This is a genomic window from Micromonospora sp. DT4 (assembly GCF_049841675.1).
GTDB lineage: Bacteria > Actinomycetota > Actinomycetes > Mycobacteriales > Micromonosporaceae > Micromonospora.
The window spans coordinates 1-46,198 of the sequence record NZ_JBNCKT010000042.1 but is presented as its reverse complement, the minus strand read 5'-3'; the positions used below and the strand labels follow the sequence as shown (position 1 = coordinate 46,198).

Genomic DNA, 46,198 nt, shown 5'->3' with positions numbered 1-46,198 from the left:
GGATCTGTGTGGAACACGCCATCGCCGAACCCAAGCAATGGCGACCACTACAGCGCTACATCGGACGCCGCGACCACTTCGAAGACACCATCCTCGCCATCACGGGACTGGTATCCGACCGCGCCGCCGAGCGGTGAACCACACCCACCGAACCGCCCATGCGAGCCTAACCAGACATCAATCGCGCACCAAGTCGTTATAGACGTCTAGAAGCTGCACCTTTGCCCAGCCAATATGAGGACGGCCCTCGACCAGCGCAGCCACGCCGATCGAGGGCCTTGATCGCCTAGCAAGGAGGCGACCCGTGAGCACCCTACCGACCCTGCCCACCTGCCCAGAACCCGCGACAATCCGCATCGAGCTGTACAGCGCGAACTCCCTGGACGCCTGCGCGTACACCTGTGTTGACCACACCATCCGTGCGACGGCCGCTGCCGCCCGCGCGGGCCTGGAGGCCCACCTGATTGGCATGGCGCCAGACGTTGTGCGGCCCTGCGGTCACGTGTTCGCCTTTCCGACCGGCACCCTCGCCGACGCCCCCTCCGCTGTGGCGCATCCGCGCTGGTGCGACCGCGACGACTGCCAGCGTCGAGGTCGACACCACTCCCGCGTCCTCGGCGTGAACACGGACCGGCCGGAGCCGTTCACCCTCCGAGCGCACCTGGTGCAGGGCCTGCACCCGGCCGCCCAGCCCATGGTGCGCCTGGAAGACAGCGCGGCAACACGGCTCCACCTCTCGACGCGGCAGACGCGGATATTGCGTCACCGGTTGGCTCGTCTGCTGGCCTTGGCAGGGGCAGGGCGCACCACCGGAGGCGCGACGGAGGTCGCTGACGCAGCGACAAGAAGTGCCGAACGGATGTCTACGGGCGGCCCGGCCGCCGACGTCAATAGAGCGTGACGTGCGAGGAATACGCGTTCGCGCGCACTTCGGCTCTGGTGCGGCTCGCCCGGCTGCCGACCGGCGACGAGCGGGTACCGGCCGACCGGCGACATGGACCACCCCGACACCTGGTGACGACACCTGGCGGTAAGGCCGACCAAAAGGCACCGGAAACCCGTGCCGACCCGTCGCGTCGGTGCCATATGCTGCGCGCGTTCGACACGGGGGCCACGGGGAGAAACACATGCGACGGTACGGCTGGGCGGCGCTCACGGCTGCGTTGATCACGGCGGCGTTGGCGGGCTGTGGCACGCCCGCCGGCACCGATGGTGACCTGGCGGACGACTGGCGGCCGATGGCGGCGGCGCAGCAGTTCGTCCCGAAGGCCGACGAGTGCCACCTGATCGACGGGGCCACGTCGTACCTGAGCAGCTACTCCCCCGTCGACTGCGCGAAGACCCACAAGGTGGAGACCTTCCACGTCGGCACCTTCACCGGCGCTCTGGCCGCCCGCACCGCGCCGCCCAAGACGGAGTCGGCGACGCTGCGGTCGACCTTCGCCGACTGTGACAAGCGCGCGAAGCAGTTCGTGGGCGGCGACTGGCGGGATGCCCGGCTGTCGGTGCAGGTCGCGCCGGCGTCGCCGGCCGCCTGGTCGGGTGGCGCGCGCTGGTACCGGTGCGACATCTTCGAGTTGGACGAGGTGAACGGCCCGAACGGCAACAGCGATTCGGCGATCCAGCGGGCCGGCTCGCTGCGTAACGCCCTGGCCAGCCGTTCCCCGCTGCGCTACGGGTGCATGAACGAGGACAAGTGGCACATGCTGCGGCCGGTCGCCTGCACCGCCGGGCACCAATTCGAGTACGCCGGCACCTGGACGGCACCGGATCGCTCCTGGGACGACGCGACCAAGGACGAGGCCGCCATCCACTCGGCGTGCCGGAAGGTCATCGCCCGGTACGCGAAGGTGCCGGTCGACAGCAAGCTGCCCTACCGAACCGGAACCGCGTACCGCTTCCCGAACAGCCTCCTGTGGGAGCGCGGTGACCGGGGTGTGCGCTGCTTCTACTGGTCCAGTGGCGAAACGGTCAAGCGGTCGATCGCCGGCGGTGGCACGAAGGCGCTGCCGATTCAGTAAGAGCTGGTCAGCTCGGCCCCAGCAGCGCCGCCAGCGCGGCGTCGCCCTGCCCGAGCTGCGACCCGCCGGGTGACGCCACGACCAGGAACCGCCGGCAGGCGTCGAGTTCGACGTACCACTCGGGTCCGCTCCCTCGGCGGGCCGGAGCACCGCGAAGCGGGACGCCGGAGTCGCGCAGTCGGCCGCCGGTCGGGTGCCGGCCAGCGCCCGGAGCACGTCTACCTACCGCTCGGGTGGCAGCGGCCGGCCGTACACGAATTCACCGGCGGGTTTGCCGCCGCCCCGCTCGGACGGGGGCACCTCGTAGACGCAGAGGCGCAGCGGCCCGGCCTTCGGGCCGGCGCCCGGCGCGGCGCGGCCGGGATGAGCGAGGTTGGTTTCCACCCACACCATGTCCGACCACCGCTGCGCGCACCCGGCGGTCTCGGCCGCCGATGATTCGACCTGCCCGACGGCACGGCTGTCGACAGTGGTCAGCCGCAGCCCGTCGAGCGCCGCGCGGACCTCCGGGCGCGGCTTTCCGCAGGCATCGCTCGGCAGGTACGGCCGCAGCCAGCGACCCTTGTGGTCGAGCAGCGCCAGCCAGGGTGAGACGAGCATGTCGAGTGACGTCGCCGACCGTGGGCGACGCTGCCCGCCGGGGCCGGAGCGTCCGTCGGCAAAATGGCCGGATGGCACATCTGGGACTGGTCGCGCTGCTGGTACGCGAGTACGACGAGGCGATCGACTTCTACGTCGGCGGGCTCGGCTTCGAACTGGTGGAGGACACGCCCCGTCCGGACGGCTCACGCTGGGTGGTGGTGCGCCCTTCCGGTGCCCGTGAGACGGCGCTGCTGCTGGCCCGCCCGAGCAACGCCGAGCAGCAGGCGCGGGTGGGCGACCAGACCGGCGGCCGCGTCGGCCTGTTCCTGCACACCGAGGACTTCGCCGCAGCTCACGCCCGCATGGTCGCGGCCGGCGTGCGGTTCCTGGAGGAGCCGCGACACGAGGCGTACGGCTCGGTGGCGGTCTTCGTCGACCTGTACGGCAACCGGTGGGACCTGATCCAGCCCCGCAGCACAGAGTGACGACAGGGCGACACTCCGCGCCCGGTGGGTGAACGGTCACCGTACGCCATGCTATTCTCCGATGTCGATCTCCGCCGTGCGGACCCGAACCGGGTCGTTGTCGGAAGGACACCTCCCGATGCCGGCGACTGCCGCCCCGACCATGCCACCGCCCGCCCTGGACAATCCGGCCGGCGGCGCGTTCAGCTTCATCTTCACCACGCTGCCGGCCCTACTGCGGCTGACGTGCGGACTGGTCGGCGCCGCCGTGGCGCTGTCGGTGCGTACCCCGCCGGTCGACAAGGCCCTGCTGCTAGCCGGCGTGGCCGCGCTGACCGCGTGGTCGCTCTGGTACGCCGCCCGCGCGCTGCGCCACGGGATCACGCCCGCGCTGGTCGCCGGTGACGTCGCGGTCACCGCGGTGGCCTGCCTGCTCATCCCCCGCCTGGTGGCACCCGAAGTGCTGCCCGGCGAGGGCAGTTGGATCGCGGTGCTCGCCAGCACCACGGTGATCAACGCTCAGGCCACCGCCAAGGCCCGCTGGTCGATCCCCGGCGGGGTGCTGGTCACCGCCGCGTACGTGGCGGGCGCGCAGGCGGCCGGCAACGCCACCGAGGCCCAGGCACACGCCGCCACCCTGCTCGTACAGACGGCCTGCACCGCGATGATGACGGCGGTGATGCGCCGCCGGATCGGGCGGGCCGACCACGCGTTCGCCGAGCACCAGCGGCTGACCCGGGAGGCGTTGGTCGCCCGGACCGCCCGGGAGGCGGAGCGCCAGCAGAATCGGGACCTGCACGACACCGTGCTCGGCACCCTGACCATGGTGGGGCTGGGCGCGGTGCCCGGCCCGTCGGCCACGTTCCGTCAGCGGTGCGCCGCCGACCTGCGTACCCTCGTCGCGGTGACCGACCTCGGCCCGGCGTCCGGGGACGGCCCGGTGCTGCTCGACGAGCGGTTGCGCGCGGTGCCCGACCGGCTGCCCGAGCTGCCGGTGCGCCTGGAACTGACCGCCTGCGCGGTGCCCGCCGGGGTGGCCGACGCGATCACCGAGAGCACCTACGCGGCACTGTCCAACGTGGTCCGGCACGCTCCGGGCGCGCGGACCACGCTGCGGCTGAACCGCGACGTGGTCGCCGTCGTGGTCGAGGTGGTCGACGACGGTCCCGGCTTCGACCCGGCCACCGTTCCCGTGCACCGGTACGGGTTGCGCGAGTCGATCCGCGGGCGGATGGCCGCTGTCGGCGGGCGGGCCGAGGTGCGTTCCGCGCCCGGTGCCGGCACCCGGATCCGACTGGAGTGGCCCGGTGTCGGCTGACCTCGGCGCGTCGGCGGACCGCACCGGCACCCGCGAGGCGACGATGTCGGAGCCTCGGCCGGGCCCGGTCGAGGTCGACGACCCCACGCCGCACGAGCAGACGGTGCTCGCCGCGCCGGCCGCCGTGGCCCAGGCCTCCGACCGGGGCGCCCGGATCGTCGCCGTCGCCATCACACTGGCCTGGCATGTCGCAATCGGACTGCCGGCGGTGCTGGCGACCCGCACCCAGTTCGCCGCGCCCACCGTGGTGCTCGGCGGCTGGATCCTGGTCGCCGTGATCGGGGCGGTGGCCGCTGTCCGGCTGCTGCGTGGCGCGCCGCTGCCGCCGTGGCCACTCGCCGGGGTGCTGCTGGCCGTCGACGCGGCGGTCTTCGCCGCCGTCGGTGAACGGCAACTGTTCACCGCCGCCAACTGGGTGTGGGGCACCCTCGGCTGGTTCTTCGTGCTGGCCCTGTGGGGACGACGGGTCAGCTGTCTCGTCGCGCTGCTGACCACGCACGCGTTGATCGCGCTCGCCGCCGTCCTCACGTCTACGCCGGGCCCGGCCGATCTGGCCCGATACACCATGTACGTCTACGGCACCTTCTCGCTGCCGGTGGCGGTCTTCGTCGGCAGCGCGGTGATCGTCGGCCTGGCCCGGGAGCGGGCCGCGGCGGCTGCGGCGATGCACACGCTCGCCGCCGAACGCGCCGCCGCCGAGCGGGGCCGGCAGGAACGCCGTGACCGGCTCGCCCTGGTGGGCGCGGCGGCCGAGCGGGTACTCGGCGAGTTGGCCGCCGGGGAGGCGGACCCGGACGACCCGGAGGTACAGCGCCGGTGCGTGCTGGCCGCGGCCCGGCTGCGCCGCCTCATCGCCGAATCCGACGACGTGCCCGACCCGCTGCTGCACGAGCTGCGGGCCGCCGCCGACCTGGCCGAACGCAACGGGCTGCCGATCGACCTGGTCGCCATCGGCAGCCCGCCCCCACTGCCGGTGGAGGTCCGTCGCCGGCTGGCCGACCCGCTCACCAGCCTGCTGGCCGACGCCCGGGGTTGGGCCCGACTGACCGTGGTGGCCGGCCCCGACGAGGTGGTGGTCAGCCTCGTCACGCCGGACCGGGAGGGGCCGGACGCGACCGGCCCTCCGACCGAACACGAGGACGGGCCAGTGCAGCACCTACACGAACGGGACGGGGACATCAGATGGGCGCAGACCCGATGGTCGGGGTGACCGGTGACCGGCCGGTCGGGGTGGCGATCGTCGACGACCACCCGGTGGTCGTCGAGGGGGTACGCGCCTGGCTCGCCAGCGAACCGCGACTGACCGTCCTCGCCACCGGGGACGACCCGGACGAGGTGCTGCGCGCGGCGCCGGACGCCGACGTCGTCCTGCTCGACCTGCGCCTGCACGGCCGGATGGCGCTGGACAAGCTGACCGAGCTGAGCGCCACCGGACGGCGGGTGGTGGTCTACTCGGAACACACCGACCCGGAGACGATGCTCGCCGCGCTGGACGCCGGGGCGGTGGCGTTCCTGGCCAAGCACGAGGGCCGCGAGCACTGCGTCGCGACCGTACTGGCCGCGGCGAGCGACCGCCCGTACGTGCCACCGGCGCTGGCCGGCGCGATGGTCGGCGATCCGAGACCGGACCGGCCCATGCTCTCCGACAAGGAGCGTGAGGCGCTGCTGCTCTGGTTCCAGTCGATGTCCAAGGCGTCGGTCGCGCGTCGCATGCGGATCAGCGAGCACACCGTGAAACAGTACGTCGACCGCGCGCGGATCAAGTACACCCGGGCGGGCCGACCGGCAGCCACGAAGGCGGCGCTGTTGGCCCGTGCGATCGAGGACGGCCTCGTCCGCCCGGAGGAGATCGGCATCTACCGGTCACAGGCGACACACGACCGGCCGACCCCCTAACGGGCGTCATGACAGTGGCCGGCGGATCGGCGAAGATCGACGCATAGCCACTCACCGGGAGGTCGTGACGATGCATGCCGACGCGTCCCCCTTCTTCATAGGTCCCCATCGGTTCGACGCGCCGGACGACGACTCAGGCCCCACCCTCGACCGGCGGTACGACATGCGCCCGCTGCCCGGCGAGAAGGTGCTCGGCCGGCACCGACTGCTCGTCGCGGGCTACCTGCTCGGGCCGACGGAGACACGACGCGCCTGGCAGCTTCCCGGGCCCGTCTCGGTGACCGTCACCGACCAGCGGATCTGCTGGGTGGGCACCGGCTCACAGCTCTCCCTGGTCGCCGACGACACGCCCCGCTCCCGACCCTCCGGACGACTGCCCGGCCTGATGACCGGCCAGATCCGCTGGCAGTGGCCGTCCCGGCTGGAGCTGCCGTCCACCGACCCGGCGCAACTGATGATCGTCTGCGACGCGTTGCGCACCATCCAGCAGCCGGCGCTGGCCCTGGGCGGGTCATCGGGTGAGGTCGTCGCGCTGGGCCGCCAGGTCCGCCGGGCGGTGGCCATGTTCCGGCTCACCCGCCCGCAACTCGTGGACCTCTCCGCGCAGGAGCGCGACGTTCTGCTCCTGCGGGCCGGCCCGGCGCTGCTCGCTGGGGAAGCCCGGATCACCCTGCCGGGCTCGCTGCCCGTGGAGTTTCGCTCCCGCGACGACTACTACCGCTCGGGGCCGGAGCCCAGTTCCTGGGACGGCTTCGCCGACGGCACGTCCGGACGTCACTGACGCCAACCGCAAGCGCCGCTGCGGCAGGCGCGGTCGGCGCTGGCGGAATGCCCCGGCGTCGCTGACGCCAACCCCGGGTCACCGGCGGCACACGCGGTCGGCGCTGGCGGAATGCCCGGGCGTCGCTGGCGGCACAGTCGGGCGTCTCAGACGCTGGGGGCGCGTTCCTCCCCGGCGGCTTCCAACGCGGCGGCCTCCTCCGGCGTCGGCGCGCTCCCGCCGAGGTGGGCCGGCAGCCACCAAGTGTCCTCCGGACCGGCCGGCGCGTCCGGATACTCGCGTTGGGCTCGCTCCACGAGCGCGTTCAGCCGAGTGGTCAACTCGGCGGCCAGCACGTTCGGGTCCGGGAAGTCAGCCGGCAGGATCGGCTCGCCGATGAGGATGGTGATGGGCGTGTGCCGCCGGGTGAGCGTGCGGGGACGGCCCTTCGTCCAGAGTCGCTGGGTGCCCCACAGTGCGACCGGCAGCACCGGCACCTTCGCCGAACGGGCCATCCGCACGGTGCCGTTCTTGAGCTCCTTGACCGTGAACGACCGGCTGATCGTGGCCTCCGGAAAGACGCCCACCACCTCGCCGCGCTTGAGCGCGTTGACGGCGGCGCGGAACGACGCCGCGCCGGCCTGCCGGTCCACCGGGATGTGCCGCATGCCGCGCATCAGCGGGCCGGAGATTCGGTGCGCGAACACCGACTGCTTGGCCATGAACCGGACCAGCCGGCCCGAGGCGTTCGCGCCCAACCCCGCGAAGATGAAGTCGAGGTAGCTGACGTGGTTGCTGGCCAACACCGCCCCGCCGGTGCGGGGTACGTGGTGGGCCCCCTCGATTGTGATCTTCAGGTCGAGGACCCGGAACAGCGTCTTGGCAGCGGCGATAACGGGCGGGTACACGAGCTCCGGCATCCGCAGAATCTACCCTGCCCGGCTGGGAGGTCGCCCGGGTGCCGACCCGGCGACGCGGGTGGTGCGGCGCCGCCGGGTGTGTCTTGTCATTCGCGGCTCAGTCGGCGAGGCTGTGCAGATCGAGCCGGCCGCGGGCGAACGCGTCCACCCGCCCCCACCGGCCCGGAATGTCCAGGACCTCGATCCGGCCCATCCCGACCGGCAGGCGCGGATCGACCGCCAGGTGCCCCTCGTGCGGTTCGAGGCCGAGCATGGTGCGCAGCAACAGCAGCGGCGTACCTGTCGACCAGGCCTGCGGGCTACACGCCGTCGGGTACTCCACCGGGAACTTCGTCTGCTCCCGCGGGTAGCCGCCGAACGCCTCCGGCAGCCGCCCGTCGAAGTACGTGGCCGCGTCCAGGATGCCGTTGGCGATGGTGGCGGCCTCCTCGGCGAAGCCGTAGCGACGCAGCCCCCAGGCGATGAAGGAGTTGTCGAACGGCCAGATCGTGCCGTTGTGGTAGCCGATCGGGTTGTACCGGGTCTCCCCCTCGGCGAGGGTCCGCACCCCCCAACCGGAGAACAGGCGCGGCCCGAGGAGGTGCGCCGCGAGCTTCTCGGCCCGCACCGGATCGACGATGCCGCTCCACAGCAGGTGGCCGATGTTGGAGCTGAGGACGTCGCACTGGCGACCCTCCGGGTCCAGGGCCAGCGCGTAGTACTCGCCGTCGGCCACCCACCAGTCGCGGTTGAACCGCTCCTTCAGGTCCGCTGCCTCCCGCTCCAACTGGTCGGCGAACTCCGGGTCGTTCCAGAACTTGCGGGCCATCCGCGCTGCGCGGACCTTCGCGTCGTACGCGTACCCCTGCACCTCGCAGGTCGCCCGCGGGAACGGCGGCAGGGTCCCGTCGGCGTACGAGATCGAGTCCCAGGAGTCCTTCCAGCACTGGTTCTCCAGGCCGGTCTCGGTGTTGCGGCGCTCGTACCAGATGTAGCCGGTGCCGAGCAGGTCGGCGTGGCTGTCGATCCAGTTGAGCGCGGCCCGGCTCTCCTGTTCCAACTCCTTAACCAGCGCCACGTCCCCGCTCCACCGCTCGTACTCGTCGAGCAGCACCACGAACAACGGGGTGGCGTCCACCGATCCGTAGTACGGCGAGTGCGGTTGCTCCTCGAAGGCGGCGGTCTCGCCGTAGCGCATCTCGTGCAGGATCCGCCCCGGGTCCTCGTCCCGGAAGTCGTCGAACCGGCTGCCCTGCAGGGACGCCAGGATGCGCAGCGTCGTCTTCGACAGTTGTGGCGTGAACGGCAGCGTCTGTAGGCAGGTGAGGATGCTGTCCCGGCCGAACATGGTCATGAACCAGGGCAGGCCGGCAGCGGGTAGGGTCGCGCCACCGAGCGACAGCGGCGAGAAACGCAGCGCCGCCAGGTCGATCAGACTGCGTCGGTATGTGCTGGCGACCCGACCGTGCTCACTGTTGACCTTCGGGGCGTCCGCGATCCACCGCTCCAGGTCGTGTTGCAGTGCCAGCCGCTCGCCCCTGTGCACCCGCAGCCCCATCCGTAGGTCCCGGTCCCCGGGCCCGACCGCGCGGGTCTGCACGTGGATCGTCGCCTGCCACTGCTCGTTCGGCTCCAGGTGGACGGTGTACGCGAAACCCCGGCTGTCGTAGCGGGCCGACATCGACGAGGAGATCTCCGTTTCGCGCCGGAAGTTGCCCCGGCGGTAGCCCAGGCGCAGCTTGTCGGCCTCGACCTCGGTGTAGATCTCGCCCTTCTTGTTCAGGATTTCGTCCTTGACCTGGAACAGGTCGGCGAAGTCGGACGCCGCGTCCATCCGCACTTCCAGGTCGACGGCCTTCTCGTCGTGGTTGAGGATGGTGAGCTGTTCCCGGAAGCTGCCGCCGACCGCACGCTCGCGGATGATCGACAACTTCGCGTCCACGTAGTGCGTGGCCATCCCCGGCACCAGGAAGAACCGTGACTCGAAGTACTGCAGGTCGTCGTACGAGAGCGAGTTGAGGCGTTCTCCGTTCACGCTCAGCACCCACGTGGACAGGAACCGGGTGTCGATGGAGAAGAGCCCGGTCGGTTCGCTCGGCGTCGCCTCGATGTCGCCGGTGTCCTCGCAGACGACGAACGTGTTGCCGTCCAGGATCCGGATCGTGTTGCTCTGGCCCATCAGCGCACCTCCCCCACGAAGCGGCGACGCGGCCCACGGGAGTCCGGCGACCCGGGAAAGATCCGCTCCACCTGCACCACCAACCGCGCGTCCCCCGACACCGTCATGTCCCCGCGCAACAGGGCGGCCAGGCCGTGCTCACGGCCGGACGCGATCTCGTCGAACAGCACCGGGCTGGCACCGATCACCGTGTCGGCCTCCCGGTCCTCCTGACTCACGTTGAGCCGCCCATAGTCGATCTTCAGCAGCCAGTGCCGGGTCTGCGCCCCCTCGTGCAGGTCGATCCGCAGTGTCCCGGTGGCTTTCGCCAGCAGCGGCTCGTACCCCCGCCGGTCCAGGTCCTCGAAGAACCTCGTGGTCGCGTCCACCATCGGGTCCACTCCTCCCAGTCGGCCAGGCCCCCGGCATCCCACCCGCCGCGCTCGCGGCCGGAGTCACACGTCCCCGCACGGGTCCCCGCACCCCACAAACCCAACCTCGCCCAAAAAGGGTGACCCCCATCCCACTCCCACCCCTCCCCCGGGCCCTCGCTCTGCCCCGGTGATCAAGAGGTTTGCGTCACGACACGCCGGAAGCGGTGACGCGAACCTCTTGATCATCGGGGTTGAGGGGTGGGGGTGGGCGCGGGGGGGGGGCCCCCCCCCGGGGGGGGGGGGGGGGGGGGGGGGGGGGGGGGGGGGGGGGGGGGGGGGGGGCCCGCGGGGGGGGGGGGGGGGGGGGGGGGGGCGCCCGCCCCCCCCGCGGGGGGGGGCCCCCCCGCTTCGGTGGTGGTTCTGTGTCAGTTGTTCGGATCGTCGGCACTGATGTCGGCCAGCACCGACTGCGGCTCACGCTCGACCGCGAGGTCACCCATCGACACCAGGCCGATCAGGCGGCCCTCGTCGACCACCGGCAGTCGGCGTACGGCGTAGGTACGCATCAGGTCCGCGGCGGACACGGCGTCGTCGTACTGGCTCACGGTGATCACATCGCGGCTGGTGATCTCGCTCAGCCGGGTCGAGGCCGGGTCCATGTTCTCTGCTACACCCCGGACCGTGATGTCCCGGTCCGTGACGATACCGACGACAGTGTCGCCATCGGTCACCACCACGTCACCAATGGCGCTGTCGCGCATCTCCTGCGCGGCGGCGATCAGCGTGTCGTTGCCGTCCATCGTCACCAACCGGGTCGTCATGAACTCTCCGACCGTTGTCATGGTGCTCCCCTCTCGGTGTCGGCATGGCCCGTCTACCCGCCGCCCCGCAGGGGGTAACGCCATCGGCCGGGCGGCTCTGGACGTCGCCGGGGCGACCCGGTTTCGTGACGGCGGGCTCGACGAACGCGAGCACATGACCACGGACCAGACCTGGACGACACCCGCTACCGTCGGCGAGGTGCGGAGCGGCGAGCGGGAGCTGCGGGAACTCATCGGCGGCAACGCCTGGTTGACCCGGGCGTTGACCGTGGTCCGCGACTCCGGCCTGCCGGACGCCTGGATCGGCGCGGGTGCCCTCCGCGACCTGGTCTGGGGCGAGCGTTACCGCGACGGGTTCGACCCGACTACCGTCCACGACGTCGACGTGGTCTTCTTCGACCCGGCGAGGCTGTCCCGCGACGACGACCAGCGGGCCACCGCCCGACTGGCCGCCGCCTGGCCGGCTCCGCCCTGGCAGGCGCGCAACCAGGCGGCGGTACACACCTGGTACGCCTCGAAGTTCGGCGGAGACCCGATCGCCCCGTACCGCAGCGTCGCCGAGTCGGTGGCCACCTGGCCGGAGTACGCCACAGCCGTGGCCGTGCGCCTAACCGCGGCCGGTGAGCTGGAAATCTGCGCCCCGTACGGCCTCGCGGACCTGCTGGGCGGGGTGTGGCGGCACAACCCGGCCCGGGTGGACGTCGCGCTGTCCCGACAGCGGCTGGCCCGCCACCGACCCGCGCAGCGCTGGCCCCGGGTGACCGTGATCGAGCCGGGCTGACCCGGCGGCCACCACCAGGCGCACCACGCCCGGTGCGGTCGACCTAACAGGCGCACCACGCCCGGTGCGGTCGACCTAACAGGCGCACCACGCCCGGTGCGGTCGACCCGTCAGGCGCACCACGCCCGGTGCAGTCGACCCGTCAGGCGCACCACGCCCGGTGCAGTCGACCCGTCAGGCGCGGGGCGGCATTCCGTAGATGCGCTCCACGTGCAGGCGCAGCACCAGCCGCCGCTCGGCGACCATGGCGCTGCGGTATTCGGCCCAGTCCGGGTGCTCGCCGCGCAACGACCGGTAGAGCCCCACCAGCTCCTCGACCGTCGCGTCGTCGACGTCGGCCGCCGGGGTGGTCAGCTCGGCCCGCCCCTCGACCACCGCGTACGCCCAGCCGTCCTCGCTACTGACGTGGAAGCTGGCCCGCGGGTCCCGTCGCAGGTTGGCGGTCTTGGCCCGGCCGTCGGTGACGGACACCCGGATCAGGCCGGCGGCACGGTAGAACGAGTAGACCACCGTGGACAACTGCGGTCGTCCGTCCCGCTTGATGGTGGCCAGCACACCCATCGAACGACCGGCGATCAGGTCGGTCAACGCCTGCTGGTTGGTGTCCTCCGGCACGGCTTCCTCCAGGTGGCGCGGTCGGCTGTTCCAGCCAAACACGAGCGAAGCGCTCCCGACGTGTCGTTCCCGTCACCGACTGCGGGCCCCCACCGTGACCGGCCGGGGCCCGCAGGGGACGGTGACGGTCAGCGCCGTTCGGCGGCGACCAACTCGGCGAGCTGAACGGCGTTGAGCGCCGCGCCCTTGCGCAGGTTGTCGTTGGAGCAGAACAGCGCCAGCCCGTACTCGACGGTTTCGTCGGCGCGGATGCGACCCACGTAGGTCGGGTCCTGCCCGGCGGCCTGCAACGGCGTCGGCACGGGGGTCAGCGCGACCCCGGGTGCGTCGGCGAGCAGCTCGTGGGCACGCTGCGGGGTGAGCGGGCGGGCGAACCGGGCGTTGATCTGCAGCGAGTGGCCGGTGAAGACCGGCACCCGGACGCAGGTGCCGGAGACCTTGAGATCGGGGATTTCCAGGATCTTGCGGCTCTCGTTGCGGAGCTTCTGCTCCTCATCGGTCTCGAACGAGCCGTCGTCGACGATCGAACCGGCCAGCGGCAGCACGTTGAAGGCGATCGGCTCGGCGAACGAGCGCGGCGCGGGGAACTCCACCGCCGACCCGTCGAAGGCGAGCCCGGCGGCACGCTCGGCGACCTTGCGGACCTGCTCGTCCAGCTCGGCGACGCCGGCCAGTCCGGCGCCGGAGACGGCCTGGTACGTCGAGACGACCAGCCCGATCAGACCGGCCTCGGCGTGCAGCGGGCGCAGCACCGGCATCGCGGCCATCGTGGTGCAGTTGGGGTTGGCGATGATGCCCTTCGGGCGGTCGGCCGCAGCGTGCGGGTTTACCTCGGCGACCACCAGCGGCACCAGCGGGTCCATCCGGAACGCCGACGAGTTGTCGATCACCACGGCGCCGGCCTCGGCGACCCGGGGAGCCAACTCCTTGGCCGTGCCCTTACCAGCCGAGAAGAGCACGATGTCCAGCCCGGAGTAGTCCGCCGTCGCGGCGTCCTCGACGGTGACCTCGTCCTCGCGCCACGGCAGCGTACGCCCTGCGGACCGCGCCGAGGCGAACAACCGCACCTGCTCCGCCGGGAACTCCCGTTCCGCTAGCACCCGCCGCATCACGCCACCGACCTGGCCGGTGGCCCCCACAATGCCGATCCTCATGCCCGCGAGGCTACCGACCCGACCCCCACACCCGGGAACCCTTTCCCACCCCCCGGATCCACCTCACACCGACCCACCCCACCGACCCACCCCCGGGTCCACCCCACCGACCCACCCCACCGGCCCTCTCCCCGCGTGGGCCCTCTCCCGCGTCGGCCTCCCGCGTCGATCATGAGGTTGTCGGCACGACACGCCGTGGCAGGTGAGAACAACCTCATGATCAACGAAGGCCGGGGGCGAAGGCCGGGGGCGGGGACCGGGGGCGGGGGGTAGGGGGTAGGGGGTAGGGGTTAGGGGTTAGGGGTTAGGGGTTAGGGGTTAGGGGTTAGGGGTTAGGGGTTAGGGGTTAGGGGTTAGGGGTTAGGGGAGCAGGTTTCCTAGGGCGGCGGACTCCAGGTCGTTGCGGATCAGTGCCGCGTCGCCCTCAATGACCAGGGTCAGCGCGTCCGCGTGCAGGTGCGCGGCGGCCGCTGCGGAGACCTGGTCCACGTCGGCGTTGAGCAGTTCCTCACGCAGCCGGGCGTGGTAGTCGTCCGGCAGGTCGTGCACCACCAGCGTGGTCAGGGCGGACGCGATCGCCCGAGGGCTCTGCAACTCGACCGAGAGCTGCCCCGCCCGCCAGGAACGGGCCACGGCCAGCTCGTCCTCGGTCACACCCTCCGCCTGCGTACGGGCGATCTCGCCCACCGCCTCGACCAGGGCCGGCGTGGTGACCGCGGTCTGCACGCCGGAGCTGACCGCGAACCGGCCGAACCGGCGGGACGAGGCGAACTCGCCCCGGATGCCGTACGTGTAGCCGCGCACCTCGCGGATCAGGTGGTTGAGCCGGGAGGTGAAGGCCCCGCCGAGGACCGTGCCGGCGAGGGTCATCGGTACGTGGTCGGGGTGCGCCCGGTGCGGCGACGGGTGGCCCAGCCGCAGCGTGGACTGCACCGAGCCCGGCCGGTCCACCAGGATGATCCGCCGGCCGGCGTGCAGCGGCACCTCGATCGGGCCGCCCTGCTCGGCCGGGCCGCCGCCGGTGCCGGCGAACGCCGCTCCGGCCAGCGCGTCCAGGTCGATCCGGTCCAGGTCACCGGCGACGACGAGGGTGCCGGGCCGCAGGAACCACTCGGAGTGGAAGACCGTGATGTCCTCCACGTCCAGGGCGGCCACCGAGTCCGGGTCGCCGTACATCGGTCGTCCCCACCGGTTGTCGACGCCGAACAGGTCGGCGCGCAGCGCGGCGTCGGCGCGCGGACCGGGATTGGCCCAGTCCATGCGCAGCGCGTTCGCCTCGTCGTCGCGGACCCGCCGCACGTCGGTCGGGTCGAGTCGGGGCGTCCGGACGGCCTCGGCGAGCAGCTCCACGGCAGCGGTCAGCCGGTCCACCGGGACCTGGACGCTGACCTGGAACGAGTCCCAGTCCAGCCCGGTCACCAGCTCGGTGCCCAGCGCCTCGATGGCCAGCGCGTACGCGGTGGCGTCCCGCTGGCCGGTGCCCTCCTCCATGGCCTTGGCGAGGACGCCGCCCAGACCCTCCTTGCCCGTCAGCTCGCGGCCGGCGCCGGCGTCGAGGAGCAGCAGCGCGACGGCGAGGTTCTGTCCGGGCAGGTGCGCGGCGACCACCTGGCCACCGCCTACCGCGCGGCGGACCACCGGCGGGAACCGGTACGGGCGAGCGGCACCCGGGCCGGGACGGTCGGTGATCAGCGTCATGCGGTCTCCTCGGGCAGGTAGGTCAGGGTCACCCGGTCGGCGGCGCCGAGCACCTCGGCGGCCGTCTCGGCGATCTGCTCGGCGGTCACCGCGAGCCAGGCGGGCAGCCGGTCGGCGGCCCGGGCCGGGTCGCCGAACTGGGTGGTGTACCGCCCGAGCGTGTCCGCGCGGCCGTCCACCGTCGACATCTGCCGCCACCACGCCGTGCTCAGCAGCGCCTTGGCCCGGTCCAGTTCGGCGGCGGTGACCGGCACGGTGGCCAGCTCGTCGACGACCTCGGCGAGCCCTTCGGCCAGCCGTTCGGCGCTCACGCCGGGGCGGGCGGTGGCGGTGGCGATCAGCGGCGCCGGGGCGTGTGCGAGGTCCACCCCGTACGCGCCGACCAGGTCGGGTTGGGCGATCCGCTCGCCGTCGGCGAGCCGCTGGTAGAGCCGGCTGCCGCGGCCGCTGCCGAGCACGGTGGCGAGCACGGTGAGCACGTCGTAGCCGGGGCTGCCGAACGGGTGACCCCGGTGGGCGATGTAGACGCGCGGCGCGGGCACGTCGGCGGTCACCGTCTCCACGGCGGGCTTCCCGGTCGCCGGGACGCTGCGACCGTCCGGCGCGGCCGGGATGCCGTCACGGGCCGGCAGCGCGCCGAAGTACTTCTCGGCCAGCGCGAACACCTCGGCGGCCTGGGCGTCGCCGACAACGGTGAGCACCGCGTTGTTCGGCGCGTAGTACATCTCGTGGAACGCCTGGAAGGTGGCGAGATCGGCGGCGTTCAGGTCGGCCATCGAGCCGATCGTCGAGTGGTGGTACGGGTGCCCCGGCGGGTAGAGCAGCGGCAGCAGTCGCAGCCACGCGTCCCCGTACGGGACGTTCTCGTAGCGCTGCCGGCGCTCGTTCTTGACCACGTCGCGCTGGTTGTCCAGCGTCTCCTGGGTGAGCGCCGGGACCAGCCCACCCATCCGGTCGGCCTCCAGCCAGAGCGCCAGCTCCAAGTGCTCGGCCGGGACCGTCTCGAAGTAGTTCGTCCGGTCCGGGTTGGTGGTGGCGTTGAGCGAGCCGCCGGAGCCCTGGATCAGCTTCATGTGCTCGGTCTTCGCCACGTTCACCGAGCCCTCGAACATGAGGTGTTCGAAGAGGTGGGCGAAGCCGGTCTGCCCGGTCGGCTCGTGCCGGGATCCGACGTCGTACCAGAGGTTGACGGCCACCGCGGGCGCGGTGCGATCCTCGCTCACCACCACACGCAGGCCGTTGTCCAGTCGGGACGTCTCGATGTGCCAGGGGTAACCACTGTCGGGCATGGCACGACGCTATCCGATCTCGCGGGCGGAAGGTGGCGTGCGGTGGGTCGGCGAGCCGAGCCGCGCGGCCGCATCGAGTCGGCCGCTCGGGGTACCGCAGGGGGTATGACCCGACCGACCCCCGAGGAGTCCACCCGTCACGCCGCCGGACCGGCCGCCCGCGCCGTCGAACGCGCGAGCGCCGCCCTCGGCCGCCTGCGCCGCGGCCGGTCGCTGCATCCGGCGGGCGCGTCGTTCTCCGCCGAGGTGACGATCTGGGGTACGCCCGGACCGCCCGTCGGGGTCGACCTCCTCGACAACCCCGGTGCGTACGCGGGCACACTTCGCCTGTCCCGCGGGATGCCCACGCCGGGCGGTTGGCCGGACGTGCTGGGCCTGGCGCTACGCGTGCACTCCGACCAGGGGCGCCCGTTCGACCTGCTGGTCAGCTCCAGCGGTGCCGCTCCGGTGCTGCGGAACCTGCCCCTGCCCCGCCGCGGCTTCTCCGGGACGTACAGCACGATCATGGGTTATCGCGCGGGCCGACGCCGACTCTGGTTGGCCGCGTTGGCCGACCCCGAGTCGGTCGATCTCGGCCACACCCTGGCGGCCGTCGCGGCCGCGGCCCGGACGGATGCGCCGCGCCTGGTGCTCGCGGTCGCGTCCGCCGTCGGGCCGTGGCGGCCGGTGGGCCAGGTCGGCATCGGCGTCCCGCTCGACGCCCGGCAGGACGCCGCGCTCGCGTTCGACCCCGTGCGCAACCTGCCGGCCGGACTGCGGGCGGCCGGTCCACTCGCCTGGCTGCGCGAGTGGACCTACGCGGGGTCGCGTCGGGCCCGCGGTGCGACCGTTCAGTCCGGCGGTTCGACGGCGGCCACCGTCTGATCGGAGGTACGCCGTTCCAACACCGTGTCCGGTGCCGCGTTCTGGTCCTCCTCGCGCACGTCCGACTCGGCGAGGATGGCCTCCGCCTGTGCCTGCGGATCGTCGCTGCCCACCGCGACCTCCTCGGGAAGGAGGTGGTGCGCGCGGGACTCCGCCCGCTCCTGATCGCTCTGCTCGTCAGTCATGGCACCCCTGTTACCCGGGGCCCGGCCTCGGCACGCGGTGTTCACGCCGCATCTTGGGACGAGGGCCCGGCGACCCCCGTCCGGTCGGGTAGGCTGGCCCGGTGATGAGGACGTATCGATGGTTTAGGCAGCCGGCTCGCACGCCGGTGACTTCACCATGATCTGACGTCACCACGGACCGAGCCGGCCGGGCAGGAGCTGTCGTTCCTGCCCTTCTGCGTACGAGCAGCCGGCTCGTCCCGGGCACCGGCCCCGGGCACGGTCGGCGAGAGGATGCCCACCGTGACGACCCCGGAGACCGATCGGGTCAGCGACCAGCGGATCGACCGTGTCGTGCCGCTGACCACACCCGCCCTGCTGCACCACGAGTTGCCCCTTCAAGCCCCGCTCGCCGCGGCCGTGTTGAACGACCGACGCGCGGTGAGCCGGGTTCTCGACCGCGAGGACGACCGCCTGCTGGTGGTGGTCGGCCCGTGCTCCGTGCACGACCCGGCCGCCGCGCTGGAGTACGCCGAGCGCCTGCGCGCCGCCGCCGACCGGCTCGCCGACGACCTGCTCATCGTCATGCGGGTCTACTTCGAGAAGCCCCGCTCGACGGTCGGTTGGAAAGGCTTGATCAACGACCCTGGGCTGGACGGCAGCGGCGACGTCAACACCGGTCTGCGCCGGGCCCGGGCGCTGCTGCTCGACGTCCTGCGCCTCGGTCTGCCGGTGGGCTGCGAGTTCCTCGACCCGATCACCCCGCAGTACATCGCCGACACGGTGGGCTGGGGCGCGATCGGCGCCCGTACCGTGGAGAGCCAGGTGCATCGGCAGCTCGCCTCCGGCCTGTCCATGCCGATCGGCATGAAGAACCGCCCCGACGGCAGCATCGGCACGGCGGTGGACGCGATCCGCGCCGCCGGGGTGCCGCACGTCTTCCCGGGCATCGACTTCTCGGGCACCCCGGCGATCATGCACACGCGTGGCAACACCGACGGTCACCTGGTGCTGCGCGGCGGAGGCGGTCGGCCCAACTACGACGCGGGATCGGTGGCGGGGGCGCTCGACCTGCTGCGGGCCGCCGGGCTGCCCGAGCGCCTGGTGATCGACGCCAGCCACGCCAACAGCGGCAAGGACCACCGCAACCAGCCACTGGTCGCCGCCGACGTGGCCGCCCAACTGGCCGCCGGCCAGCGCGGGATCACCGGTGTGATGCTGGAGTCGTTCCTCCTGCCCGGCCGGCAGGACCTCGATCCCACCCGCGAGCTGGTGTACGGCCGTTCGGTGACGGACGCCTGCCTCGGCTGGGACGACACCGCCGAGGTGCTCGACGAGCTGGCCACCGCCGTACGTACCCGCCGGGCCACCCTGCCCACCCCCGCCTGAGGGTGTGACGGTCGGCACTGCGGTGCGCGGAACACGACCGGGCGGCGCCTGGTTAACTGAGGTGTCGGTGTGCTCAGTGTCCCCGGGCCTCACCTAAATAGCCCTCGCGGAATACCGTTCGGCTGGAGCCGCGTCGCGCCACTCGCCGAGAGGCGACATACACACCGACACCAGCGCCGCCCCCGGCTCACGAGGCCGGGGGCGGCGCTGTCTGTACTCCCGGGGGTCCACCGCCTGCGGGCCCGCCGGCTGGCGAATGCCGCGACGTTTGACCGATTCCGGCCCGGGTAGCTGATCAGCGTGACCGACGACGCATCCGTGGCCGACGAGCCGGACATGCGCGCCCTCTACGACCTGCTCGACGACATCTACCGGGGTCAGGAGCGCACCACCCAGGCGGAGATCTATCGCCGGGCCGTCGCCGCCGAACTCCCGCCGGAGCTGCTCGCGCGCATCGACGCGCTGCCCGAGGGCGAGTACGCGGTGGACGAGGCCAGCGACCTGCTGGGCGGCAGCGTCGCGTGAGCGGCACGAGCGCAGTCAGCGAGCCCGGCGACGTGAAGGGACGACACACCATGACGCACCACGAGGACCACGACGAGAAGGTCCCGGCGCTGGGCCAGCCGCCGAAGGGCAGGGACACCACGCCCGAGCCGGACTTCGCCAACGAGCACGACCGCACGGCGGTGGACCGGGACATCATCACCGGTGCGGACGAGGACGAACGCGAGCCGGAGTCGCCGCACGGCTGGTCCGGCATGCAGCGTTGACGCTTGCACGACTACGGGGGCTGGCGAACTCGCCGGCCCCCGCAGTGTTCGTGCCCGTCCTCGGTCAGTCGTCGTCGTGCCCGCCCTCGGCGGCCTGCTGCGCCGAGGCGTACGCCATCTGGAGGAAGTCGGACGCGGCTACGGCGGTGAGCGCCGTGGCCACCAGACGCGTGAGCCGGGGGGCGAGCACCAGACCCCCGGTGAGCCCCGTGGCCACCCAGACCGCCAGGCAGAACGGGCAGCTCAGCAACTCGCCGATGGCGTGCCGGGTGGAGCTGCCCGAGTCGCGGACCTGCTCCATCACCTCGCCGCTGCCGATCGGCCGGTCGTAGCGGGTGAACGGGGCTCGCAGCGGGCTGGTCACGGCATCCTTGGACAGCAGCCGGCTGAGCTTGTGCGTGGCGATGGAGAGCAGCACCACGTCGGCGGTGGCGGGACGCTCGGGGACCGGCCGGCCGGTAACCTTGACCAGACCGGCGAGCGCTCCGGTCACGCCCGCGTAGGTGCCCATCGCCGCCAGGTAGCCGCCGAGCGGTCGGTGCTCGTGCGGCGCGTACGCCCGGCGCAGCCGCGCCACCTTCTGTCGCAGGCCAGTGTCGGTCACCCGGTCTCCTCTTATGTCATCGTGGTGCGAAAGTGGCCGTCCGACCGGCCGGTGTCTCTCAGCCGGCCTGGAGGTTGTCGGCGACCTCACGCGCGAGGTTGGTCAGCGCCTCGTCGGCCAACTGGTCCGGGTCGGTGCCCGAGCCGTCGGTCAGGTCGAGCTGGATCCGCGCGCCGCCGGAGTCGGCCGGATCCACCCGAATCTCGGCGGCCCAGCCGGCCTCGCCCCACCGGGCCCGCAGCTCCTCGCCACTGACCTCGGCGGGAGGGCTCCCGTCGCTGCGCAGCGGCGCCGGCAACCAGGCCGAGGCGCGGGCCGGGTCGGTGGCCGTGTTGAAGACCACCTCGGGCGGCGCGGACATGCCGCGCACGGCTCGCGCCGCCATCAGGCGTCCCGCAGACGGCTCGGGTCGACCTCCCGGCCGGGGTGGCGGGCCAGGTACTCGGTCTCCAGTTCCGCGGTGCGCCGCAGGTGGTTGGCGAGCGCCGAGTCCGCCGCGTGCCGCAGGGTGTCCAGCCGGGTGCGGTGCAGGCTGTGCATCTCGCGGATCAGGTCGTCGTCGGTCAGTTCCGTCGGGTCCACGCCGACCGCGTCGCCGTCGAGTTCGGCGCCCCCCGGGTCGGCGAGGTGGTCGCCGCCCCACTCGGGCACCCGCTGCTCCGGGCTCATCTCCCTGCCGCCGCTGGATGCGAAGCCGTCCTCGCGTACCGATCCGGTCATCATCGCCCCCCTGGTCTCGTTTGGGCTGGCGTCTAGACGGATGCCCACACCGGGTGACGCCAAACCATCCCGCGCGTGCGGCACCTACGACACCGCGTCGGAGAGCGCCGCCGTTCCCGGTACCCTCGACGCCATGAGGTGGCTCTGGACCCCGGCGTGGATCGCACGTCACGTGGCCATGGTCGTGCTGGTCGGGAGCTTCCTCGGGCTGGGTTGGTGGCAGATCAGCCGGGCCACGGCCGGCAACAACCTCAGTTGGGGGTACGCCGTCGAGTGGCCGATCTTCGCCGGCTTCGTGGTCTACGTCTGGTGGCGCGAGGTGCGCCTGGCCCGCCGCGCCGCACAGGGGGAGACCGAGCCACCCGCGGAGCCGGCCGTCGAGCCGCCGCCGGCCGCGACCGCCGGTTCCCGACCGGCGGTACGCCGACCGGTGCGGGTGACGAGGGTGCCGGCCACCTCGTCGCCCGGTGACGACGTGGCCCTGGCCGCGTACAACGACTACCTGTCATGGTTGAACGCCAATCCGGGCGCCCGGCCCGGTGACTACCCCGGCTGAGCCGGGCCTGAAGAAGGACGGACGAAGGTGGGCGCAGCCCTTACCCGGTACCGCGTGATCGCCTGGATCGTGGGCGTGGTGCTGATCCTGCTGGTCGTGATCGGCATGCCGCTGAAGTACGCGTTCGACAACCCGGTGGTGGTGGAGACGGTCGGCCCGGCGCACGGCTTCCTCTACTTGATCTACCTGGTGGCCGCGTTCGACCTGAGCCGCCGGGCCGACTGGCCGCTGAAGCGGATGCTCCTGGTGATGCTCGCCGGCACCGTGCCGTTCGTCTCGTTCTACGCCGAGCGTCGCGTCACCGCCTGGCTCGACCGCCCCACGGCCCCCACCCCGGAACCGGTCGCGGGCTGAAACCCCCGGCCCGACTCTGGGCTGGGCCGGGACCGTCAGCGGTTGGGCCGCCAGGGGTCGGTCGAGGCGAGCGGGTCGACCCAGCCGCCGTACCGGTTGACCTCCCGGGCGCGCAGCAGCGCCCGGGTGACCTGACCGAACTGCCGCTCGTCGTCGGCGCTGAACAGCAGCACCTCCGCGCCGCGGTGCCAACCCCACAGCTCGTACGGCGGCGGCCGCCAGCGGTCTCCGACCAGGGCGAGCGCGGCCGGCAGCAGGAGCACCGCCCCGAGGATGAGGTACGCCCCGGCGGTCAACCGCTGCAGGCCGCCGCTGAAGCCGAGGAGCAGGCCGACCACGCCGATCATGGAGGCGGTGATCACGACGGCCCGGACGGCGATCCGGTCGTGCGGGCCTCGGGTGGTACGCAGGTGGGTCAGGTCGAGGATGCGATAGCTGGTACGGCCGACGGTGAACCGGTCGACGGTGACGATGATGCCGGGTCGCGCGTACAGCAGCGTGGACCTGGCACTGGGCACCGTTCGCTGCGGTCGCGTCTTTGCGCCTTCACGATTCACGGTTCCTCCCGCTGAGCGGTCTGCCGGGCTGGGTCGGTGACGACGGGCGTGATTGTCTGATTACGGGATTCCCGGCTCCGGGCTCCATTGTGTTGGGGCACCGCCACTCCACCTGGGCATTTACGACAACGGACCGCCCACTCGTCCGGGCGACATCGTTGGGAAACAGCATCCATTTCAGGTTTTGTCGGTTACGGCGGGCGGTTGACCGGCGGCATCCGTCGGGAACGACGAATGTCATATATCGGTCAGTGGGCACAAAGGGGACCGGTTTACCCTTCGCTCCCGTGTCGGCAGCCCCGTTGACGCTGTCGCCCCGCAGGGGCACTTCCTGCCACTTGGTCAACATTCGCCCCTGCTTCAACTGCGCAGCACAACCGTCCCGGGTTAGGTTGAGTGAGCCGGTCCGGCCCAGTGCCGTCCATTCGGACGACCCCGGCCGGTGTCGCCGAGGGCGTCAGCAGCCCCGTCGGCGGCCGTGGGAGAGGAGCCTCTCGCTCTTGTCATCCCTGAGAACCCTGCTGCGTACCGTGGCGCTGGTCGGCCTGTCGGCCGCCCTGATCGCCCCGACGGCGGCGGCGCACGCCGAGCCGTCCCCCGCCGACCTGACCCGCCGGATCGAGACGTCCTCGGCCGAGTTGGAGCGGGTGGTGGAGTCGTACAACAAGCTCACGGAGGACATCAAGGTCAACAAAACCGCGGTGGCCCGATTACAGGCCCGCATCGGCCCACTCGAACAGCAGGCCGAGCAGAGCCGGGCGGACGTCACCGCACTCGCCAACAGCGCGTACAAGAGCGGTGGCCTACATACCGCCGACGCGCTGCTACGGCCCGGCGGCGCCGCCGCCATGCTGGACCGGCTCGGCACTCTCGACCAGCTGACCCGTCAGCGCCAGGAGCGCATCTCCGGCTTCACCGACAACCAGCGGCGGCTGCTCGACGAGAAGACGCGGCTGGACGCCACGCTGGCCCGGCAGGCCGCGCAGGCCCGCGAGCTGGCAGCCGGCAAGACGCGCATCGAGAAGGACCTGGCCGAGCTGTACGAGCTGCGCCGGCAGGCGTATGGGGCGGCCACCGAGCGTCCCGCGCCCACGGCGGCGAAGACCGAGGCCCGGAATGTGCCGGCCGTCGCCGGAGATGCCGACACGGCGGTGCGCTACGCCTTCGGGTCGATCGGCAAGCCGTACGTCTGGGCGGGCGAAGGGCCCAACGGCTACGACTGCTCCGGCCTGACCCTGGCAGCATGGCGGGCGGCCGGAAGGTCACTGCCGCACAGCGCACGGATGCAGTGGGGCGCGGTCGCGCACATCGACCGAGGCGACCTACGCCCCGGGGACCTCGTCTTCTACAGCGGCCTCGGGCACGTCGCTCTGTACGTGGGCGACGGGCAGGTGATCGACGCGCCGAGCGCCGGTCGCAACGTGCTCAAGCGCGGCATGAACATAATGTCGATCCACGGTTACGGCCGGGTCCGCTAGCGGAACCCGTTACGGCGAACGGCCGGCGTCCCCCTATCGGACGCCGGCCGTTCGCCGTCATTACTACCAGGTCAGGCTGCCTGCAGCCCCTCCGCCCGGGCCAGCTCGCGGAGCCGGCCGAGGGCCTGGATCTCCAGCTGCCTGATCCGCTCGCGGGACAACGAGAAGCGGGACGCGACCTCGGTCAGCGAGTGCTCGCGGCCGTCCTCCAGCCCGTAGCGGGCCCGCATGATGCCCGCCGAACGGTCGTCGAGGTGGTTGAGCAGCCCCTCGATGCGCTGCCGCTCCAGGCCACTGAGGACGATGTCCTCCGGCGACGGCGCGTCGCTGTCGGCGACCAGGTCACCGAGGTTGGTGTCACCGTCGTCGCCGACCGGGGTGTCCAGCGACACGGTGTCCTGCGACCAGCGGCGCAGCTCGTTGACCCGCTCGACGGTGACGCCGAGCGACGCCGCGATCTGCTCCGGCTCCGGGTCGCTGCCCAGCTCACGGGTGAGCTGCCGGGTCACGTTGCGCATCCGGTTGACGTCCTCCACCAGGTGCACCGGCAGGCGGACGGTGCGCTCCTGCTGGGCGATCGCCCGGCTGATGGCCTGGCGGATCCACCAGGTGGCGTAGGTGGAGAACTTGTAGCCACGCTCGTAGTCGAACTTCTCGACCGCCCGGACGAGGCCGGTGTTGCCCTCCTGGATCAGGTCCAGCATGGGCATCCCCGAGCGCACGTACCGACGCGCGATCGACACGACCAGTCGCAGGTTGGCGCGGATGAAGAGGTCCTTCGCGCGCTCACCCTCGACGACCAGCCGATCCAGGTCGGCCCGGTCGACACCGTCGGGAACGGCGTCCGCACCGAGCAGGTGCTCGGCGTAGAGGCCGGCCTCGATCGCCTTGGAGAGATCGACCTCCTTGGCGGCGTCCAGCAGTGGCGTCCGGGAGATCTCGTGCAGGTAGACGCCGACCAGGTCGCGCTCCTCGGCGACCTCGTCGGTCCGCATGCCGATGTTCTTGTCCACGTTGCCCACGGTCCCCTCGCTCGCCGGTCGCCCGGTTCCTTGCCATTCCCCACGTCCGGTCAGCCCTGGTAACTTCTGCTGTGCCCACCGGTGCTGACACCTACACAACAGATGAGACGTGTCAGGGATTCCGTTCCGTGCGTCGAAAGTGTCACGAATGCCTGAGCAATTGCTGAGAGCACGGTCCGTGTTTGCTGTCAGCACCCATCGGGTAGCGCGCCGCTGCGCACCTCGAACGGGCTGGTTGATCGACGGATCACCATCGTCCGCACCATAGGAACACCGCCCGCCGCGCTGGCACAGCGACCCGGGTCACCACCGTGCTGCGATCCTGGTCACTGCCAGATACGCAGCGATGGACCGGTCGGTTCATCCACGAGGGTGTCATTACCCTCCACCCCGATGAACAATCCGGAGCCTCATTCGCTTCCCGGGTGTGCGGCTCAGGAGGCGAGCAGCGCGAGGGCTCCGCGTACCTGGTCCGCGGAGCGGGCGAGGGCGGCTCGCGCGGCGGCCACCTCAGCACCGGAGACCAGGGTGACGAGCGCCGTCTTCAGGTCACCCCCGGCCTCGCCGAGGGCCCGCCGGGAGACCTCCTCGGAGCAGCCCGTCGCCTCGACCAGGATCGAGATCATTCGGCCCCGAAGCTTGGCGTTGGTGGCAACCATATCGATCATGAGGTTCGAGTAGACCCGGCCCAGGCGCACCATGACGGCGGTCGAGAACGCGTTCAGCACCAACTTCTGCGCGGTGCCCGCCTTCATCCGGGTCGACCCGGTGACCACCTCGGGTCCGGTGTCCACCCCGATGAACACGTCGACCGATTGGGCGGCCTCGGCCTCCGGATTGGCGCAGAGCAGCACCGTCGAGGCACCCGTGGCACGGGACGCGGCGAGCGCCCCGAGGACGTACGGGGTGCGTCCGCTGGCGGCCAGACCGACCACGAGGTCACCGACACGCACACATCTGGCCGCTTCGAGGGCGCCGCCCCGATCGTCGTCCTCGGCGTCCTCCACGGCACGCACCATGGCGTCAGGTCCACCGGCGAGGTGGGCGCAGAACCAGTCCCGGGGCGAGTTGAAGGTGGGGGCCAGCTCGGCCGCGTCGAGCACGCCCAGCCGGCCGGAGGTGCCGGCCCCGAAGTAGTGCACCCGGTGGCCGCCACGCAGGGCCTCGACGGCCAGGTCGACCGTGGCGGCGATCTCGTCGAGCACCGCGGCGACCGCCGCCGGGACCCGTCGGTCGGCCTCGTTGATCACGGTGAGGACGTCCCGGGTCGACATCAGGTCGAGGTCGACGCTGAGCGGGTTGCGCCGTTCGGTGGGCGCGCCCACCCGGACCGCCGGTCGGCCGGGCAGTGCTGACATGTCCTTGTTCGGCTCCACCGAGCCGGGCGTCATGCCCGCCTCCGGCTCGCGCCCACCCGGTGCGACTGGACCGCCTCGGCGGTCGCCTCGAGGGCCTTGCGGGCCCGGGACCGGTTGCGGGCGGCGACCCCGACGAACAGGCAGTCGACGACGGTGAGCTGCGCCAGCCGGCTGGCCGTGGCACCGGAGCGGTAGGTCGTCTCGCGGGCCGCGGTCGTCAGCACGAAGTCGGCGACCTCGGTGATCGGCGAGCGCGGGAAGTTGGTCAGGGCCACGGTGGAGGCGCCCCGCGTCCGAGCCTGCTCCAGCACCTCGATCACGTCGGAGGTGGTGCCGGTGTGCGAGATGCCGATCGCGACGTCGCCGCGTCCGAGCAGGGCCGCCGAGGTCAGCGCGGTGTGCACGTCCGGGAAGTAGAAGGCGATCCGGCCGATGCGGTGCAGCTTCTGCTGGAAGTCGGAGGCGACGAAACCACTGGCCCCGGCACCGTAGATGTCGATCCGGCCGGCGCCGGCGATCGCCTCGACGACCTGTTCGCAGACGGCCGGGTCGAGCTGTTCGGCGGTCTCCTCGACGGCCCGTGCGTCGTTGAACGCGATGGTGGCGATGATCTGGGCGAGGTCGGCGCCGGGCGGAATGTCACCGCCGACGACCCGGGCGTCCGGGGGCTCGATGCGGCGGGCGGCCTCGGCGGCGAGCCGGATGCGCAGCTGCGGATAGCCGTCCATCCCGACCGACCGGCAGAACCGGATGACCGTCGCCTCCGACGTCTCCGCCGCGGTGGCGAGGTCCGTGATGGTCCTCCGGGAGGCGGCGGCCGGGTCGGACACGACCAGTCGGGCGACCCGCTGCTCGGCGGGCGACAGCGACGGCAGGAGCCCGCTGATGTGGACGATCAGTCCACCAGGCTCGTGACTCGCAGAAATCTTCGGACTCTTCGCCACGGGTGAAACTTACTTTCACCAAGCGTGACCGTCAACCATCACCGCCTCTGGTGGGACACGTGTCGAAGGTCCGGCTCACGCGTTTCGCACAGCCTCCCACGTACGCAGGATCGCCGCCTCATCCGCCGGGTCGAGTCCACCCTGCGGTACGTCGCCCGGGTACGCGCAGCCGGGTGCCGCCGGCGTGCAGCAGCCAGCCGGCCAGATCCTCGACGTCCACGAACTGCGCCCGGTCGGTCGGCCGCCCCGGCGTGAGAACCTCGCCCCCGCAGGCCAGCCGTCGCATCCAGTACGGGAAGCGGTTGCTCGAATCCTCCGCGCCGACAATCAGCCCGGCCCGGCAGATGAACGACCTGTCCTCCCCCACCCGCTCGCGTACCAGCCGCTCGATGACGACCTTGCACTCGCCGTACCACCGAAAATCCGGGCCCGGTCCGTCCACGTCGGACGGCGGGGGCGGCAACAGCGGTGTGTTCGCCGCGGAGAGACCCGGGGTCGCGTAGTCCGCGTACACCGAGACCGTCGAGACGAACGACCAGTGAACCCCTGCTCTCGGCAGACACCACCCCGCCCGACGGCCGGTCGATCATGAAGTTATTGCCACGACACGCCGACCTGACAGGCAGCAACTTCATGATCGACGAGGTGAAGGGCGGGGGCCGGGGGGTGGGGTGGGGGTGGGGGCGTTAGCGTTCTCGGTGTGGTGGAGCGCAGCGTGGTGGTCACCGGTGGGGGTGGCGGGTTGGGTGGCGCGGTTGTCGGCGCCTTCGTCGAGGCGGGATGGCGGGTGGTCGTACCGCGAAGGGGTGACCCCGCCGCGTCGGAGCCGGCGGCGGACGGGCTGGTCCGGCTAACCGCGGACCTGACCGACCCGGCCGACGTGGCCCGCGTCGTCGCGGCTGCCGTGGCCGACCCGGCCGCGCCGCTGCAGGCGGTGGTCAACCTGGTCGGGGGGTACGCGAGCGGCGGCCTGGTGCACGAGACTCCGGTCGAGGAGTTCGAGCGGATGCTCACCGTCAACCTGCGCCCCACGTACCTGGTCACGCAGGCCGCGCTGCCGCACCTGGTGGCGGCCGGGGGCGGCGCGGTGGTCTGCGTCTCCGCCCGCGCGGCGGTCACCCCGTTCCCCGGGGCGGTCGGCTACGTCACGGCCAAGGCGGCGGTGCTGGCCTTCGCCAACGCGGTCGCGGTCGAATACCGCTCCCGCAACGTCCGCTGCAACACGGTGCTGCCCAGCGTCATCGACACGCCGGCGAACCGGGCCGCGCAACCCGACGCCGACCACTCCCGCTGGGTCACCCCGGCCGAGATCGCGCCGGTGATCCGCTTCCTCGCCTCGACCGACTCGGCGCCGACCACCGGGGCCACCGTCCCGGTCTACGGACGCGCCTGAACCAGTAGCGGTCCGCCGCCGCGCCCGTCCTGGTCCTGCGAAGGAGTGGCGGGCGGCGGCTGCGCCGGCGGCGCCACGGTCGAGGGCCGCGCCCGGTCGGGTCCAACGTCCGACGGCAGCCAGGAGGACAGGTGCGCCTGGATCTGCTCGGTCACCTCCTCGGCCGAACGGCCCGCGTCGACGAGGACGAAGCTCGGGTACTCGGGCAGGGTCCGGTAGGCGGTGTCCGCCGCGGTCAGCCAGCCCATCGACTCGTGGTCGGTGCCGCGCTCCTCGATGCGCCGGTACGCCTCCGCCGGGTCGACGGTGAGCAGGAAGGTGACCTGCGGCGTGGGGAACAGACGGTAGCCGGCCCGGGCCAGCCGCTCCCAGCGGTGCCCGCCGTGGGCGCGGATGCTGGCGTACTGGCAGGCCGAGTAGCGGTCCATGACGGCCGTACGACCGGTGAGCAGGCAACTGAGCAGGGCCGCGGCGATGGCCAACCAGCGCAGCACGGACTCCACCGCCAGGACGCCGTCGCGCCCGACGAGTCGTTGCGCGTCCGGGAGGCCGAGACGGTGGGCGAGCCGGCCGAGCCAGCGACGACCACTGGCGTTGCGGCGGTACGTGGCGGGACGGCCGGCGGCGGTCAGCGCGTCGGCCAGCCGGTGTGCCTGTGTGGTCTTGCCCGAGCCGTCGATGCCGATCAGAGCGACGGTGCGCAACCGGGCCGTGCCGCGTCGCATCCCCGATGGTCTGGCCACCCTCGACAGGTTATCCGACCTACGCTTGCACCCCCGCGCGGTTCATACCCTTTTGTTCCGGTTGGCACCCGACCGCGACCAGAGCAGGTGTGGGCGACCGGAATGCCGGGTACGGGGGTTCGAATCCAACCGCCTGTCCACCAACACGACCGACGGGAGATCCAGATGGCTGAGCGCGGAGACGAGAGTCTGGTGCACACCCTGAAGAAGGTCGCCGCCGTGCTCAAGCAGTCCGAGATCCCGTTCGCCCTCGGCGGCAGCTTCGCCGTCTACGCCCACGGCGGGCACTCGAGCGACCACGACGTCGACTTCCTGATCCGCGAGGCCGACGTCGAACGGTCACTGGAGGCGCTGGTGGCCGCCGGCTTCCGCGCCGAGCGGCCGCCGGAGGACTGGCTGGTGAAGGTCTTCGACGAAGAGCGGATGGTGGACCTGATCCACCGGCCGATCGAGACGCCGGTGACCGAGGAGACGTTCGCCGACACCGTCGTACGCCCGGTGGACGCCATCCACATGCCGGTCCTGTCCGCCACCCAGCTCATGGTGCACAAGCTGCTCAGCTTCTCCCAGCACTACTGCGACTTCGCCCGCGGCCTGCCGCTGGCCCGGTCGCTACGGGAGCAGATCGACTGGGAACGGGTACGCAAGGAGACGCAGCACTCGCCGTACGCCGAGGCGTTCCTGGTGTTGCTGGACCGGCTGGAGGTGGTGCCGGAGCCCGGCACCCCGGCAGGAGAGGAGACACCGTGACGAACGATCAGGCCGGTGGCGCGGCGCCACCCGACGAGTACGTCGAAGCGGAGATCCAACGGCTGCTCACCGAGGATCCGGCCGTCGCCGAGCAGGGGATCACCGTGATCCGGCGGGAAGACGCCCTCGTGCTCTACGGCGAGGTGGAGAGCCCGCACCGGCGGGAGGAGATCCTGCGTCTCGTGGCGGAACGTTTCCCGGACGTGCCGATCACCAGCGACATCGGGGTGATCCGCGTCCAGACGCCCACGGAGATCGAGCAACTGCCCTGAGGGAGGTTTCATGGTGATCCGGATCGCCGCCGTGGGCGACGTGCATCTGGACGAGGACGTGGTCGGCCGGTTCCGCCCGGCGCTGGAGGAACTGCCGGAGTGCGCCGACGTGCTGCTGCTGGCCGGCGACCTGACCCGGCACGGCACCGAGGCCGAGGCGCGCTGCGTCGCGCAGGAGTTCGGCGGGCTGGCCGTACCGGTGGTCACCGTGCTGGGCAACCACGACCACCAGTGTGACCAGGTGCCACAGGTGGTGAAGGTGCTCGAGGACGCGGGCATCACCGTGCTGGAGGGCAACGGCGTCGTCCTGGACTGCGCGGGCGGCCGGCTCGGCATCGCCGGGGTCAAGGGCTTCGGCGGGGGGTTCGCCGGCCGGTGTGCGAGCGACTTCGGCGAGCCGGAGATGAAGGCGTTCGTCCGGACCACCAACGAGAGCGCGGACCGCCTGGGCGCGGCCCTGCGCTCGCTGGACTGCGACATGCTGGTCGCGCTCACGCACTACGCTCCGATCCCGGACACGCTGCTCGGTGAGCCGTTGGAGATCTACCCGTTCCTGGGCTCGTACCAGTTGGGACAGGCGATCGACTCGGCCCCCACCGCCCTCGCGCTGCACGGGCACGCGCACGCCGGCACCGAGCGCGGCACCACCCCGGGAGGGGTACGCGTCCGGAACGTGGCGCACCCGGTGATCAAGCAGGCGTACAGCGTCTTTCATGTCGGGGATCAACTCGACACGGACCAGGTTTCCCCGATCGGAGGGTCGGGTAGTCAGAGGTCATGGAGCTGATTCTCTGGATTCTCGCAGTCGTACTCGTGGTCGCCGGCATCCTCGCGCTGTTCCGCCGGCAGATCCTGTGGGGCGTCGTCCTCATCGTCGTCGGGCTGTTGGTCGGCCCGGGTGGTGTCAGCATCTTCAATTGACGTTCATACCTTCTGACAACTCATCACAACATTGGGACCCGTCGGGGTCGCCGCGACCGGAGCTTCGTCCTCCCGACAGAAGCACCGGCCGCGGCGACCCCGGCGCTTTTTCACTGTTTGACCGGACGCCGGGTGGAAAATCTCGACCATGGAGATATCTCGCGAGGCACGGCCCGCCTCCGGCCGGCGGTCGCGCTGGGCGCTCGCCGGCTTCGCGGCGGCGGTCTTCGTCGCGGCCGCGATCGGCGGGCTCGGAGTGCGGGGCACCACCGACGAGTACGCGAGCCTGCGCCAGCCGGGCTGGGCGCCACCGTGGTGGCTCTTCGGACCGGTCTGGACGGTGCTCTACGCGCTGATCGCCGTCGCCGGCTGGCTGGTCTGGCGACGGGTCGGCTTCTCCCCCGCGCTCTGGGCGTGGGTCACCTTCGCCGCCGCGCTGAACCTGTCGATCTGGCGGCTCAACGCCTGACCGGCGGGGCCCCGACGGGCGGCAACCCGCCGGGGACGCTGTCGTTCCCCTCCTCAGCAGCGGGGCACGTTCGGGATGTAGCCGTCGTAGCCGGTGTAGACGTACGCGTCGGCGATGTAGCGCCCGCTGCCGATACGGTCCCAGATCGAACTGGTGCCGTAGGTGCCGGTGACCGTGGTGCCGCTGGTCTGGCAGGCGATGGTCACCCGGGTGCCGTCGGCGACGGTGCCCACCGAGGCGTACCCCGTGCCGGGTCCGGAGCGGACGGTCAGCGGCGTACCACTGGTGTCGACAGTGGCGTTACCGGTGCCCGAGCTGCACGCGTTGTCGCTGGTGTAGGTCTTGCTGCCCCAGTACAGGGCGAGGGTGCCGTTGAACCGGACCTGGACGTCGTTGCCGTTGAGGCGCTGCTCGTAGTGCAGGTGGGGTCCGGTGGATCCGCCGGTGCTGCCGACCCAGCCGAGCACCTTGCCGTAGCCGACGGTCTGCCCGACCGAGACGTTGAAGCCGTTGAGGTGGGCGTAGTAGGTCGTGTAGCCGCCTCCGTGGTCGATCCGGACATACTTGCCGTAACTGGTGCCGCCGAGGTCGGTGACCCGGTCGACCGTGCCGGGGGCGCTGGCCACCACCGGATCGCCGAGGTCGTCGGTGCGGTTGAAGTCGACGGCGTACGCCGGGCTGTGGTCCGACCGGGTCTGCCCGGACCAGGACTGGCCGCACGGGAACGGCACCCTGAAGGTCGGCGCGGCCAGCGCCGGGGTCGCCGGCACCAGCGCTCCCCCGACGAGCAGACCCGTCACCAGCAGGCTCATCCACCGCTTACGCATACAGCTCCTCCTATGTCGAAAACCTTCGATTAGGTGGCCTTAGCCTGACAGATATCGTCAATCTTCGAAAGAGTCCCCAGCCTGTCCCGCGAGCGCGCCCACGAGGCAACTCCGAGGTTTCCGGATTGTTACTCGCTCGTGTCTGGCAGGGGGTGGACCAGACCCGATGCAAGCGCTTACATGTGTGCACGCCCAATCGGACCGGCGAGGGTCATCAGCACGACACCACGCCGGCTAGGAAGGAGGACGGCATGGCGGTCTTCACCAGACCACGCCAGGCCTTCGTGATCGCCGGTGCACTCGGGCTGGCGCTCAGCGCCACCGCTTGCGGTACCGGTGACGACAAGAAGAGCGACAAGGCGGGCTCCGCGGAGTGCGCCCCATACGAGAAGTACCAGGGCAACGACGGCAAGAAGGTCTCCATCTACGCGTCCATTCGTGACGCCGAGGCCGACCTGCTCGAGCGCTCCTGGACGCAGTTCACCGACTGCACGGGCATCGAGATCGCCTACGAGGGCAGCGGCGAGTTCGAGGCGCAGCTCCCCGTCCGGGTCGACGGCGGCAACGCCCCCGACATCGCCTTCGTGCCGCAGCCGGGCCTCGTGAAGCGGTTCGCGGACGCCGGCAAGCTGAAGCCCCTCAGCGCCGACACCAAGGCCCTGGCCGAGCAGAACATGCCGGCCGACTGGCTCAAGTACGGCACCGTCAACGGAACGCTCTACGGCGTGCCGCTCGGCGCGAACGTCAAGTCCTTCGTCTGGTACTCGCCCAAGACCTTCAAGGAGAAGGGCTGGGAGGTTCCGACCACCTGGGACCAGCTCATCGCGCTGAGCGACAAGATCGCCGCCAGCGGCATGAAGCCGTGGTGCGTGGGCGTCGAGTCCGGTGACGCCACCGGCTGGCCGGCCACCGACTGGATCGAGGACGTGATCCTGCGGACGCAGGGTCCCGAGGTCTACGACCAGTGGACCACCCACGCCATCCCCTTCAACGACCCGAAGATCGTCGACGCGGTCGAGCGCGCCGGCAGCATCCTCAAGAACGAGAAGTACGTCAACGGCGGCTTCGGCGGGGTCAAGAGCATCACCACCACCGCCTTCCAGGAGGCCGGTCTGCCGGTGACCACCGGCAAGTGCGCCATGCACCGGCAGGCGTCGTTCTACGCCAACCAGTTCCCCGAGGGCACCAAGGTGGCCCAGGACGGTGACGCGTTCGCGTTCTACTTCCCGACCATCGACCCGGCCAAGGGCAAGCCGGTCCTCGGCGCCGGCGAGTTCGTCGTCGCGTACGCCGACCGTCCCGAGGTGCAGGCGGTGCAGACCTACCTCGCCTCCGCCGAGTACGTGAACAGCCGCGCGAAGCTCGGCAACTGGGTCACGGCGAACAACAAGCTGGACATCGCCAACGTGGCCAGCCCCATCGACAAGCTCTCCGTCCAGATCCTGCAGGACAAGACGGGCACCTTCCGCTTCGACGGATCGGACCTGATGCCGGCCGCCGTCGGCGCGGGAACGTTCTGGAAGGGCATGGTGGAGTGGCTGAACGGTAAGCAGACCGCCCCGGTGCTCCAGGGCATCGAAAGCAGCTGGCCGAAGTGATCACGGCGGTGGCCCGGTTCGCGTCCGCGAGCCGGGCCACCGGCCGATCCGGACCCGAGAGGGAGGGTTGATGGAGTTCGACTTTGCCGATGAGCAGCCAAAACTCCTCATGCTGATGTACGGGCTGGTCGCCTTCGTGCTAGTGGTGGGCGGTCTGCTCCTGCTGCTCGACGTCGTACCGGCCTGGTTCGCCCGACGACGGGAAGCTCAGCTCGTCGCCGCCTCCGTCAGCGGCGCGCCGCTGATTCGGCGGCCCAAGGGGCGGGAAGGGCTCTTCGCGCTGTTCTTCCTACTACCAACACTGCTGCTGCTCACCATCGGTCTTGTCGTACCGGCCATCCGCACCGTGGTGCTCTCCCTGATGAACGGGAGCAGCACCGAATGGGTGGGGCTGCGTAACTACGGCTGGATGTTCTCCGACGACTCCATGATCCGGGTCCTGATCAACACCCTGGTCTGGGTGCTCCTGGTCCCGTTGGTGGCGACCGCCTTCGGCCTCATCTACGCCGTGCTGGTGGACAAGGCCCGCTTCGAGGCGGTCGCCAAGTCACTGATCTTCCTGCCGATGGCCATCTCGTTCGTCGGCGCGAGCATCATCTGGAAGTTCGTCTACGCGTACCGCGGCGACGGCGACCAGATCGGTCTGCTCAACCAGATAGTCGTCAGCCTCGGTGGTGAGCCGAAGGCGTGGCTGCTGGAATCGCCCCTGAACACGCTACTGCTGATCGTCATCATGGTCTGGATCCAGGCCGGCTTCGCCATGGTGGTGCTCTCCGCCGCGATCAAGGCCATCCCCGGCGACATCGTCGAAGCCGCCCGGCTCGACGGCGTCACCCCGTGGCAGATGTTCTGGCAGATCACCATGCCGAGCATCCGGCCGGCGCTGATCGTCGTGGTGGTGACGCTCACGATCGCCACGCTCAAGGTCTTCGACATCGTCCGGACCTCGACCAACGGCAACTACGACACGAGCGTGATCGCCAGCGAGATGTACAACCAGGCCTTCCGGTACGGCCAGAACGGGCAGGGCTCCGCGCTCGCGGTCTTCCTCTTCATCCTGGTCATCCCGGTCGTGATCTACCAGATCCGCAACCTCCGTCAGCAGCGGGAGGGCTGAGATGACGACCGCAACGCCCACCGTCGCCGCCGGCGCCCAGGCGACCGCCGGCACCACCTCCACCACCGTCGGCCGAGTTCGCAAGCGGTTGAACAGCCGTACCGCGACGCTCGTCTCGATCCTCATCGCGGTGGTCTGGACCATCCCCACCTTCGGTCTGTTCATCTCCTCCCTCCGACCCGAGGACGAGATCAAGACGACCGGCTGGTGGACGGCGTTCACCAACCCGCAGTTCACGTTCAACAACTACGAACAGGTCCTGTTCGGGCGGTCTGGTTCCTCCGGGCAGCTCGCCGGGTCCTTCATCAACTCGCTGGCGATCACCATCCCGTCGGTGCTGTTTCCGCTGGCCTTCGCGGCCCTGGCCGCGTACGCCCTGGCGTGGATCAACTTCCGCGGCCGGGACTGGGTCTACATCGCGATCTTCGCGTTGCAGATCGTGCCGTTGCAGATGGCCCTGGTGCCGTTGCTGAAGTTCTTCTCCACCGGCGTCACCCTCGGCGGCGTCACCCTGATGCCGGCCTGGGACCTGGTCGACGAGCAGAAGTTCGCCCAGGTGTGGTTCGCGCACACCTGTTTCGCGCTTCCGTTCGCGGTCTTCCTGCTGCACAACTTCATCTCGCAGCTCCCCGGAGAGCTGATGGAGGCCGCCCGGGTCGACGGGGCCACCCACCCGAAGATCTTCCGCACCATCGTGCTGCCGCTGATCACCCCGGCGCTGGCCGCGTTCGGTATCTTCCAGTTCCTCTGGGTCTGGAACGACCTGCTGGTCGCGCTGATCTTCGCCGGTGGCGGCAACGAGACCGCCCCGCTCACCGTCCGGCTCGCCGAGATGGCCGGCACGCGGGGCAACGAGTGGCAACGGCTCACCGCCGGCGCGTTCGTCTCGATCGTTGTACCGCTCGTCGTATTCCTGTCCCTGCAACGCTTCTTCGTGCGAGGTCTGCTCGCCGGCAGCGTCAAGGGCTGACCCGCCTGCCCGCCGCCGCCTGGCCCCTGAAGGCGGCGGCGGGCAACGGGTACCGAGCGGGGGAACCGTGACGAAGATAGATGATGTCGCCCGGCTGGCCGGGGTCTCCACGGCCACCGTCTCGCGGGCCCTGCGCGGGCTGCCGACGGTCTCGGCCGCCACCCGACGCCGCGTACTCGCTGCCGCCGAGCAGCTGGACTACGCGGTCTCGCCGAGCGCGTCCCGGCTCGCCGGTGGTCGCACCGGCACGGTCGCGGTGGTGGTACCCCGGATCACCCGCTGGTTCTTCAGCACCGTCGTCGAGGCCGTCGAAGAGTACCTCCACCACTGCGGCTACGACCTGCTGCTCTACAACCTCGGCGGTCGGGAGCAGATCCGCCAGCGGGTGCTGCGCACCGCCAACCTGCACAAGCGGGTCGACGCCATCATGCTGGTCGCCACGCCGCTGCGCCCGTCCGACCGGACCGCGCTGGCCGCCCTGGACCTGCCCGGGGTGACCATCAGCTCGGGCACAACGGTGCCCACCTGGCCGTGTGTGCGCATCGACGATATGGCCGCCGCGCGCACCGCCACCCGGCACCTGCTCGACCTCGGCCATCGCCGGATCGCGCACATCTCCGGCGATCCCGACCAGCACTTCGTCTTTACCGCCCATGCCGATCGGCGCCGGGGCTACCAGGCGGAGCTACGGGCAGCGGGTTTGCGCCTCGACCCCAGCCTGGATATCGAATCGTCATTCACCATCGACGGCGGCACCGGGGCCACCGCCGAGCTGCTGGCCCGCGGTACGCCACCGACCGCCATCGTCGCGGCGTCCGACGAGATGGCGATGGGCGCCATGGCCGCGCTGCGCGACGCCGGGCTGCGCGTACCGGAGGACGTCAGCGTGGTCGGCATCGATGACCACGACCTGGCGGGAGTGCTCGGGCTCAGCACCGTCGCCCAACCGGCCGCCGAGCAGGGGCGGCTGGCCGCGCGGATCCTGCTCGACCCGCTCGGGGCCCGCGCCCTGGGCCCGATCATCGGTCAACGGACCGCCGACGGTGACTCGCCGGTGATCCTGCCCACTCGGCTGGTCGTCCGGGAGTCCACCGCGCCGCCTCGGGCACACTGACACATCAACCACGGCACGACACGGGAGACGACCCTGAACACCGACCCGACTCAGCAGACCCCCACCGGCTGGTGGACCGAGGCCGCCATCTACCAGATCTACCCACGCTCGTTCGCCGACTCCGACGGCGACGGGGTTGGCGACCTGCCGGGCATCACCGCCCGTCTCGACCACCTGGTCGAGCTGGGGGTGGACGCGGTGTGGCTGTCCCCCTTCTATCCGTCCCCGCAGGCCGACGCGGGTTACGACGTGGCCGACTACCGGAACGTCGACCCGCTGTTCGGCACCCTCGCCGACGCGGACAAGCTCCTCGCCGAGGCCCGCTCCCGCGGCCTGCGGGTGATCGTCGACCTGGTGCCCAACCACACCTCGTCGGCGCACCGCTGGTTCCAGGAGGCGCTGGCCGCCACCCCGGGCAGCCTCCCGCGGTCCCGGTACATCTTCCGGGACGGCCTGGGCCCGGCCGGGGAGCAGCCGCCGAACGACTGGCAGAGCGTCTTCGGGGGCCCTGCCTGGACCCGGACGGTCGATCCGGATGGGCAGCCCGGCCAGTGGTACCTGCACCTGTTCGACACCGGCCAGCCGGACCTCAACTGGGACAACCCGGAGGTGCACGAGGAGTTCCTGGGCGTCCTGCGGTTCTGGCTGGACCGCGGGGTGGACGGGTTCCGGGTCGACGTGGCGCACGGCCTCATCAAGCAGGCCAACCTGCCCGACTGGCAGGAGCCCCAGGAGATCCTCTCCGGCAACGAGATCGACAAGCCGCGACCGCCGATGTGGGACCAGGACGGCGTGCACGAGATCTACCGGCAGTGGCGGCAGGTCCTGGACAGCTACCCGGGCGAACGGGTACTGGTCGCCGAGGCGTGGGTGGAGCCGGCCGAGCGGCTGGCCCGCTACGTCCGCCCGGACGAGATGCACCAGGCGTTCAACTTCGAGTACCTGCTCGCCGCGTGGACCGCGCCGGCCCAGTACGCGGTGATCACTCGATCCCTGGAGGCGACCGACTCGGTCGGCGCGCCGACGACCTGGGTGCTGTCCAACCACGACGTGGTGCGGCACGCCTCCCGGCTCGGCCTGGCGATCGGCGGCGGCCGGCCCAACGGCATCGGCATCGGTGACCCGCAGCCGGACGCCGCGCTCGGTCTGCGCCGGGCCCGGGCGGCCACCCTGCTGATGCTCGCCCTGCCCGGCTCCGCGTACCTCTACCAGGGCGAGGAGCTGGGCCTGCCCGAGCACACCACGATGCCGGACGAGGCCCGACAGGACCCGACCTGGGCACGCAGCGGACACACCCAGCGGGGTCGCGACGGCTGCCGGGTGCCGATCCCGTGGGAAGCCGACGCCCCGTCGTACGGCTTCGGACCCACGGATGCGAGCTGGCTGCCGCAGCCGCCGTCCTGGGCGGAGTACGCGCTGGACCGGCAGCGCGACGTGCCCGGCTCGACGTACGAGCTGTACCGCGAGGCGCTGCGGCTGCGCCGTGCCCACGGCCTGGGCCGGGGCACGCTCGAGTGGCTGTCCTCCGGTGACGAGACACTGGTGTTCCGTAACGGCGACCTGACCGTGCTGACCAACTTCGGGGACGCCCCGGTGCCGATCCCGCCCAACGCCAAGGTGCTGGCCGCCAGCGCGCCCCTCAACGACGAGGGCGCAATCCCCACCGACGTGACTGTCTGGCTACACGGCTGACCTCTCGTCGATCATGGAGTTGTGGTGGGTGACAAAAGGCTTGTTAAAGGCTATTCCGGGCACCACAACTCCATGATCGACCGAGTGGGCGTCTACGTCCCCCGACCGGGGGCGCGGACGCGCGCGGGGAGGGCTTCAGAGGCGGGTGGCTCGGGTGTGCAGCAGGTCGTGCACGTTGTCGATGTCCGTCGGTGAGGTTCGCGAGGCGAGCCAGTACATGACGCCCGTGGGGACGAAGAAGAGTTGGAACGCGGCCAGCCCCACGGCGAAGTTCAGCGGTGGAGGGAATGCCGTTCGCAGTGCCTGGAAGGCCGCCCCGACCAGCCCGTTGCCGGCCGCGCGACCGACCCCGTTGACCAGGTTACCGAGGCTGTAGACGGTCCCCCGATGCTCCGGCGGGTTCACGTCGGCGATCAGCGCGAACCAGTTCGGCGAGTTGGCCGACGTCAACGCGAGCGCCACCACGGCGGTGAGCAGGCTCAGCCCGACCGACGGCTCGGTGAACACGCTGGCCAGCACCGCGCCGACGACCGCGCCACCGCCCGCGCCGTCCGGCACGTCGATGGTCACCGGCACGAAGAACAACACCAGGTAGAACGGCAGCGCGGCAAGGATGCCGACCGCCGCGACCAGGGCCCGGCCCCGAGGGGTACGCCGCTGCACCGCGTCGCCGATCAGGCCACCCACGATGGACAGCACACCGCCGAGTTGGAACAGGGTGGCGAACACGCTGCCGACCACCACGGCGGTGGACTCCGAGTAGCCCTGGGCCTCGGCCCGCTCGGCGAAGAGCCTCGGCAGCCACACCAGCGAGCCGAAGGCGGCCTGCGCGGTCAGCCCCTGGAGGATCAGCCACCGGTTGGTCCGCCGGGCCAGGATGCGTGGCAGGTCGGCCCGGCTGATCCGGTAGTCGTACTCGGCACCGGCATCCAGCGCGCCGGCCAGCTCCGGCTGGCTCTGGCCGCGTCGGATGTCGTAGGTGAACAGGTACGCCAGGGTCGCGGCCACGCCCACCCCGGCCAGCAGCAGGAACGGCCGCCGCCAGTCGGCCGCCCCGAGCAGCCCGCCGACAAGCGTGCCGGCGAGCGTACCGACGCCCTGGGAGAGCCCCCAGAAACTCATCACCAGCCCACGCCGGGCCGGTGAGATCAGGTCGGTGACCACCGAGAAGCCGACCGAGCCGACCGCACCGAGGCCGATCGCGGCGACGAGCTGGGTGGTCAGGAACGTGAGGTACCCACCGGCGAGCGCGCTGCCGCCGGTGCCCGCCGCCCAGAGCAGCGTGCCCACCATGAGCAGCGGCTTGCGGTTGCTGCGGTCACCGACGTACGCCCAGCCGACCGCGGCGACCGCGCTGACCAGGAAGCTGACGGCGGTGACCAGGCCCAGCAGCCCGGCCGACACGTCGAACGTCCGGGCGATCGGCCCGTACAACGGTGGGACGAGCCCGATCGCCACGTTGTCCAGCGAGGCGAGCACCACGAACACCGCCACGCTGTACAGCCGGTGCGCCGGGCCGCCGCCCCGGCCGTGCGAGCGCTGGTCCGGCCCGCCACTGGTCACCGTCATGACCGGCAGCCAATCAGACTCGGCCGAGCCGGTCGGCACGCGGGTAGGCGTCGATCACCGTTGACCGACGCCCACCCGGTCGATCCGACGCTCAGCGCCGGTCGAGCACCAGTGGACGGGCTGCGGCGTACTGCTCACGGACGGCGGGGACGGGCTCCGCCGCGTACTCCTCGGTGCCCTTGACCTCCCACTGCGGCGCCGTCGCACCGCCCAGGGCGATCCAGGCGGCCTGGCGGGCGGCACCGTCGGCGACGTACTCCCCGGCGGGCGGTACGACGACCGGGCAGCCGAAGACCTGCGGTGCGATCCGGCGGACCGCGGCCGACCGTGCCCCACCGCCGACCAGGATGACCCGGCGGACGGTGGCACCCTGCGCGGTCAGCGCGTCCAGGCCGTCGGCGAGGGCGCAGAGCATGCCCTCCACGGCGGCCCGGGCCAGGTGCGCGGGGGTCGAGGTGCGCAGGGTCAGGCCGTGCACCGCGCCGGTGGCCAGCGGACGGTTGGGCGTGCGCTCACCCTCCAGGTAGGGCACCATGACCAGCCCGTCCGCTCCGGCGGGTGCGGAGAGCGCCAGCTCGGCGAGCTCGTCCAGGCTGACGCCGAGCATCGTGGCGGCGGCGTCCAGCACACGCGCCGCGTTGAGCGTGCAGACCAGCGGCAGGAAGCGACCGGACGCGTCGGCGAAGCCGGCCACGGCACCGCTGTCGTCGGCCGCCGGCACGTCGGCCACGCTGAACACCGTGCCGGACGTGCCGATCGAGACGACCACGTCGCCGGGCCCGGCGCCGACGCCGAACGCGGCGGCGGCGTTGTCACCCGTGCCCGGGCCCAGCAGCGCACTGCCCAGCTCGTTGCTCAGCCGGCCGGCCGACTCGGCCGGACCCAGCACCTCGGGCACCACGAGCTGCCGACCGAAGGCCCGCTCCAGCAGGTCCGGACGGTAGGAACCGGTGGACGGGGACCAGTAGCCGGTGCCGCTGGCGTCCCCCCGGTCGGTTCGCAGCGCCGACAGACCGGGCGCGCCAGCCAGCCGCCAGGTCAGCCAGTCGTGCGGCAGGCACACGGCGGCCACCCGGGCGGCTTGCTCCGGCTCGTGACGAGCCAGCCAGCGCAGCTTGGTGATGGTGAAGCTCGCCACCGGCACGCTGCCGGTGGCGTCGGCCCAGAAGCGACGCCCGGCCGCGCCGCCGCCGGCCTCCTCGACGAGGTCGGCGGCGGCGTCGGCGGAGCGGGTGTCGTTCCACAGCAGGGCCGGACGGACCACCCGGCCCGCCTCGTCGAGGCAGACCATGCCGTGCTGCTGGCCGGCGACCGAGACCGCCGCGAGGTCGGCCAACCCACCGGCCTCGTCGAGGGCGCTGCGCAGCGCCTTCCACCAGGCTTCCGGGTCGACCTCGGTGCCGTCCGGGTGCGGTGCCCGGCCCTGCCGGAGCAGGGCGCCGGTCTCCGCGTCCCGGATGACCACCTTGCAGGACTGTGTGGACGAGTCGACGCCCGCGACCAGCGGCATGGCGGGGCCTCAGCGAGCGCCGAGCAGGTGCTCGACGGCGAGCTGGTTGAGCCGGACGAAGGCGAAGCCCCGGGCGGCCACCGCGTCCACGTCGACGTCCTCGAACGCGGACCGGTCGGCCAGGAACTCCTCGTAGCCCTCGCCCTCGGCCAGCGTCGGCGTGCTCAGCTCGCCGACCTTGCTGGCGGCGAGCGCCTCGACGACCTCCGGGTCGGCGCGGAACGCCGCAGCGCGCTCCTTGAGCAGCAGGTACGTGCTCATGTTGGCCGCAGCCGACGCCCAGACCCCGTCCATGTCCTCGGTACGCGACGGCTTGTAGTCGAAGTGCCGGGGCCCGTCGTAGGTCGGCCCGCCGTTCGGACCGCCGTTCTCCAGGAGGTCCACCAGGGCGAACGCGTTCATCAGGTCGCCGTGACCGAAGACCAGGTCCTGGTCGTACTTGATGCCACGCTGGCCGTTGAGGTCCAGGTGGAACAGCTTGCCCTGCCAGAGCGCCTGCGCGATGCCGTGGGCGTAGTTGAGCCCGGCCATCTGCTCGTGCCCGACCTCCGGGTTGAGGCCGACCAGCTCCGGGTGCGCCAACTGGGAGATGAAGCCGAGCGCGTGCCCGATGGTGGGCAGCAGGATGTCGCCGCGCGGCTCGTTGGGCTTCGGCTCCAGCGCGAACCGCAGGTTGTAGCCCTTGTCGATGGAGTACTGGGTGAGCAGGTTGACGGCCTCACGGTAGCGGTCCAGGGCGGCCTGGACGTCCTTGGCGAGGTCGTACTCGGAACCCTCGCGGCCACCCCACATGACGAAGGTGCTCGCGCCCAGCTCGGCGGCCAGGTCGACCTGGCGCAGCACCTTGCGCAGCGCGAAGCGGCGGACGTCGCGGTCGTTGCTGGTGAAGCCGCCGTCCTTGAAGATCGGGTGGGTGAAGAGGTTGGTGGTGACCATGGGCACCACGAGGCCGGTCTCGTCGAGGGCCTTGCGGAACCGTGCGATGTGCTGGTCGCGGGTGGCGGCGTCCGCGCCGAACGGGATCAGGTCATCGTCGTGGAAGGTGATGCCGTACGCGCCCAGCTCGGCGAGACGGTGCACCGCCTCGACGGCGTCCAGCTCGGGGCGGGTCGCGTCGCCGAACGGGTCGCGGGCCTGCCAGCCCACAGTCCAGAGCCCGAAGGAGAACTTGTCGGCGGGGGTGGGACGGGGTGCCATGAGTGACCTCCGGGGTGGTGGTGGCAGGTATTTGTTCAGCGATTGAATTATTTGCCCGCCCTATGGCAGTGTCAAGGGGTGAGCCCCACCCACGCCCCGGCCGGCGCGGCCCGTCAGGGCAGCCTGCGCGAACTCAACCTCGCCCTGGTCCTCGGCCGGATCGCCGCCGCCGACCGCCCCCCGTCCCGGGCCGACCTGGCCACGGCCACCGGTCTGACCCGGGCCACCGTCTCCGCGGTCGTCGAGGACCTGCTCGCGGGCCAACTTGTCAGCGAGGCCGATCCGGCGCCCCGGGCCGGCGCCGGCCGTCCGGCCCGCGGGCTGGTCCTGGCCGACCAGGGTCCGGCCGGGCTCGGTCTCGAAGTCAACGTCGACTATCTGACGGTGTGCGTTGTCGACCTCGCCGGTCAGGTACGCCACCGCACCGTACACCGGGCCGACCTGCGCCCGGTCGCGCCCGCCGACGCGCTGGCCCGCCTCGTCGACCTGGCCGGGCAGGCCCGCGCCGACGCGGCCCGGCAGGGCCTCACCCTCGCCGGAGCCGCGCTCGCCGTACCCGGACTGGTGGACGACTCCGGACAGGTCCGGCTCGCGCCGAACCTCGGCTGGCGGGACGTGCCGGTGCCCGAGCTGCTGAGCGCGCATCCGCCCCTGACCGACCGGGTACCGGGCGTGCCGGCCCTGGTGGTGGACAACGAGGCCAACCTCGCCGCGCTCGGCGAGCTGCACTCCCGGCCGCCCGGCCCGGCCAGCTTCCTGCACATCTCCGGCGAGGTCGGCATCGGCGCGGGGATCGTCCTCGACGGCGCGCTGTTCCGCGGCGTACGCGGCTGGAGCGGCGAGATCGGGCACCTCCCCGTACACCCGCAGGGGCGACCCTGCCGCTGCGGTGGACGCGGCTGCCTGGAGCAGTACGCCGGTCAGGAGGCGATCGTGGCCGGCGCCGGGCTGCTGCGGGCGGACCTTCCCGCCGACACCGCGACGGTCCGGCTGGCCGAGTTGGCCGAGGCCGGCGACCCGGATGCGCTGCGCGCGCTGCACGACGCCGGCACGGCCCTCGGGGTGGCGGTCGCCGGTGTGGTCAACCTGTTGGACCTGGACACCGTGGTACTCGGCGGCGGGTACGCCCCGCTGGCCCCCTGGCTGTGCCCGCCGGTGCTCGCCGAGATCGGAGCCCGGGTACTCACCGCCGCCTGGTCGCCGGTCTCGGTCCGCCCCTCGACCCTCGGGCCGGAGGCCGCCGTCGTGGGCGCGGCCGGCTCGGTGGTACGGCAGATCGTCGCCCGCCCCGCCGGTTGGCTGGGCCGCGCCGGCTGACCGTGGGCGACGGCCGGGGCTTGCGTCGATGCGGCTCGGTACGCTTGCCGTCGAGCAACGACCGGCAGGCGAGGAGCCCAGGAGCATGGTCGACGAGTGGGTGGGCGGGCAGGCCCACGACGACATCGCCAGGTTGGCGATGTGCGCCTCGACACCGGGCTGACCCGCGGACCGGACCCAGCGTTCGGACCGGTCAGGCGGTCCGGGCCACGGGCGGTTCTCCGGTGTGCCACTCGCGCGGCATGCCCATCGTCCGCTCCGAACCCGCCGGCCCACTCTGCCACACCGGTCGGGTCGGCCGGTCCGGCTCCTCCGACGACTCCCGCACCGGCCCGTCGGGCCGGTCCGGGTCCTGCGGCCAGTCCCCTCGCCCGCGCGGCCGGTCCCCGTCGTCCGGCGTGCTCCGCGCCTGCTGCCGACGCGCGACCTCGTCGAACTCCCGCACCCCGCTCATCAGCGCGGCGCGGCCCGCCGGGGTCATCGCCGCCAGTACGGCGGCGAGCCGCTCCTGACGGTCGGTGCGCAACTTCGCGAGGAGCCGACGGGCCTCCGGGGTGAGGTGCAGGGAAATCTCCCGCCGGTCGAAGCGGCCCGGCTCCCGCTCGAGCATGCCGGCCGCGACCAGCCGGTCGCAGAGCCGGCTGGCGGAACTCAGCAACATGTCCAGCCGGGTAGCGAGCCGGCGTAAGTTGATCCCGTCGTACTGCTCTATCACCATCACCGCCCGTAGTTGGGCACCGGAGACTCGGCTGGCGGTCGCCTCGCGGGCGGAATCCCAGACGCCCAGCAGGGCACCCGCCGCCTCGTCCAGGGCGGCGGCCATACTCGTCGCGGGGTCCGGTGGACCGTTCTGTTCGGCCATGGTGGCCCGAGACTACTCCGAACCCACTGGTGGTCGAGCTCTGATGAAGGAGGCCTGATGAGCGAACCGGTCAATCGGGCCCGACGCACCCTGAACGAGACACCCGCCGACCGTCTCGTGGGCGGTGTCGGCACGGTCCTCGACGAGGCGTACGGGATCACCGAGGCGGAGCTGTACCAGGTCGACTACCGACTAGGGCCTGTCTTGTGGATCATGGTTGGTGGGGTAGGAACATCACGGGTGTCCGGAGTGTTACCCGAGCGCTAT

At 71.6% G+C, this 46,198-nt stretch carries 50 protein-coding genes and 2 pseudogenes; 28 read left to right on the top strand and 24 right to left on the bottom strand.

Annotation, left to right across the window (positions count from 1 at the left end; genetic code table 11):
- Positions 1–304: 304 nt before the first annotated feature.
- Together ACLQ24_RS14685 and ACLQ24_RS14680 are read left to right on the top strand one after the other, a co-directional pair.
- Positions 305–901, top strand: a complete 597-nt coding sequence (locus tag ACLQ24_RS14685; RefSeq protein WP_425892007.1) for a hypothetical protein — start codon at positions 305–307, stop codon at positions 899–901.
- A gap of 226 nt (positions 902–1,127) precedes the next feature.
- Positions 1,128–2,021 carry a septum formation family protein gene (locus tag ACLQ24_RS14680; protein ID WP_425892005.1) on the top strand — a complete coding sequence of 298 codons (894 nt, stop codon included), beginning with the start codon at positions 1,128–1,130 and terminating at the stop codon, positions 2,019–2,021.
- Positions 2,022–2,243: 222 nt separating this feature from the next.
- On the opposite strand, the gene ACLQ24_RS14675 is transcribed toward ACLQ24_RS14680, so the two are convergent.
- Positions 2,244–2,621: a hypothetical protein gene (locus ACLQ24_RS14675; RefSeq protein WP_425892003.1), complete on the bottom strand. Its 378-nt coding sequence runs from the start codon at positions 2,619–2,621 to the stop codon at positions 2,244–2,246.
- 71 nt (positions 2,622–2,692) lie between these two features.
- Here ACLQ24_RS14675 and ACLQ24_RS14670 point away from each other — a divergent pair, with 71 nt between their 5' ends.
- From ACLQ24_RS14670 to ACLQ24_RS14650, 5 genes are all read left to right on the top strand, one after another.
- Positions 2,693–3,088, top strand: a complete 396-nt coding sequence (locus ACLQ24_RS14670; RefSeq protein ID WP_425892002.1) for a VOC family protein — start codon at positions 2,693–2,695, stop codon at positions 3,086–3,088.
- A 118-nt stretch (positions 3,089–3,206) separates the two neighbouring features.
- Positions 3,207–4,385: a sensor histidine kinase gene (locus ACLQ24_RS14665; protein WP_425892001.1), complete on the top strand. Its 1,179-nt coding sequence runs from the start codon at positions 3,207–3,209 to the stop codon at positions 4,383–4,385.
- Complete coding sequence (locus ACLQ24_RS14660; protein WP_425892000.1) at positions 4,375–5,595, top strand: hypothetical protein; 1,221 nt, start codon at positions 4,375–4,377, stop codon at positions 5,593–5,595. Before ACLQ24_RS14665 ends, ACLQ24_RS14660 begins: the two co-directional genes overlap by 11 nt.
- Positions 5,568–6,281 (top strand): response regulator, encoded by a 714-nt coding sequence (locus tag ACLQ24_RS14655; RefSeq protein WP_425891999.1) that lies wholly within the window; start codon positions 5,568–5,570, stop codon positions 6,279–6,281. Before ACLQ24_RS14660 ends, ACLQ24_RS14655 begins: the two co-directional genes overlap by 28 nt.
- Before the next feature lie 70 nt (positions 6,282–6,351).
- Positions 6,352–7,062, top strand: coding sequence for a hypothetical protein (locus tag ACLQ24_RS14650; RefSeq protein WP_425892018.1), 711 nt, complete (start codon positions 6,352–6,354; stop codon positions 7,060–7,062).
- 146 nt (positions 7,063–7,208) lie between these two features.
- On the opposite strand, the gene ACLQ24_RS14645 is transcribed toward ACLQ24_RS14650, so the two are convergent.
- The 4 genes from ACLQ24_RS14645 to ACLQ24_RS14630 form a co-directional block, all read right to left on the bottom strand.
- Positions 7,209–7,961, bottom strand: a complete 753-nt coding sequence (locus tag ACLQ24_RS14645; protein ID WP_425891997.1) for a lysophospholipid acyltransferase family protein — start codon at positions 7,959–7,961, stop codon at positions 7,209–7,211.
- A gap of 97 nt (positions 7,962–8,058) precedes the next feature.
- The gene (locus ACLQ24_RS14640; RefSeq protein ID WP_425891995.1) at positions 8,059–10,119 is read right to left on the bottom strand and encodes a glycogen debranching N-terminal domain-containing protein; all 2,061 of its coding nucleotides are present in this window, start codon (positions 10,117–10,119) and stop codon (positions 8,059–8,061) included.
- Entirely contained in the window at positions 10,119–10,490 is a 372-nt protein-coding gene (locus tag ACLQ24_RS14635) for an SCP2 sterol-binding domain-containing protein (protein ID WP_425891994.1), read from the bottom strand. Before ACLQ24_RS14635 ends, ACLQ24_RS14640 begins: the two co-directional genes overlap by 1 nt.
- A 407-nt stretch (positions 10,491–10,897) precedes the next feature.
- Positions 10,898–11,314, bottom strand: a complete 417-nt coding sequence (locus ACLQ24_RS14630) for a CBS domain-containing protein (protein WP_425891992.1) — start codon at positions 11,312–11,314, stop codon at positions 10,898–10,900.
- A gap of 133 nt (positions 11,315–11,447) precedes the next feature.
- On the opposite strand from ACLQ24_RS14630, the gene ACLQ24_RS14625 reads away from it, so the two are divergent.
- Positions 11,448–12,074, top strand: a complete 627-nt coding sequence (locus ACLQ24_RS14625; protein ID WP_425891990.1) for a nucleotidyltransferase family protein — start codon at positions 11,448–11,450, stop codon at positions 12,072–12,074.
- A 174-nt stretch (positions 12,075–12,248) separates the two neighbouring features.
- On the opposite strand, the gene ACLQ24_RS14620 is transcribed toward ACLQ24_RS14625, so the two are convergent.
- From ACLQ24_RS14620 to ACLQ24_RS14605, 4 genes are all read right to left on the bottom strand, one after another.
- Positions 12,249–12,689, bottom strand: coding sequence for a PPOX class F420-dependent oxidoreductase (locus ACLQ24_RS14620; protein WP_425892016.1), 441 nt, complete (start codon positions 12,687–12,689; stop codon positions 12,249–12,251).
- Between the two features lie 128 nt (positions 12,690–12,817).
- On the bottom strand, positions 12,818–13,843 hold the full coding sequence (locus ACLQ24_RS14615) for an aspartate-semialdehyde dehydrogenase (protein WP_425891988.1): 1,026 nt from the start codon (positions 13,841–13,843) through the stop codon (positions 12,818–12,820).
- 360 nt (positions 13,844–14,203) lie between these two features.
- Positions 14,204–15,541, bottom strand: coding sequence for a M16 family metallopeptidase (locus ACLQ24_RS14610; RefSeq protein ID WP_425891986.1), 1,338 nt, complete (start codon positions 15,539–15,541; stop codon positions 14,204–14,206).
- Complete coding sequence (locus ACLQ24_RS14605; RefSeq protein ID WP_425891985.1) at positions 15,538–16,830, bottom strand: M16 family metallopeptidase; 1,293 nt, start codon at positions 16,828–16,830, stop codon at positions 15,538–15,540. Before ACLQ24_RS14605 ends, ACLQ24_RS14610 begins: the two co-directional genes overlap by 4 nt.
- A 105-nt stretch (positions 16,831–16,935) precedes the next feature.
- On the opposite strand from ACLQ24_RS14605, the gene ACLQ24_RS14600 reads away from it, so the two are divergent.
- Entirely contained in the window at positions 16,936–17,694 is a 759-nt protein-coding gene (locus ACLQ24_RS14600; protein ID WP_425891984.1) for a phosphodiesterase, read from the top strand.
- Here the strand turns inward: ACLQ24_RS14600 and ACLQ24_RS14595 are convergent.
- Positions 17,661–17,879, bottom strand: coding sequence for a hypothetical protein (locus tag ACLQ24_RS14595; protein WP_425891983.1), 219 nt, complete (start codon positions 17,877–17,879; stop codon positions 17,661–17,663). The genes ACLQ24_RS14600 and ACLQ24_RS14595 overlap by 34 nt on opposite strands.
- Before the next feature lie 273 nt (positions 17,880–18,152).
- Between ACLQ24_RS14595 and ACLQ24_RS14590 the strand changes: the two genes are divergently transcribed.
- The 3 genes from ACLQ24_RS14590 to ACLQ24_RS14580 all read left to right on the top strand — a co-directional run bounded on the left by ACLQ24_RS14590 (position 18,153) and on the right by ACLQ24_RS14580 (position 20,017).
- A complete protein-coding gene (locus tag ACLQ24_RS14590; RefSeq protein WP_425891982.1) occupies positions 18,153–19,247 on the top strand; it encodes a 3-deoxy-7-phosphoheptulonate synthase in 1,095 nt (364 codons plus the stop codon).
- A gap of 291 nt (positions 19,248–19,538) precedes the next feature.
- Complete coding sequence (locus ACLQ24_RS14585; RefSeq protein WP_425892014.1) at positions 19,539–19,772, top strand: hypothetical protein; 234 nt, start codon at positions 19,539–19,541, stop codon at positions 19,770–19,772.
- A gap of 50 nt (positions 19,773–19,822) precedes the next feature.
- Entirely contained in the window at positions 19,823–20,017 is a 195-nt protein-coding gene (locus ACLQ24_RS14580) for a hypothetical protein (protein ID WP_091405645.1), read from the top strand.
- Between the two features lie 64 nt (positions 20,018–20,081).
- Here ACLQ24_RS14580 and ACLQ24_RS14575 read toward each other — a convergent pair whose 3' ends face one another.
- Genes ACLQ24_RS14575 through ACLQ24_RS14565 form a run of 3 tightly spaced genes read right to left on the bottom strand, consistent with a single transcriptional unit; the run spans position 20,082 to position 21,344 of the window.
- The gene (locus ACLQ24_RS14575) at positions 20,082–20,621 is read right to left on the bottom strand and encodes a DUF1360 domain-containing protein (RefSeq protein ID WP_425891980.1); all 540 of its coding nucleotides are present in this window, start codon (positions 20,619–20,621) and stop codon (positions 20,082–20,084) included.
- 58 nt (positions 20,622–20,679) lie between these two features.
- Positions 20,680–21,006, bottom strand: a complete 327-nt coding sequence (locus ACLQ24_RS14570; protein ID WP_425891979.1) for a hypothetical protein — start codon at positions 21,004–21,006, stop codon at positions 20,680–20,682.
- On the bottom strand, positions 21,006–21,344 hold the full coding sequence (locus ACLQ24_RS14565) for a DUF6158 family protein (RefSeq protein ID WP_425891977.1): 339 nt from the start codon (positions 21,342–21,344) through the stop codon (positions 21,006–21,008). The genes ACLQ24_RS14570 and ACLQ24_RS14565 overlap by 1 nt, the downstream gene beginning before the upstream one ends.
- A gap of 130 nt (positions 21,345–21,474) precedes the next feature.
- Between ACLQ24_RS14565 and ACLQ24_RS14560 the strand changes: the two genes are divergently transcribed.
- Entirely contained in the window at positions 21,475–21,897 is a 423-nt protein-coding gene (locus ACLQ24_RS14560) for a hypothetical protein (protein ID WP_425891975.1), read from the top strand.
- A 27-nt stretch (positions 21,898–21,924) separates the two neighbouring features.
- Positions 21,925–22,251: a DUF3817 domain-containing protein gene (locus ACLQ24_RS14555; protein WP_425891973.1), complete on the top strand. Its 327-nt coding sequence runs from the start codon at positions 21,925–21,927 to the stop codon at positions 22,249–22,251.
- A gap of 35 nt (positions 22,252–22,286) precedes the next feature.
- On the opposite strand, the gene ACLQ24_RS14550 is transcribed toward ACLQ24_RS14555, so the two are convergent.
- The gene (locus ACLQ24_RS14550; RefSeq protein ID WP_425891972.1) at positions 22,287–22,769 is read right to left on the bottom strand and encodes a DUF6232 family protein; all 483 of its coding nucleotides are present in this window, start codon (positions 22,767–22,769) and stop codon (positions 22,287–22,289) included.
- 539 nt (positions 22,770–23,308) lie between these two features.
- On the opposite strand from ACLQ24_RS14550, the gene ACLQ24_RS14545 reads away from it, so the two are divergent.
- On the top strand, positions 23,309–24,286 hold the full coding sequence (locus ACLQ24_RS14545) for an NlpC/P60 family protein (protein ID WP_425891970.1): 978 nt from the start codon (positions 23,309–23,311) through the stop codon (positions 24,284–24,286).
- A gap of 71 nt (positions 24,287–24,357) precedes the next feature.
- On the opposite strand, the gene ACLQ24_RS14540 is transcribed toward ACLQ24_RS14545, so the two are convergent.
- From ACLQ24_RS14540 to ACLQ24_RS14525, 4 genes are all read right to left on the bottom strand, one after another.
- Positions 24,358–25,308, bottom strand: a complete 951-nt coding sequence (locus ACLQ24_RS14540; protein ID WP_425891968.1) for a sigma-70 family RNA polymerase sigma factor — start codon at positions 25,306–25,308, stop codon at positions 24,358–24,360.
- 434 nt (positions 25,309–25,742) lie between these two features.
- A complete protein-coding gene (gene murQ / locus ACLQ24_RS14535; protein ID WP_425891966.1) occupies positions 25,743–26,699 on the bottom strand; it encodes an N-acetylmuramic acid 6-phosphate etherase in 957 nt (318 codons plus the stop codon).
- A complete protein-coding gene (locus ACLQ24_RS14530) occupies positions 26,696–27,610 on the bottom strand; it encodes a MurR/RpiR family transcriptional regulator (RefSeq protein ID WP_355241831.1) in 915 nt (304 codons plus the stop codon). The genes murQ and ACLQ24_RS14530 overlap by 4 nt, the downstream gene beginning before the upstream one ends.
- A 118-nt stretch (positions 27,611–27,728) precedes the next feature.
- Entirely contained in the window at positions 27,729–28,169 is a 441-nt protein-coding gene (locus ACLQ24_RS14525; RefSeq protein WP_425892013.1) for an NAD-dependent epimerase/dehydratase family protein, read from the bottom strand.
- A 141-nt stretch (positions 28,170–28,310) separates the two neighbouring features.
- On the opposite strand from ACLQ24_RS14525, the gene ACLQ24_RS14520 reads away from it, so the two are divergent.
- Complete coding sequence (locus ACLQ24_RS14520) at positions 28,311–29,003, top strand: SDR family NAD(P)-dependent oxidoreductase (RefSeq protein WP_425891964.1); 693 nt, start codon at positions 28,311–28,313, stop codon at positions 29,001–29,003.
- On the opposite strand, the gene ACLQ24_RS14515 is transcribed toward ACLQ24_RS14520, so the two are convergent.
- The gene (locus tag ACLQ24_RS14515; RefSeq protein WP_425892011.1) at positions 28,988–29,728 is read right to left on the bottom strand and encodes a dTMP kinase; all 741 of its coding nucleotides are present in this window, start codon (positions 29,726–29,728) and stop codon (positions 28,988–28,990) included. The two genes, ACLQ24_RS14520 and ACLQ24_RS14515, sit on opposite strands and share 16 nt — an antisense overlap.
- 120 nt (positions 29,729–29,848) lie before the next feature.
- Between ACLQ24_RS14515 and ACLQ24_RS14510 the strand changes: the two genes are divergently transcribed.
- The 5 genes and pseudogenes from ACLQ24_RS14510 to ACLQ24_RS14490 form a co-directional block, all read left to right on the top strand.
- A complete protein-coding gene (locus ACLQ24_RS14510) occupies positions 29,849–30,496 on the top strand; it encodes a nucleotidyltransferase (RefSeq protein WP_421476329.1) in 648 nt (215 codons plus the stop codon).
- Entirely contained in the window at positions 30,493–30,768 is a 276-nt protein-coding gene (locus tag ACLQ24_RS14505; protein WP_425891962.1) for a hypothetical protein, read from the top strand. Before ACLQ24_RS14510 ends, ACLQ24_RS14505 begins: the two co-directional genes overlap by 4 nt.
- Before the next feature lie 10 nt (positions 30,769–30,778).
- On the top strand, positions 30,779–31,555 hold the full coding sequence (locus ACLQ24_RS14500; protein ID WP_425891960.1) for a metallophosphoesterase family protein: 777 nt from the start codon (positions 30,779–30,781) through the stop codon (positions 31,553–31,555).
- A complete protein-coding gene (locus ACLQ24_RS14495) occupies positions 31,546–31,689 on the top strand; it encodes a GPGG-motif small membrane protein (protein ID WP_165947907.1) in 144 nt (47 codons plus the stop codon). Before ACLQ24_RS14500 ends, ACLQ24_RS14495 begins: the two co-directional genes overlap by 10 nt.
- A 148-nt stretch (positions 31,690–31,837) precedes the next feature.
- A pseudogene (locus ACLQ24_RS14490) lies at positions 31,838–32,113 on the top strand (tryptophan-rich sensory protein); the annotation flags it as partial.
- Between the two features lie 98 nt (positions 32,114–32,211).
- On the opposite strand, the gene ACLQ24_RS14485 reads toward ACLQ24_RS14490, so the two are convergent.
- Complete coding sequence (locus tag ACLQ24_RS14485; protein WP_425891958.1) at positions 32,212–32,985, bottom strand: peptidoglycan DD-metalloendopeptidase family protein; 774 nt, start codon at positions 32,983–32,985, stop codon at positions 32,212–32,214.
- 251 nt (positions 32,986–33,236) lie between these two features.
- Between ACLQ24_RS14485 and ACLQ24_RS14480 the strand changes: the two genes are divergently transcribed.
- From ACLQ24_RS14480 to ACLQ24_RS14460, 5 genes are all read left to right on the top strand, one after another.
- A complete protein-coding gene (locus ACLQ24_RS14480) occupies positions 33,237–34,583 on the top strand; it encodes an ABC transporter substrate-binding protein (protein WP_425891957.1) in 1,347 nt (448 codons plus the stop codon).
- 70 nt (positions 34,584–34,653) lie between these two features.
- A complete protein-coding gene (locus ACLQ24_RS14475) occupies positions 34,654–35,700 on the top strand; it encodes a carbohydrate ABC transporter permease (RefSeq protein WP_425891955.1) in 1,047 nt (348 codons plus the stop codon).
- Between the two features lies 1 nt (position 35,701).
- Positions 35,702–36,670: a carbohydrate ABC transporter permease gene (locus ACLQ24_RS14470; RefSeq protein ID WP_425891953.1), complete on the top strand. Its 969-nt coding sequence runs from the start codon at positions 35,702–35,704 to the stop codon at positions 36,668–36,670.
- 67 nt (positions 36,671–36,737) lie between these two features.
- Complete coding sequence (locus ACLQ24_RS14465) at positions 36,738–37,784, top strand: LacI family DNA-binding transcriptional regulator (RefSeq protein WP_425891951.1); 1,047 nt, start codon at positions 36,738–36,740, stop codon at positions 37,782–37,784.
- A gap of 33 nt (positions 37,785–37,817) precedes the next feature.
- Positions 37,818–39,476, top strand: coding sequence for a glycoside hydrolase family 13 protein (locus tag ACLQ24_RS14460; RefSeq protein WP_425892009.1), 1,659 nt, complete (start codon positions 37,818–37,820; stop codon positions 39,474–39,476).
- A gap of 135 nt (positions 39,477–39,611) precedes the next feature.
- On the opposite strand, the gene ACLQ24_RS14455 is transcribed toward ACLQ24_RS14460, so the two are convergent.
- From ACLQ24_RS14455 to xylA, 3 genes are all read right to left on the bottom strand, one after another.
- The gene (locus ACLQ24_RS14455; protein ID WP_425891950.1) at positions 39,612–41,045 is read right to left on the bottom strand and encodes an MFS transporter; all 1,434 of its coding nucleotides are present in this window, start codon (positions 41,043–41,045) and stop codon (positions 39,612–39,614) included.
- Between the two features lie 91 nt (positions 41,046–41,136).
- On the bottom strand, positions 41,137–42,555 hold the full coding sequence (gene xylB / locus ACLQ24_RS14450) for a xylulokinase (protein WP_425891948.1): 1,419 nt from the start codon (positions 42,553–42,555) through the stop codon (positions 41,137–41,139).
- Positions 42,556–42,564: 9 nt separating this feature from the next.
- Entirely contained in the window at positions 42,565–43,752 is a 1,188-nt protein-coding gene (gene xylA, locus ACLQ24_RS14445) for a xylose isomerase (RefSeq protein ID WP_425891946.1), read from the bottom strand.
- A gap of 78 nt (positions 43,753–43,830) precedes the next feature.
- Between xylA and ACLQ24_RS14440 the strand changes: the two genes are divergently transcribed.
- On the top strand, positions 43,831–45,069 hold the full coding sequence (locus ACLQ24_RS14440; protein ID WP_425891944.1) for an ROK family protein: 1,239 nt from the start codon (positions 43,831–43,833) through the stop codon (positions 45,067–45,069).
- Positions 45,070–45,262: 193 nt separating this feature from the next.
- Here the strand turns inward: ACLQ24_RS14440 and ACLQ24_RS14435 are convergent, their stop codons facing one another.
- On the bottom strand, positions 45,263–45,931 hold the full coding sequence (locus ACLQ24_RS14435; RefSeq protein ID WP_425891943.1) for a MarR family winged helix-turn-helix transcriptional regulator: 669 nt from the start codon (positions 45,929–45,931) through the stop codon (positions 45,263–45,265).
- Between the two features lie 57 nt (positions 45,932–45,988).
- On the opposite strand from ACLQ24_RS14435, the pseudogene ACLQ24_RS14430 reads away from it, so the two are divergent.
- Positions 45,989–46,198: pseudogene (locus tag ACLQ24_RS14430) on the top strand (hypothetical protein); the annotation flags it as partial.

Excerpts from the sequence above, each read along its gene's own strand:
- ACLQ24_RS14680 (WP_425892005.1), top strand. The coding sequence starts at position 1,128 with ATGCGACGGTACGGCTGGGCGGCGCTCACGGCTGCGTTGATCACGGCG.
- ACLQ24_RS14675 (WP_425892003.1), bottom strand. The coding sequence starts at position 2,621 with ATGCTCGTCTCACCCTGGCTGGCGCTGCTCGACCACAAGGGTCGCTGG.
- ACLQ24_RS14670 (WP_425892002.1), top strand. The coding sequence starts at position 2,693 with ATGGCACATCTGGGACTGGTCGCGCTGCTGGTACGCGAGTACGACGAG.
- ACLQ24_RS14665 (WP_425892001.1), top strand. The coding sequence starts at position 3,207 with ATGCCGGCGACTGCCGCCCCGACCATGCCACCGCCCGCCCTGGACAAT.
- ACLQ24_RS14655 (WP_425891999.1), top strand. The coding sequence starts at position 5,568 with ATGGGCGCAGACCCGATGGTCGGGGTGACCGGTGACCGGCCGGTCGGG.
- ACLQ24_RS14650 (WP_425892018.1), top strand. The coding sequence starts at position 6,352 with ATGCATGCCGACGCGTCCCCCTTCTTCATAGGTCCCCATCGGTTCGAC.
- ACLQ24_RS14645 (WP_425891997.1), bottom strand. The coding sequence starts at position 7,961 with ATGCCGGAGCTCGTGTACCCGCCCGTTATCGCCGCTGCCAAGACGCTG.
- ACLQ24_RS14640 (WP_425891995.1), bottom strand. The coding sequence starts at position 10,119 with ATGGGCCAGAGCAACACGATCCGGATCCTGGACGGCAACACGTTCGTC.
- ACLQ24_RS14635 (WP_425891994.1), bottom strand. The coding sequence starts at position 10,490 with ATGGTGGACGCGACCACGAGGTTCTTCGAGGACCTGGACCGGCGGGGG.
- ACLQ24_RS14630 (WP_425891992.1), bottom strand. The coding sequence starts at position 11,314 with ATGACAACGGTCGGAGAGTTCATGACGACCCGGTTGGTGACGATGGAC.
- ACLQ24_RS14625 (WP_425891990.1), top strand. The coding sequence starts at position 11,448 with ATGACCACGGACCAGACCTGGACGACACCCGCTACCGTCGGCGAGGTG.
- ACLQ24_RS14615 (WP_425891988.1), bottom strand. The coding sequence starts at position 13,843 with ATGAGGATCGGCATTGTGGGGGCCACCGGCCAGGTCGGTGGCGTGATG.
- ACLQ24_RS14610 (WP_425891986.1), bottom strand. The coding sequence starts at position 15,541 with ATGACGCTGATCACCGACCGTCCCGGCCCGGGTGCCGCTCGCCCGTAC.
- ACLQ24_RS14605 (WP_425891985.1), bottom strand. The coding sequence starts at position 16,830 with ATGCCCGACAGTGGTTACCCCTGGCACATCGAGACGTCCCGACTGGAC.
- ACLQ24_RS14600 (WP_425891984.1), top strand. The coding sequence starts at position 16,936 with ATGACCCGACCGACCCCCGAGGAGTCCACCCGTCACGCCGCCGGACCG.
- ACLQ24_RS14595 (WP_425891983.1), bottom strand. The coding sequence starts at position 17,879 with ATGACTGACGAGCAGAGCGATCAGGAGCGGGCGGAGTCCCGCGCGCAC.
- ACLQ24_RS14590 (WP_425891982.1), top strand. The coding sequence starts at position 18,153 with ATGCCCACCGTGACGACCCCGGAGACCGATCGGGTCAGCGACCAGCGG.
- ACLQ24_RS14580 (WP_091405645.1), top strand. The coding sequence starts at position 19,823 with ATGACGCACCACGAGGACCACGACGAGAAGGTCCCGGCGCTGGGCCAG.
- ACLQ24_RS14570 (WP_425891979.1), bottom strand. The coding sequence starts at position 21,006 with ATGGCGGCGCGAGCCGTGCGCGGCATGTCCGCGCCGCCCGAGGTGGTC.
- ACLQ24_RS14565 (WP_425891977.1), bottom strand. The coding sequence starts at position 21,344 with ATGATGACCGGATCGGTACGCGAGGACGGCTTCGCATCCAGCGGCGGC.
- ACLQ24_RS14560 (WP_425891975.1), top strand. The coding sequence starts at position 21,475 with ATGAGGTGGCTCTGGACCCCGGCGTGGATCGCACGTCACGTGGCCATG.
- murQ (WP_425891966.1), bottom strand. The coding sequence starts at position 26,699 with ATGACGCCCGGCTCGGTGGAGCCGAACAAGGACATGTCAGCACTGCCC.
- ACLQ24_RS14515 (WP_425892011.1), bottom strand. The coding sequence starts at position 29,728 with ATGCGACGCGGCACGGCCCGGTTGCGCACCGTCGCTCTGATCGGCATC.
- ACLQ24_RS14510 (WP_421476329.1), top strand. The coding sequence starts at position 29,849 with ATGCCGGGTACGGGGGTTCGAATCCAACCGCCTGTCCACCAACACGAC.
- ACLQ24_RS14500 (WP_425891960.1), top strand. The coding sequence starts at position 30,779 with ATGGTGATCCGGATCGCCGCCGTGGGCGACGTGCATCTGGACGAGGAC.
- ACLQ24_RS14495 (WP_165947907.1), top strand. The coding sequence starts at position 31,546 with ATGGAGCTGATTCTCTGGATTCTCGCAGTCGTACTCGTGGTCGCCGGC.
- ACLQ24_RS14485 (WP_425891958.1), bottom strand. The coding sequence starts at position 32,985 with ATGCGTAAGCGGTGGATGAGCCTGCTGGTGACGGGTCTGCTCGTCGGG.
- ACLQ24_RS14480 (WP_425891957.1), top strand. The coding sequence starts at position 33,237 with ATGGCGGTCTTCACCAGACCACGCCAGGCCTTCGTGATCGCCGGTGCA.
- ACLQ24_RS14475 (WP_425891955.1), top strand. The coding sequence starts at position 34,654 with ATGGAGTTCGACTTTGCCGATGAGCAGCCAAAACTCCTCATGCTGATG.
- ACLQ24_RS14470 (WP_425891953.1), top strand. The coding sequence starts at position 35,702 with ATGACGACCGCAACGCCCACCGTCGCCGCCGGCGCCCAGGCGACCGCC.
- ACLQ24_RS14455 (WP_425891950.1), bottom strand. The coding sequence starts at position 41,045 with ATGACGGTGACCAGTGGCGGGCCGGACCAGCGCTCGCACGGCCGGGGC.
- xylB (WP_425891948.1), bottom strand. The coding sequence starts at position 42,555 with ATGCCGCTGGTCGCGGGCGTCGACTCGTCCACACAGTCCTGCAAGGTG.
- xylA (WP_425891946.1), bottom strand. The coding sequence starts at position 43,752 with ATGGCACCCCGTCCCACCCCCGCCGACAAGTTCTCCTTCGGGCTCTGG.
- ACLQ24_RS14435 (WP_425891943.1), bottom strand. The coding sequence starts at position 45,931 with ATGGCCGAACAGAACGGTCCACCGGACCCCGCGACGAGTATGGCCGCC.